This window comes from Anaerobacillus sp. QJM3NY_17, assembly GCF_056173665.1.
In genome coordinates, this window is record NZ_CM149685.1 from 2011932 (window position 1) to 2068819 (window position 56888).

A 56888-nucleotide genomic window follows, 5' to 3' on the forward strand; every position below is an offset into this window, starting at 1 on the left:
ATCGGGATCTTATGGACGAGCTCATTCCTTACGTAAAGGAACTCGGTTACACGCACATTGAACTAATGCCCGTTATGGAGCATCCTTTTGATCGATCTTGGGGATATCAGATTACCGGCTATTTTTCTGTAACAAGTCGGTTTGGACAACCGGATGATTTAAAAGCATTTATTGATCGATGTCACCAAGAAGACATTGGTGTACTGCTTGATTGGGTACCTGCTCATTTTTGCAAAGATGCGCATGGACTAGGTCAATTTGATGGAGGTCCTGTTTTTGAGCCATCTGATCCTGCTCGTGCTGAGCGACATAATTGGGGAACGTACAATTTTGATTATAGTAAACCAGAAGTTGTCAGTTTTCTTATTTCAAATGCGTTGTTCTGGTTTGACTACTACCATATAGATGGTTTAAGAGTGGATGCTGTATCACAGATGTTACTTTATCATCATGACCATGAAAGTGGTGGCGTTGAAGGCGAGAACTCTGCAGCCAAGGAATTCATTCAGAAACTAAATCGGACGGTATTTGAACAATACCCGAATGTGCTGATGATGGCAGAAGAATCAACCGACTACCCGCTTGTAAGTGCTCCGATCCATGAAGGTGGGCTCGGCTTCAATTATAAATGGAACATGGGATGGATGAATGACGTACTGAAGTATATGGAGCTCCATATGGATGATCGAAAGCATCATCACAATTTATTAACTTTTTCGTTTTTTTACGCTTTTTCTGAGAATTATCTTCTTCCTCTTTCTCATGATGAGGTCGTACATGGGAAGAAGTCATTGTTGAATAAAATGCCAGGTGATTATTGGCAGAAGTTTGCCAATCTTCGAACGCTTTACGGGTACATGATGGCTCATCCAGGAAAGAAACTGCTTTTTATGGGTGGAGAATTTGGTCAGTACGATGAATGGAAAGATTTATCTGAACTAGACTGGATGGTTTTGGACTATGACATGCATAGTAAGGTGAATGCCTATGTAAAAGATTTGAACCACTTTTACCTTGATTCAAGGGCCATGTGGCGAATTGACCATGAATCAGAAGGATTTGAATGGATTGATGCGAACGATAACTCACAGTCCGTTCTAACGTTTATGAGAAAAGGAAAAGCGAAGGGCGATTGTGATATCGCCATCATTAATTTTTCTCCTAATGTCTACTATGATTATCGCATTGGTGTTCCATCTTCCGGTACTTATATCGAAATGTTTAATAGCGATCAAGAAAAGTATGGTGGTTCAGGTCAACTTAACGCAGAAATCTTACAAAGCGATAGAAAACCGTATCACAATCAGCCTTGTAGTCTAATGCTTAAAGTACCACCACTTGGAATTGTTATTCTCGGCAAAAAAAATAAAAGCAACCTTGAAAGGAGAAATCGCTATGTCTAAAAAGCGTTGTGTCGCTATGCTACTTGCAGGAGGTCAAGGGACAAGACTTGGAAAGTTAACAACACGTCTTGCTAAGCCAGCAGTCCCGTTCGGAGGGAAATACCGTATTATTGATTTCACCCTCAGTAACTGTAGTAATTCAGGAATTGATACGGTAGGGGTTCTGACGCAATATCAGCCTTACATATTGAATTCGTATATTGGAATCGGGAGTTCTTGGGACCTTGACCGAAAAAATGGAGGTGTATCTGTTCTACCACCATATATGGGACAAAAAGGTGGCGAATGGTATCGCGGCACAGCGAATGCGATTTACCAGAACATGTACTACATTAAACAATATGATCCTGAGTATGTTCTAGTTATTTCAGGTGACCACATCTATAAAATGGATTACTCTGAAATGTTGGATTACCATGAACAGCGCAATGCAGATGCCACAATTGCTGTGCTTGAAGTGCCATGGCATGAAGCAAGTCGCTTCGGAATCATGAACACGGATGATGAAGATCGTATTGTCGAGTTTCAAGAAAAGCCTGCTGAACCGAAAACTAACCTTGCCTCTATGGGGATTTACATTTTTAACTGGAAAGCGCTTGAGAAATATTTAACCGAAGATGAGCAAAAGTCAGATTCATCAAATGACTTTGGTAAAGATATCATTCCGGCTATGATTGAAGATGAAAAGAACGTTTTCGCATATTCGTTCAACGGTTATTGGAAAGACGTTGGTACGTTACAAAGTTTATGGGAAGCCAATATGGATTTACTTGATGATGATCCAAGCTTAATTCTAAATGATCCTGCCTGGAAAATTTATTCAGTTAACCCGAACCAACCACCTCAATATATCGCACCTCAAGCAAAGGTAACGCGTTCTCTTGTTAATGAAGGATGTGTTGTATATGGAGAAGTGTATCGTTCCGTATTGTTCTATGGTGTGCATGTTGGCCTTGGAAGCACAATTAAAAATTCGATCATAATGCCAAATGTGAAAATTGGCGCGAATGTAACGATTGAGAACGCTATCGTAGAAAGTGGAACGGTAGTAGAAGATGGCATGACACTAGGATCAAGCGATGGTTCGATCTCGTTAATTGCAGATGGCGAAATTGTATCGGTACCAAAATAGAGTAGGGGGATGAAACGATGAAAAAAGTAGTAGGAGTTATTAACCTCGTAGATGAAAAAAACACGCTGAGTGAGTTAACCGATCATCGGAGCTTTGCCTCTGTTCCATTTGCAGGGCGGTATCGACTCATTGATTTCTCATTATCGAATTTAACAAACGCAGGAGTGAATACAGTTGCCGTATTCACTCGTGAAAAATACCGTTCTTTATTTGACCATTTAGGATCCGGACGCGAGTGGGATCTAGATCGTCATCAAGGAGGTCTTTTCTTTCAGCCTCCAGCAGATGAAGAGCGCAGAAGCACTGGAGATATTCACTCTTTTCATGAAAACCTTTCCTTTTTCAAAAGAAGCCTTTCCCATTACGTTCTCGTAACAAATGGTCAGCTCGTTTGGAATGTTGATTTCGATCAGATCATTGAAGAACATGAAGCTCAGAACGCCGATATCACTGTTGTCTATAAGCCGTGTGATGATCCTTATACGAGCGGAAGTCATTACAATGTGCTTTATACAAACGATGATGAGCGCGTTGATCGCTTAAACCTTGGGGTTGAGCCTCTTCCAGGAGATAACGTTTATTTAAACACTTTTCTGATGAAATCTTCTCTTCTAATTTCCCTCGTGGAAGATAGTATTGAATCAGGTAAGCATGAATCAATTAATGAAGCAATTGCCGCAAGTCTGGATCGCTATCATGTGCATGCGCACCATTTCGGTGGATATGTAACATTTATTGATAGTGTTGAAAGCTACTATCGCTACAGTATGGAAATGCTTGATCCAAACGTGACGCAGGAACTATTTTACAATACGGGCCCTATTTATACGAAGGTAAAACACGAATCGCCAGCTAAATACCTTGAAAGCTCCACCGTATCGAACTCATTAATCGCAAACGGTTGTACGATATCAGGGACAGTCGAAAATAGTATTTTGTTTAGAGGTATCCGCGTTGGAAAAGGGGCTGTGATTCGAAATAGCATTATCATGCAAAAGTGTGAAATTGGTGAAGGAGCCGTTATCGAGAATGTGATTCTTGATAAAGACGTTTCCGTTTCGCCTAATGAGACAGTGACTTCTGAAGATCAGCCGAGAGTTATTGCTAAATCCACCGTCATCTAGTAGGAGGAAGTTGAAATGAATGTATTATTTGCCGCTTCTGAAGGTCATCCCTTTATCAAAACAGGGGGATTGGGTGATGTAATAGGCGCCCTTCCAAAGGCCCTTCAAAAGCAGGGAGCGAATGTATCCGTAATTTTACCTAAATATCAAGATATGAATGAAACGTACAAAAGTCAGCTTGAACTGAAAGAAACGATCACAGTTTCTGTAGGTTGGCGCGATAAGTATTGCGGAATTGAAATGCTCAAGCTTGATGGAATTACCTATTATTTCATTGACAATGAGTATTATTTTAAGCGTAGCGGTAGCTATGGTTATTTTGATGATGGAGAACGCTTTTCATTCTTCTGTAAAGCTGTATTAGAAGCGATTCCGTATTTAGAAGAGCAACCGGACATTCTTCATTGTCATGATTGGCAAACAGGGATGATTCCTGTTTTGAAAAAAGCTCATTACCGAAATCATCCTTATTATGAAGGGATGAAAGTGGTATATACCATCCATAACCTTCGTTACCAGGGAGTGTTTCCAAAAACAATCCTTCATGATTTGCTCGACTTAAGTGAACTCCACTTCAATAATGAAGGTGTGGAATTTCATGGGAACGTTAGCTTTATGAAAGGCGGACTGCTTTATGCAGATTATATTACAACGGTAAGTCCTGCCTACGCAGAAGAAATTAAGCAACCATACTTTGGTGAATACTTGGATGGTGTTATGAGAAAAAGAGAAGATGAATTTGTTGGGATTATTAATGGAATTGATACAGAACTTTATGATCCTGCTACAGATACAGCACTTTCTTATTCCTATCACGCAACACATTTACTTAAAGAAAAAAACAAAACAGATCTTCAGAAAAAGCTGGGCTTACAAGTAGGAGAGGGAATACCTGTCCTGGCTCTTATCACAAGACTCGTAGAACAAAAAGGAATCGATCTTTTCTTTAGAGTTCTTCCTCAAATCATGGAGGAAAAGGTTCAGGTTGTCGTTCTTGGAACGGGTGATGAGCACTACGAGCATATGCTGCGAGAGGCTGAAGCTCGTTACCCAGGCAGGTTTAGCGCGAATATTTACTTCGATGACGGGGTTGCTAGACAGCTTTATGCTGCCTCCGATTTATTCCTAATGCCTTCTCAATTTGAGCCATGTGGAATCAGTCAGCTGATTGCTTTAAGATACGGGAGTCTACCGATCGTTCGAGAAACAGGTGGGTTAAAAGACACCGTACTACCTTATAACCAATTTACCGGTGAAGGCCACGGTTTTAGCTTTGCGAACTACAATGCTCACGAAATGCTAGATACAATTAATCTTGCTCTAGATCTTTATCATCATAATGAAATCACATGGAGAAAATTAGTCGTGCGAGCGATGCGTCTTAATTACTCATGGGAAGCTTCATCGGCGAAATACATGAATTTGTACAATAATCTATTAAAGTAATGCTCATATATTCCGATAAGAGAAGCAGGGGAATTATTCCTCTGCTTCATTTTTGATTCGGAAAGTGACCAGGCTTCATTGATGAGTCATTTGAACGAGACAAAACGTGTGAATTCACGATGATTCTTACCAGCTATTACATAGACAGATTATGACTTAGATAGGAGAAAGAGCCTTATGTTTACATGCTCAAAATGCAACGTGATTCCAGATATCCCTTCTTCTGGTTACTTAGAAATCGTTACAGCTGTGCCGCAACTTCAACGAAGTTTAAATGAATTGATGTTCCATAGTGAATCTTTGAATTCTCTTACAGTCTCCTATCAAAATTCGGAATCCCTGCTTGAAATTTGTCATCGCATCAGTTCTCATTTTAATGATGCGGCAAAACAAATGTTTTTTTGTGGAACGGGAACAGTGGATGGAATAAAGAGGAGCTCAGTTCTTTCATTTCCTCAATTTTATTCAAGGCTCAAACATCCAGATTTTATAGAGGTTATGAGAAATTCTCTCTTTACTAGCCATATGCAGCCCATCATCACACTTGATAATAATGATATTACAGGGTATGAATTCTTGATGCGGCCGACTAATGAGCGCTATCCTTTTTATCCAAATGAATTATTCGATATGGCTAGACAATCTGGTCTTCAAGCCTTTCTTGACAGCACTGCAAGAATTGCTTCTATTAAAATTAGTGCGTCGCATCTTTCAAAAGGCATTAAACGCTTCATTAATTTTCTCCCTTCTTCGATTTATGATCCAGCTCATTGCTTACGAACAACTTTCCAAACTGTTGAAGCGTACAATCTCGATCCAAGAGATTTAGTATTTGAAGTAGTAGAAACTGAAAAGATTGACGAAGTAGATCATTTAAAACAAATCTTTCGCTCATATCAGCAAGAAGGAATGAAAATGGCGCTAGATGATGTAGGCACTGGATACGCTACGAAAGAAATGCTCCTTCAGTTGAAGCCCGACTATGCGAAGATTGACCGCAGTGTTATTTCTCATTGCGATCAAGATTCTGAAAAACAAGAGAAACTGATCGAAATGATTTATCTATCAAAGGAAGAGGGGATTACGTTACTCGCGGAAGGAATTGAACGTAAAGAAGAAGCTGATTTTTGTAGGCAAATGGGAATACCGCTTGGACAAGGCTATTATTTTGGGCGTCCGGCTGAACGACCAATAGATTCCATACAAGTTTAATATTAAAAGAAGGGGTTTCCCTTCTTTTTCTTATGGAAATTTCTTCTCAAAACCGATATGCTTACGAAAGATTACTAAATTGAGGTGACAGGATGCTAACTTTTTATCGGCGTTATGCGCGAACAGCTTTTGATATTGGACTTATCGTGTTAACGGTTTTTTTAATTATGCTTGTCTCAAGTTTCTTATTTGAAATTGCGGCACCGATTATCGTAGGGTACATTATTTTTCTAGTTATCGAACCTTTCGCTCGGTTTCTAAATCGGAAGGGAATAGGCAAAACAGCTGCAACTACTATTTCCACGCTTGTTTTTGTATTAATCGTGGTGAGCGTAGTCTTTCTAGCAGGCGCGATTTTTGTTCTTCAATTGCAAAACTTAATCAGCCTTATTCCTGGATACGTTGCGAAATTCCAGGATCAAATTATGAACTATGTGCATTGGGGGCAGCTCCAGTTAAACGCCTTACCTCCAGATGTACTAGAGAAGGCGCAAGATTTTTCACTAACGCTCGTTGAGAAAGCATCCATTATGTTGACGACTTTATTAAATAGCGTGTTTGCTTTTGTGACGTCCATTCCAACGCTTGTGATTAATTTCATTATTGGAATTGTTCTCGCGTATTTTTTAAGTATTGAGATTGAAATGTGGAAGCGAATTGCGGCGAAGCGAACACCAAATACATTTAAGACGGCTTATTTCTTCCTGAAGGAAAATGTATTAAGCGGAATCGGAGCGTATTTAAAAGCGCAGCTAAAGCTTATTACGATCACATTTGTACTCGTTCTATGCGGGCTATGGATATTAAGAGTGGATAATGCATTCACACTCGCGCTTTTATCTGCTTTTTTCGATCTTCTTCCGCTTCTTGGCGTTTCGGCGATCTTCATACCATGGGCAATCTATCTTCTTGCGGTAGGACAAACCTCTCTCGCAGTATCCCTATTGATTCTACTTGGGGTGGTTATGCTAGTGAGACAAATCATGGAGCCGAAAATTACGGGAGATTCACTAGGTGTATCTGCGTTTACAATTCTTTCATTTATGATTATTTCTCTTTCACTATTTGGAATTGCAGGAGTCGTATTATCACCGATTTTGCTCATTCTCATTAAAGCGTTATATGATCACGGATATTTAAGTAAATGGATCCATCTTCCTAGTGAGGAATTCATAGATCCAGAGGAAAGACGGTAGGAAGGAAGAACGGAAGTGAAGCGATTAGGAAGCTTAATTATCATAACAATCTTTATTAGTGTGTTAATAGGTGTATTTCTTCAGAAAACACCAGATTCTTTTTCCCAACCGCTGAAAAAATCTGAAGTTCCAGAGGAATATATCGACCTTTACAGAGAAGCTGGTGAAGAATACGACGTTCAATGGGAGCTTTTAGCAGCGTACATCGCGTTGAAACAAAATTCTCGACGATGTCAACATTAGAAAGCCCTAAGGGTGCCATCGGCCATTACCAGTTTATGCCGTTAACCTGGATTGGTTGGAGCTATGGGGGTAGTCGTCTTGGAGAACTGGATAAGGATGATCTAGTTGATATTACAAATTTAGATCTTATTCAAAAGTACGGTGGGTATGGGAAAGACGGAAATGGAGACGGTAAGGCAGATCCATATAATCTGACGGATGCTGCTTATACTGCCGCTAGCTACTTATCTGCTAATGGTGCAAGTGAGGGGAGACTGAAGAGTGCCTTATTCGCTTATAATCAGAGTGATGAGTATGTGGATGAGGTGCTTTCATTTTATAAAGAATACAGAGAAAATGTTTCTGTAGTGAAGTTAGATCCTTAATTCAATGTAATGGTACAGCGCTGTTACATATGATAAAATCACGATTAGAAGGGGGCGATTGCATGAAGATTGTTTCAATCGAACCGACACCAAGTCCAAATTCGATGAAAATTAACTTAAGTGAAGAGCTAGAACCTGGAGACACAAGGCAGTATAAGCTTGATACTGACATATCTAATGCTCCAGATTATATTCAAAAATTAATGGCCGTTCCCGGTGTGAAAGGTCTTTATCATGTGATGGATTTTATAGCGCTAGAACGGAATGCCAAATATTCATGGGAAGAGATCCTTCCAAAAGCTCGTGAGGCATTCGGAGAGATTAATGAAGAAACCGTCGCGACAAATCAGTCGTCGATAGAAGACTTTGGAGAAGTGAATGTGTTTATTCAAATGTTTCGCGGTATTCCAATGCAGGTGAAGCTTGTAGAAGGTGAGACTGAGCATCGTTTTGGTTTGCCTGACCGATTTATGGAAGCTGCTATGAAAGCCTCTTCAGCTTCTGAAAACATGGTGATGGAACGTGAATGGAAAGAACAAAGTCCACGGTACGGATCACCTGAAGAAGTTGGACAAGAAGTTACCGAAGAAATAGCGGCGACGTATAGTGAAGAGCGTCTTTCGGATCTTGTTACTGCAGCATTCTCAGATCAAAATGCTTCTCCAAAGCAAGAGAAAAAGGTCGTTACACTAGAAATGCTAGATGACTCAGATTGGAAAGTAAGATACGCAGCACTTGATCGCATGGATCCAGAAATGAATGATTTGCCGGTACTGGAGAAGGCGCTACACGATGAAAAAGCTTCTGTACGCCGCCTGGCGGTTGTTTACCTTGGTATGATTGAATCAAAGGATGTTCTTCCGCTTCTTTATAAAGCTTTGCGTGATAAATCTGTTACGGTTAGGCGGACAGCCGGCGACTGCATGTCAGATTTAGGTCATGTTGAAGCCATTCCTGAAATGATAGAATCGTTGCAAGATCGAAATAAGCTTGTTCGTTGGAGGGCCGCTATGTTTCTATATGAAGTTGGCGATGAAACGGCGATTCCAGCACTTGAGCAAGCAATGGACGATCCAGAATTTGAAGTGAAGATGCAGGCGGGTATGGCATTAGAACGGATAAAAGGCGGAGAAGAAGCTAAAGGCTCTGTCTGGCATCAAATGACTCAAGCAAGAAAATCGAATTAACGGAGGTATAGGATATGAATCCATACGAAGAATATATGCGCCAGATGGCACAGCCGATGCGAGATGAGTTAACATCAGCTGGTTTTGAAGAGTTAACGACTGAGGAAGAAGTATCCGGCTTTATTACAGAAAAAAAGGGAACATCACTTGTTTTCATTAATTCTGTTTGCGGATGTGCAGCAGGTCTTGCTCGACCAGCTGCTCGCGAAGCGATTGAACATGACAAAAAACCTGAGCATCTTGTGACGGTTTTTGCAGGACAAGATCGTGAAGCAACAGGTAAAATGCGTGAATATTTGGAAGGATATGAGCCGTCATCACCTTCTATCGCTCTCTTAAAAGACGGCCAGGTGCTTCATTTCATTCCTAGAGAAGAAATTGAAGATCATGAAGTGGAAGAAATCGTTGCGAATTTGACAGGAGCTTTTGAACAATATTGTTAAAGACAAACTCCACTCACTCGAGTGGAGTTTTGTCTCTACTTAATGGGAGGGAATTGAGAATGGATCACATATTTGAACTACAAGGAAGCTGGAAGGGTGGACTTTCTGGCGAAGGTAAGATTCAGACTGAAAACCTAACAACAGAAGTATCGATCCCTACGTCGATGGGCGGCGGAGAGAAAGGAACAAATCCTGATGAGTTACTGTTAAGTTCATCAGCCGCTTGTTATTTCATGACCATTGGACTTTATTTGGAGCGTAATCACATTCCTTTCGAAGATGTTAAAATTTCCTCTAAGCTTAAAGTAAGTGGTGACGGAAAGCTGCACGTAGAGTCAATTCACCATTACCCAGTCATCTATCTTGCGGAAGAGCCGGATGAAGAAATGACAGAGCGTATTCATTCCATTGCTCATCGTGCAGAAGAGGGATGTATGATTACAAGAGCGATTAAAGGAAATGTTAATGTAGTTGTAGAACCAGCTATTAAAAAAGTGTGAGGTTTTTCACTGTCATAAACTTTTTACTGTAGTATGCTAACAACGTCGTGTTTTTTGGGCATGCTCATCTTAGGAGAAAATGGTCAATCTATCGAAGGAGCTAACGGAACTTATATGAAAATGGAAAGCACACTCTTTGCATTTCTTGAGAATTTTATTATAATAATATTTTGGAACGGAAGAGTGACTGGCCACACGGTAACAGTGAAATAAAGGAGATAGAAGTATGAATAAAGACTATCGCGTATTATTGTTTTATAAATATGTACAAATTGATCAACCGGAAGAATATGTAGAAGAGCATCTTGCCTTCTGTAAGGAGCACAACCTGAAGGGAAGAATTCTAATTGCGGAAGAGGGCATTAATGGCACTCTTTCTGGAACAGTAGAAGAAACGCAGCAATATATGGATATGATGCATGCGGATGAGCGCTTTGCTGATTTGTTCTTTAAAATTGATGAAGCGACTGAACATCCATTTAAAAAAATGCATGTTCGCTTTAGATCAGAGCTAGTGACACTTAGACTTGATGATGATCATAATCCGAATGAAGTTGGCGGAAAGCACTTGAAGCCAGCAGAGTGGCGCGAAGCGATGCAACAGGATGATGTGATTATTCTTGATACCCGAAATGATTACGAGTATGATGTCGGTCATTTCCGTGGTGCCATTCGACCAGATATTAAGAATTTCCGAGATCTTCCTGAGTGGGTTCAAGAAAACCTTGCAGACCAAAAAGATAAGAAAATCCTAACCTACTGCACAGGCGGGATTCGCTGTGAAAAGTTCACTGGCTGGATGGTTAAACAAGGTTTTGAAGATGTTAACCAGCTTGATGGTGGAATTGTTACTTATGGTCAGGATGAAGAGACGAAAGGTGAACTATGGGATGGACAGTGCTATGTGTTTGATGGCCGAATAACTGTTCCGATTAATCAAAAAGACCACACTGTGGTCGGTAAAGATTACTTTACGGGTGAACCTTGTGAACGCTATGTTAATTGTGCAAGGCCTGAATGTAATAAGCAAATTATTACATCTGAGGAGAACGAGCATAAATATTTACGAGGCTGTTCACATGAGTGTCGCACATCGCCACGTAATCGTTACGTAGCAGAGCACGGATTAACTCAAGAAGAAGTCGATGAGCGTTTGCAAAAACTCATGCAGGAGCATATCGGGCAAGAAGTATAATCGAAAAAGCTAGCTGTCCATTTGACAGCTAGCTTTTATTTGTCATATCTTATTTTGTTTACTTTAAGAAGGTGATCTACCTTGGAGAGACGGTGCTTTTCAATTTTCTCCATGTATTCATGAAGCGCTAACTCCATCTGACAAAGAGCTTGAAACAAATCGCGATGGCGTAATTCTTTGTTTTCTTGTGAAAGTGCGATATATCCTGTAAGTAAATCTGGCAGTTCAGTTGAAAGCATTCTTTTCACAATATGACGTTCTTCAAGGTCAAGCGGTTCAAGTTTGGGTGAGATTTGCTTGAATAATTGAATGAGTCTAACTGTTCTAGAATGAATAACCCCGTTGATTAACGAATGTGTCGAAATTCGTTCAAGCCGATTAATCTGTTCCTTCAAGAGGGGATCAATTTCCTCTGTTTCTGATTGGGAAGCAATGGATCCTAGTAACGCTAAATCTAAAAGCTTCATTCGTTGAAAAATTCCTGTGAAAAATGGTGATCGTTTTATACTGCGTTTGATGATTCGACCACGATCATTAATGAGAATGGTACCTTGTTTACATTTACCTGCGTCTTTTTTCTCAATGATTTGTCGTTCCCATTGGATAAAAAACTTCTTAGGAGTTGACGTTCTGTTTTTTTGACTATCATATCCAGAGAAAAGGATGAGATTTCGCCTGATTTTTAAATAAATCGTAAAACCTCTCTCAGTACGCTTCCATTTTTGTGGCTTATTCTCCGAAGGATCGAGTTTATCTATAAATTCATCTAACAATTGTTCAGCATATGAAAGGAAGCTTGTGGTGCTCGCATCCTGAAGAAGTGATGCTTCCACCGTTTTAAATTGCGGTGGTAAAAGCTTTTCAAGCCACTGGGGTTCAGAAGAATCGAAAAGCCCCATGCCATTACCTCCTATCGTCAAAGTCGATCGGCTGCCTCAGAGAGCTGTTTCTGCCTCTCTGTTGAGCTATCTAATTTGGATTTCATTTCTTTATTTAATTGATCCATTTCTGTTATAAACTTCTTCCCACTATCGATAATACGTACGTTTGATTTTTCTGTTAAATCAATGGCTTCAAACACATCTTGATAAGCTTTGCGGAAGGATTCAATCGCAATCGCTGGCTTTTCAAGTGTTTTAACCGTTTCTTCTGTATTTTGTTTCAGCATCTCAGCGTTTTTCAGAAGCATCGATTCGGTTGCCTGGTTCACATTTTGTACAGCTGAAATCACTTTTTGTTGGTTTCCGAGAGCCAGCTGAATGGAAGCTGTTACGGTAATGATGTTTTTGGTCATCGTCACTGCATTAAAAATAGCTTCTTCTAGCTTTTCGTTGTTTTCCATGATCAAATCAACCGATGCCATGGATTGTCTTAAGACCATGACAGCCTGTGACATATTTTTCACTCGGCTAACGACTTTTTGTTGAGCCTTTTGTAGGGGAAGAGGGTTCTCTTTCCATTCGTCTTTAGCGGCTTCCTCCTCAAGCATCGTCATAAGCGTCTGACCTAGCTCCATCTGATCTTCCAGTCCGACAATGCGGTCTTTTGCTACATCCTTTAGTTCTTTTAACATAACATTATCTTCTTGTAGCTTATCTTTACCAGTTAAAAGTGATTCAACAATAACTTCTACTTGGGATTCGACCGTTTTGTATTTCTTCGCATATTGCTCGACTTCGTTTCGCCCCATTACTCGATTTAGCAGTTTATTGAATTTACTCTTTTGCAAATAAGAGGGCTCTAAGTCTGAGACATGCTCTCTGAGTTTGTGTAAGTTATCAGGTAAGTCGTTATTCGGTTGGTCAATCATTCCCTTTACAGGACGCTTCAATGCTTCAAGGGATTCCCCAGCGTTGCGCTGGGCATCTTCACCAAGCCCTGATAATGACTGGAGAATCTTATCTGTATCGTCTTCATGATAAAAGCTTTGAATGATCTCTTCAGCCTTTTCACGTTGTGAGTTGATTTTCTCAGGTTGATTACTCATATATGTCACTCCTTCAATTGAATGAATTCGTTAAATTATTCTTCTATCATTCTATACGATTAGATTTCGTGAAAAGTTTCAAAACACCTTCAGCAAAACAATTCCCTTTGAGTGAATCGAGCAAACTCACCTAACTGAAATAGTTGAAAGATGCAAAGTAGGGTGGTATGTTTTAAACGGAATTACTTGTAAATTAGTGATAGGAAGTGAACAAAATGAAAAAAGTCAAATTGTATACACAACCGGCATGTCCACCATGTGAGTTTGTGAAAAATTATTTTCAAATGCATGAAGTGAAATATGAGCTACTAAACATAAAAGAAAACGTTGCTGCGCGCAATGAATTGATTCATGATCACGGTTCTATGTCTACCCCAACGATTGTCATCGACGGCGAAGTCATTATTGGATTTGAACAGGAAAGTATTGATGAACTTCTGAATATTCCATCATCTTGATGATAGATTAATGACTTTGGTGAAAGAGGGTGTCTTAGAATGATTGATAAATTTGTTCGAAATGAGCGTGATCATAAGCTGCTCGAATTAGCTAATAAACATCGAGCAGAACTTAAGGAGAGTGCCACACATATTGATCAGGAAGCGTATATTCCTGATTCCATTATAGCAAGTATGAAAGAATCAGGCTTTACTTCACTTACGATCCCTGAAGAATTTGGAGGTGGTGGTCTTTCTCTTTATGAGCTTGTCCTTGTTCAGGAAGAGCTTGGTAAAGGAGAAGGGTCTGGTGCGCTATCACTCGGCTGGCATCTGGGAGTACTAAAAGATTTAAGCGATCGTAGGCCATGGAATGCTTCAACTTATGAAAGGCTTTGTCGTCATGTTGTGGATGGTACGCTCATAAATCGAGCTCAAACAGAAGAGGAGACAGGTGACCCAACTCGAGGTGGTATGCCTGCTACGATCGCGACTGCGGTCGAAGGAGGATATAAAATAACTGGTCGAAAAACATTTACAACATTAAGTCCTCACCTTAATCAAGTGATTGTCAAAGCAACGTGCGAAGGTGTCCCTACAGATTTCTTAGTGTCCATGAGTCAAGAAGGTGTAGAACTTGAAGGGACTTGGGATGTGCTAGGCATGAGAGGTACCCGTAGTGATGACCTTGTATTGACTGACGTATTTGTTCCTTCTAATGCGCTCCTTGAAACTTATGATAAAAATCGGAAAACAGCTTCATTACCTCCGGCCTGGTTGCTCCATATTCCCGCTGTATACATGGGAATAGCAGAGGCAGCACGGGAAGAGGCAGTTCAATTTGTGTCTTCTTACCAACCGAACACACTTGATGTGCCACTAAAAGATGTACCGCACATTCAAGATAAATTTGGACGAATCGGACTTTCATTAATGGCAGCACGTCATTTTCTATATTCGGTTGCAGAGCAGTGGGATCGTTACCCAGAAGAGCGGATGAACATGCAGGGACAGCTTTTCGCTGCCAAAACGCAAGCAATGAACGCTGCACTGGAAGTTGTTGATCTTTCAATGCGTATTGTAGGAGCACGAAGCTTAATGAAGAAGAATCATCTGGAACGACTTTATCGAGACGTTAGAGCGGGGCTTCACAATCCTCCGAGTGATGAATTATCGTTACAAGTTCTTGCAATGAAGCAATTTCAAGACTAATTATCTTACTCCTTCCCTTTTGGAAGGAGTTTCTTTTTGTTCTCATATGTGGAAGACATCCCTGTGACTCCCTATTGAAAGGGACCTGTCCTTCCTCTATCCTTTATGGCGTGGCAAAAAGCTACTGAAAGGATGAGATATATGAACAAAACGATCATTGCTATGATGATGATGAGTCTCTTTTTTGCTCTGTTTTCTGCACAAACTCATCAGGTAGCGGCCGTGTCATTGATGAAAGTAAAGCCTAAGATTGAGAATGAGGTTAATGAAGAAGTTGTATTAAACGAAACTTTATCTGAACCAGAAACGAAACAGGAGGTTGCCTTATTGCTTAACCTTCCTGTTAAAAATATGAATGATGTTAAGAGAGTAACAAAGGATCAATTTACTGTATCGAACTATTCTGTAGAAGAAATTGAAATGTTGGCCAAATTGGTTAATGGAGAAGCAAGAGGTGAATCGTTTGAAGGGAAAGTAGCGGTAGCTGCTGTAACAGTCAATCGAACACTTTCTGCAAGATTTCCAAATAGCATTAAAGAAGTGATTTTTGAAAGTGGTGCTTATACTGCAGTATCTGACGGTCAATATGATCAAAAGCCAGGAGCAGAATCATATAAGGCTGTCTATGCGGCCCTTAGTGGTAGAGACCCAAGCTCAGGAGCTTTGTTTTATTACAATCCTGATATTGCAACAGACGATTGGATTCGTACAAGGCATATCATCAAAGAGATTGGAAAACATGTCTTCACAAGATAAAATCCTCCTGATAAAGGAGGATTTTATGATATCATCGACGTGTACACACAGTTAGATGAAGGAGTGAAGCGACTATGTCAGAGAAAAAAACGTTTCAGCCAGGAGAAATAGTAACGGCAGGTTATAAAACGGGGAGATATATTGGAGAAGTCGTCGATATGAAGTCCCCCAAAGCTGTGATTAAGGTTCTTGCTGTCATCAAGCATCCAACTCAGGGAGACCTTCATAATCCCAAACAGCTCGATGTTCCTCTTTTTCACCAGCGAAAAGCGTTAGCACAATTCGAGAAAGCGCTCGTTCCAATGTCAGCCATTAACCATTACGAAGGAAATGTTCCTGATTATAACGATTCACTGAAGGAAGCGCTTGAAACACAATCCGCAGAGCTCAAGCACGAAGGCGGAAGATGGGCCGAAGCATCTCTTATCGAAATCGAAAAGCTTAAAGACGACTACTTCCCATCAAGGTAATCTTCTTTACATCAGACTTCGAATCCGGTAAGATATAGTATTGATTTAGGCTCTTGGTTTAGAGCTTGATTGAAGAAGACGTAAAGGGTGGTTTTTGATTTGCAATCAGAAGCTTCAGCATATCAAGTGCTGTTATATTATCAATATGTAGAAATAGAAGATCCGGATTATTTTGCTCGAAAGCATCTTAAGTATTGTCAATCACTCAATTTAAAAGGTCGAGTCCTTGTAGGCAAAGAGGGCATTAATGGAACGGTTTCAGGAACCGTTGAGGATACTGAGCGCTACATGGACGAACTAAAAGCAGATGAACGCTTTCGTGATATGGCTTTCAAAATTGATGAAGCAGAAGGTCATGCCTTTAAAAAGATGCACGTACGTCCGCGCGAAGAAATTGTTTCACTAAAGCTTGAGGAAGATGTAAACCCGAAAGAAATAACCGGGAATTATCTTGAGCCAAAGGAATTTATGGAAGCATTAGAAGATGATGATGTAATTGTTATCGATGCAAGAAATGATTATGAGTACGATATTGGTCATTTTCGCAATGCAATTCGTCCTGATATAAAGGCTTTTCGTGATCTTCCAGACTGGATTGAACAAAATCTTTCGGACCAAAAAGATAAGAAAGTACTAACTTATTGTACAGGTGGAATTCGCTGTGAGAAATTTTCTGGTTACTTAATGAAAAAAGGTTTTTCCGACGTTTCACAGCTTCATGGAGGAATTGTAACGTATGGTAAAGACCCGGAGGTACAGGGGAAATATTTTGATGGCAAGTGCTTTGTATTTGATGATCGTCTTGCTGTTAATGTAAACCGTACCGATGAAGATACAGTTGTAGGGAAATGCTACCATTGTGAGGAGCCAGCAGATACTTATATCAATTGTGCTAATGTACAGTGTGACAAGCTTCACATCGTCTGTGATTCTTGCAAAGAGGAGTATAACCATTATTGTTCTTCTGCATGTGAAGAAGAAGTTCGTATGATCCAATCGTAACGCAGCGGCTAACGCTGCGTTTTTTCTTACAGTGAAACGAGAGAGGAGGCGCGTTAAGATGTGCTTAATTGCTGTAGCTCAAAATGTTCATCCTACATACCCATTTATACTCGTAGCCAACCGAGATGAATTCTACGAGCGTCCAACAAAACCTGCCAACTATTGGGAAGATGTACCAGAACTACTTGCGGGGCGTGATTTAAAGGCTATGGGAACATGGCTAGGGGTTACAACAAACGGAAGAATTGCAGCCCTTACGAATTATCGAGAAGGGAATGAGCAGCCTAAAAGTCTATCAAGGGGTGATCTAACGGCCGATTACTTACGTGATCATCAATCCCCATTATCATACCTAGAAATGGTTCGACAAAAGAAAGATCAGTACAATGGATTTAATTTAATCATAGGAGATTTTAAGAGCCTTTATTATTATTCAAACCGGCAGGATCAAATTTCAAAACTAGAGAACGGTGTTCACGCTGTAAGTAATCACTTACTGAATACGAGCTGGCCAAAGGTTGAGCAGCTTAAAGAAGAATTGAAACACTATTTAAGTGCAGAAAAGAACCTCGATCAAAATCGTCTTTTTGAAATGCTTTCTCATGCTGAGCCTGCACCTGATTATTTATTACCACAGACAGGCGTGCCGATTGAATGGGAAAGGATGCTTTCACCCGTTTTTATTAAGTCGGATCATTACGGAACGAGGGCGCAAACTGTTATTATGGTTTCACAAAATGGAGAAGTTACTTTTGTTGAGAGGTCAGGAGAAGATCAGGAAAATTATTACCAATTTAATCTGGATGAAGCATAATTGCGCTCTAAGTGAATAAATTATGTGTTACCTGTAACTTTTGCCGATAGATCGATGGTGAAAAAGATTCGGGTTTAACAACAGAAAAATAGGGTATTGAGAATTATTACTTATGAGGAGGGGTTTTTTTGAAAAGAAAGCGTCACTATGTTGAAGATCAGCTTTTGCGGGAATCAACCGACATGAAAGAGTACCGAAAATACGATTCTGAAATGGTGACTAAAAAAAGACCAATACTCCGCCAAAATAAAAAGAAAAAACCACTTATTCAAACGCCAGTATAAGCAGGGGAGAGCGCTCCCTGCTTTTTTTCTATGTCAAAAATGGAGTGCTTAACTATGGGGAATAATTTTTTTGTGAAAAAGGGTTGTGTTTTTTTGGGGTCGGTGATAAGATAGGTCTTGTCCTTGAAAAAACACATTAAAAAAAGTGTTGACGAGGCAAAAGAAGTTATTGTATAATAATGAAGTCGCTGTTTAATGGAGGATTAGCTCAGCTGGGAGAGCATCTGCCTTACAAGCAGAGGGTCGGCGGTTCGAGCCCGTCATCCTCCACCATTTATTTTTGATGACTTTCATTAAATTATGCCGGCCTAGCTCAATTGGTAGAGCAACTGACTTGTAATCAGTAGGTTGGGGGTTCAAGTCCTCTGGCCGGCACCACACATGCGGGTGTGGCGGAATTGGCAGACGCGCTAGACTTAGGATCTAGTGTCTTACGACGTGGGGGTTCAAGTCCCTTCACCCGCACCATAGAATATGCGCCCGTAGCTCAATTGGATAGAGCGTCTGACTACGGATCAGAAGGTTAGGGATTCGACTTCTCTCGGGCGCACCATATTGGGGCCTTAGCTCAGCTGGGAGAGCGCCTGCCTTGCACGCAGGAGGTCAGCGGTTCGATCCCGCTAGGCTCCACCATATATATTTTCATGTTTTTGGAGGAATACCCAAGTCTGGCTGAAGGGATCGGTCTTGAAAACCGACAGGGGCTTAGTCGCCCGCGGGGGTTCGAATCCCTCTTCCTCCTCCATCTTTGCGGGTGTAGTTTAGTGGTAAAACCTCAGCCTTCCAAGCTGATGTCGTGGGTTCGATCCCCATCACCCGCTCCATTTTTTTGGCCCGTTGGTCAAGCGGTTAAGACACCGCCCTTTCACGGCGGTATCACGGGTTCGATTCCCGTACGGGTCACCAACTAAATTTCCATAGACTTTTTGACTCAAGCATACTCAAAGAGATGCTTTTTTTGTTGTTTTCAATTCGGTACGTCTTATCAGAATACAGCATACAGTGACTGTATAAGAGAGGGGATGGACCGAATGTATTATGAAGAACATGAGCACATTGCTTATCATTATGACAACACAGATGCCTACCGTCAGCAACCCGTAGCTCCAACATCGAGCCCACCAGCATCACCGCCTCCTAGACCACAGTCAGCACAAGCTGGAACATTTGCTGTAGATCCGGGATCCATTAGAAGGTGTATGTATCGGTTTACTTATATTTGGATGAGAGGCGGCAATTCATTTTGGTTTTGGCCAGTTTATGTAGGGCGTACTTCTGTTTCAGGGTTTCGCTGGACCGGTAGAAGGTGGGTGTATACAGGCATAAGTTTGAGAAGAATTGATATGTTTACTTGTTAATAGATGGAGCGCTTACATGAAGCGCTCTTTTTTAAAGGCTCTTTCGTAGACATTGTTGCTATAGTGGGTGAATTTTCGCTCAGGGATGCTCGTTTTTCGCGGGGCAGGCGGTTAGCATCCTTCCGCTCCAATCAGCGAAGTTTAGTGTTTAATTCAACAATTGTTTCGAAAGCAACAATCTTTTAAAAAAGAGCCTTTTTGAATGAAAAGCTTCGTTACCATAGCCAAATGAAAATTAATGAAAAATCGTCTAAACTTCTGGCTTTTTTGAGAAGATCATGCGAGAATAATACTAACTATTGATCTTCGAAAGTCAGGTGCACATAATGAAATTCCCTCTTTGGATGAGAAAGTTATTTGTAGCATTTGTTGCTGTTATTACACTTGGAACTGTGGTTCCTACTGGATATCTAGCAGATGACAAAACAGAGTCATCAGAAAATTATCAAGAAGAAAACCATCTTCTTATTGAGCCGAGGGACGAGCCTGATAAGGCGATAGAGCCTCTTGTTGATCAGTATGATTGGCCCATCATAGCTCAGGACGCTTCTTCTTCTGAACTCCTGACGCATTTTGTAAGCTATGCAAGCAATCAATCCGAGCAACTCGGGCTAACAAAATTCGGTGAAACGATCTCAACTCGAGTCGGTAACGAGTATCGAGATGCAATTGTACCTAAAATGACAGAAGCGATCGCTACCTCAGTGCAAAATCTGGATGAGGATACATTAAGGTCACTTCGTTTGACGGACAACCCTTCTGGTGGATACGGAGAACGTATTCTTCATGTATATAATGAACAGAGTGGGGAAGACTTATTGCGTTTTCATGTGAGAAGAGATCATCCCCCACAAGATGGCTATTGGTTTAATTTTCATTACCATGCAGCGAATGATGATTTTGAAGAACATTATGAAGTAGGTAAGATTTATTGGGATAAAAACACTCCGCCTAAGTGGCTCTCGTAAGAGAGGTGCGCGGGGTGTTTTTGGTTGGAGATTAAGGGAGGATCACAACATAGATGGAACTTGTACAATGTATTAGAGATGTTTTCGAAGAAGAGCCTTTAACCGGCTCAGAAAGTGTATTGAATCGTAAATTATTTAAGGAAGGTCATTTCTATCCAGTTTATAAAGATGAGCATCATAGCTGGATTACGCTTGATGATGAAGGAGAGCAGCATATTATTGCTACCGGCACCTCACTCAATGAAGACTTCTGGTTTACTTTTCGGTTTCGCATAGCATAATAAAAAGCCGCATAAAGCGGCTTTTACTTTTTTTTAGGGCGCGCATTTTGCGGGCCTCTTTTTTTATTCATAAGAAGAGCGTCTTCGCCTTCTTTTTCACCTTGCACACCGGCTTTCGGATCATACGCGTTTCGATTTTTCATGTAAGCTCCTCCTCTAATTGGATTCACTTATTAGTATATCCAAATTCGGTTAAAACATCGGATTTTCTTCGATGAACTGGTAGACGTTATCAACTAGCTCATCGGGCGTTTCGGCAGTAACGCGCTCGCCGTTAACGAGACAGTAAATATCCTGGCTACAAAGTGTGCAGTGACCAAGACAAGAATATTCGAGCACATCAAGATCTGTATCTTTTTCTAGTTTTTCCATTGCTTTATGTGAACCGCTCGAAAGATTGCTCATGCAGAATTCAACTATTGGATTCATCTTTTATTCACCTCGGGTTTTCCTTACTATTACAAGACTGTTTCTATTCTATCAAGAAGGTGTGAAAATGAACAACCATTTGCATAAGATCAAGAAACAAATTGATGGATACCCATATAATTTGTAAGAGAAGGGTTTATTTCTATATAATTAGGAAAAATAACATAATGAAGTCGATAGAGGAGGGTCATTATGCATAAAGCAGTTATTGTAGGAACAGGACCAGCGGGTTTAACAGCAGCCATTTATCTTGCGAGGGCTAATATGGAGCCGCTCGTCATTGAGGGACCGGAACCTGGTGGTCAGCTTACGTTAACAACAGATGTTGAGAACTTTCCCGGTTTTCCAGATGGCGTTCTCGGTCCAGAATTGATGGAAAATATGAAGAAGCAGGCGCTTAGGTTCGGCGCTACAATTGAGCGAGGATGGGTGAAGGATATTGATTTTAATGAGCGTCCCTTTAAATTAAAAACAGATACTCTCGGGGATATTATGGCGGAGTCTGTTTTGATTTCGACTGGTGCTTCAGCAAAGCTTCTAGGTATACCAGGAGAATCAGAGAATATGGGTCGAGGTGTGAGTACATGTGCAACGTGTGACGGCTTTTTCTTCCGTGGTAAAAAAATCGTTGTGATTGGTGGAGGAGACTCAGCTATGGAAGAAGCGACTTTCTTAACGAAATTCGCTTCAGAAGTTACTGTTCTTCACAGGAGGAAAGAACTTCGCGCATCAAAAATTATGCAGGAGCGTGCTCGCTCTAATGATAAAATTAGCTGGAAGCTGAATGCTTCCCCGCTAGAGGTTGTAGCAGAAAACAATAAAGTGAGCGGTATTAAAGTAAAGAATAGTGATACGGGAGAAGAGGAGTTCGTTAAGACAGATGGCATATTTGTTGCGATTGGCCATCGTCCAAACACTGATTTTCTCGCGGGTAAAATTAATATGGATGATAAAGGTTACGTTCAAGTAGAACCAGGAACGACAAAAACGAATGTCCCTGGTGTATTTGCATGTGGAGATGTACAGGATTTCACTTACCGTCAAGCGATCACAGCAGCAGGCACAGGGTGTATGGCGGCTATGGATTGTGAGCGGTTCCTTGAAGGAAACGCCTTTATAGACTGGAGTATGTAAGAAGAAAAAGCGCAGGCCTTGGCCCTGCGCTTTTTTAGTCGATGTTAATATAATTCGAATCGGTACGTATGCGATCAGATTTGGGTATTTTAATTTCTAGAACACCATTTTCGTATTTTCCTTTCACATTTTTCATGGAAAAGTGAAAGGGAAGCTTAATGGTGCGACTAGTACTTGAATAGGACCGTTCTTGTTTGTAATATTTTTGTTTATCGTTTCGTGACTCATGAAATTCTTTAGATTCAATGGAAATCCGAAGACCATCTCCAAGTGGTTCCACTTTAATTTGCTCCTTTGTGATACCAGGTAACTCTGCTTCAACAATAAATGCATCCTCCGTTTCATAAAGATCAACCCGAAACGACTGAGCTGGTAGAAGATTCGCAAATGGCTCTTTAAAGAAATCATCAAAGGTGTTCATCCAATTTTGAATAGCAGGGTCTTGAAACAGTTTGGGCAATTTATCGCCTTTCGCCATGGTTATTTCATCCTTTCCAACATTTCTGTTATACAGTATGTTTGCCCAAGGAAAATGTGCTTTTTGGCTGTTTTTTACATACAATTCGCAAGTTACTTCTCATCTTTCTTCATGTTACAATGGTCATTAGAGAATTGAAGGAGGAGTACGATGAAGACTTATTTGCAGCTATGCGAAGAAATTTTACATAACGGAACTAAGAAATCTGATCGGACAGGCACGGGGACGGTCAGTGTATTTGGACATCAAATGAGGTTTGATTTACAAGAAGGTTTTCCAGCTTTAACTACCAAAAAACTTCACTTAAGATCAATTATTCATGAGCTTCTTTGGTTTTTAAATGGAGACACCAATGTAAAGTATCTTCAGGATAATGGTGTGCGCATCTGGAATGAATGGGCTGATGAAGATGGTGAGCTTGGTCCAGTTTATGGTCATCAATGGCGCTCGTGGACGGGCGCGGACGGATCAACCGTTGATCAAATTGCAAAAGTAGTTGAGCAAATTAAAACTAACCCGAATTCAAGAAGAATGATTGTAACAGCATGGAACCCTTCAGAAGTCGATAATATGGCTTTACCTCCATGTCACTGTCTTTTCCAGTTTTACGTTGCTGATGGTAAGCTTTCTTGTCAGCTTTATCAACGTTCTGCTGATGTGTTCCTTGGGGTGCCTTTCAATATCGCATCCTACGCGCTTCTCACGATGATGATGGCGCAGGTGTGTGATTTAGAGCCAGGTGAATTTATTCATACGCTAGGTGATGCGCATATTTATAACAATCATATTGAGCAGGTCAACCTTCAGCTCACTCGTGAACCTAGAGACCTTCCAAAAATGAAAATTAATCCAGACGTGAAATCAATTTTTGATTTCTCATTTGATGATTTTGAGTTAACGGATTACAATCCTCATCCACATATTAAAGGAGAGGTGTCGGTATGATATCATTTCTTCTAGCAATGGATGAAAAGCAGTTAATTGGGAAAGACAATGATCTGCCTTGGCATTTGCCAGCTGATCTCGCTTATTTTAAACGCATGACGACTGGAAAATCGATCGTTATGGGAAGAAAAACATTCGAATCAATTGGCAAAGCGTTACCCGGCCGTGATAATTATCTAATTACTAGAAAAGACCTGGAATATGAAAAGGTTACTGTACTGCATTCTGTAGAGGAGTTTCTGGAACTTTCAAAGCGTGAGGAAAAAGATTGGTTCGTTATAGGTGGCGCTGAAATCTATCGTCAGCTGCTTCCGCATGCTGATCGCCTGTACATTACTGAGATTCATGAATCGTTTGATGGAGATACTTATTTTCCCGATTTCTCTCAAGATGATTGGAAAGAAACTTCGCGCGAAAAACATTCACGTGATGAGAGAAATAAACACGCTTTCGATTTTGTCGTTTACGATCGCAACTAAAAAAATCCCCCGGTGAAATGCGTTTCACTAGGGGGATTTTTGCTTTTATGTTTTAGGAAATGTAAATCCTTCTCCAAAAACATCTCTCACGTCATGCACAACGACAAAAGCTTTATCATCGACTTTTTGAATCATCTTTTTAAGAAGGAAAAGCTCCTGTTTATTAATGACAACGTATAAGATGTCTTTTGATTCATTTGAATAATGTCCGCGAGCATTAATAACCGTTACGCCTCGGTCCATTTCTTCACTTACTTTCTCTGCAATGGCAACAGTACTTTGAGAAATAATCGTTACGGCTTTACGCGTATCAAATCCGTCAATTAAATAGTCCAATATTTTTGTGCTAATATAGATGGAAATTCCGGTATACATCGTATTTTCGATCCCGATGACGACGGAAGAGCCGAGTACAACGAGAATATCAAAAACAAACATCGATGTACTTACGCTCCACCCAAAGCTTTGGTTAAGCATACGGGCAACAATTGTAGATCCACCAGTAGTACCACCTGAGCGGAGAACGAGACCGAGACCAATCCCGATGAAAACACCTGCAAAGACGGTTCCGAGCATAATATCAAGCGGCTGACCCATTCCTTCAGTTAATTGTATAAATAATGAGCTAAAGAAGATCGCAAGCATCGTATACCAGGTTACTCGTTTATTCAGTACCTTATATCCAATGGCTAAAAGCACAGCGTTCATAACAAAGTTTGTAATCCCTGGTGACCAATCAAGAATATAATAAAGCGTCATCGATATGCCAGTTACGCCGCCTTCACCTAGTTCGTTTGGAATTGCAAACCAGTTCACACCAAGCGCAAAGAATAACGATCCGATAATAATTAACGTTATTTCTTTTCCAGTATTGTTCATGTCATCACTCCGTCCTGTTCCTCAATACGTAGGATAATATATCATAGTGGTTGAAACTGGACAAGATTGTTCAACAATATTGTTCGAAAGAAATGCGACTTCCTTTTTTTTATGTTAAAATAATGGAAAATAGAGTATGGGCGGGTCTTAAGACATGCGTAAAGAAACAGTTGAACAAAAAGTGTATCAACTAATAAAAAATGCGATATTAACGAGACAAATCGCTCCTGGGAATCAGCTGTTTGAAAATGCTATTGCTGCTAAAGTCAATGCTAGTAGGACGCCGATTCGAAGTGCTATTACGAAACTGGAAGCAGAGGGTCTTGTGACTGTCGTTCCGAATAAAGGAGCATTTATCGTTCAACCGACGATTGATGAAATGATTCAGGCTTTTGAATTGAGAAAAGTTTTAGAGGACATGGCGATCCGTGAAGGGTACGCAAAAATGGAAGCTTCTGATATCGAGCGGTTAAAATATCAGACTGAGGAGATGGGAAAGGCGTTTAAAGAAGGGAACATTCTCTTATATCATGAACAAAATAAGGCGTTTCACCTTGTGATGGCTAAAGCGAGTGGAAATCGTTATTTGATTGATTTTATGGAGCAAATTTTAAATCAAATCACCATTTATATGGTGCTGTATGATGTTTTTAGTGGTAATGATGAGAATGATACTGTCGAACATAATAAAGTGATTCAACTACTAGAGGCGAACGATGAGGAAAGTCTTCATAACGTTATTACAAACCATCTTGAGAATAGTTTAGCAAAGCTTCAGGAAGATAAGCTAAATTATCAGTCACTGACAACACTATTTTAATAAAGACGAGCTAGGTAAGCTCGTCTTTGTTTTTGCTTATTCAGCAGGTCTAGGTCCAGCATCAAGGCCAGAGCTTTCAACAGTCATCGCAGGCTTCACTTCGCAGTTGCCGTTAACACGAACCTGACAGGAGAGGCGGAGTTTTTCTTCCACGCCTTTTTTCTTAAACGCTTCCTCTTCAATTTCAGTTAGTTCTCCAAATTCTCCATCCACCACTTCTACACGGCAGGTGGTGCATTTTGCGTTCCCCCCGCAGCGATGAAGAACATGTACCCCGTTATCTTCAAGAGCAAGTGCTAACTTAGTTCCTTCTTCTACTTCAAACGTTCCGTAATCTGGTACAGTAACTTTAGCCAAAGAAATTCCTCCTTTATGAAATGGTTCCCCTTACATCCTCTATCATATCCGAATTTCAACCCTCTTTGAAGAGGATTGTTCCGATTGTAAAAATTCGTCGAATAATGGTTAAAGAAAGTGGGTAAGGGTAAAGAAGTAGTAGTAAAGACGAACCAGGAGGAGAAACATGGAAAAAAAGCATTTTACTTTAGAAGAAGCGAATCGTTTGTTGCCAGTGTTAAGGAGAGAGCTTGCCGGACTTAAGCGCCTGAAAATTCAATTTAGCGAACATTACGATCAGATTGAACAGCATAAGAAAACGCTTCTTTATCGTCACAAAACAAAAGTTGACGAAGATATCCTTTTTAAAAAAGAGGCACGGATGGAATTTATGGAGTTAGAAGCACAAACGTTTATTAACAATATCATGACTCTTGGAGTAGAAATCAAGAATGTAGATGAAGGATTAATTGATTTTCCTGCAATAATCAATGGAAAAGAAGTGTTACTGTGCTGGAAAGACGGAGAAGAGGAAGTATCCTTTTATCATTCAGATCTAGGTGGATTTAATAAACGAGAACCGATTGAAAACATTATGAAAGAGGAGGAGCAGGGCTGATGTAGATCAGCTCTTTTCAAAAAAACATAATTAAATTTCAATTACCGTATTAGTATAGAATTTTAGAAATAGCTCACCTTAAAGAGTAGGGAGGTGAGTTCATGAAAAACCCAAAACAAACTCATAAGCATGATACCGAATTTGCAAGCGAGCTAGCAGCTGAACAAAATAACAATAAAAAGCATAAGAAAAATAAGCAACAAAAAAAGAACGCTTAATAAAAAGGAGCTCTTAGCGGAGCTTCTTTTCTTTATCTTATTAGTAGATCAGTTCCCTTCTTTCTCTAAAACAGTTAAAATAGGAAGCAGACTAAAGAGAGAAAAGGATGAGTATCATGAGCTTATTACAGGCTGAATTAATCACCAAATCATATGGAGAGAAAACACTATTTGATGGGATATCTTTTTCACTCGAAGAAAAGCAGAGAATCGGTTTAATTGGAGTAAACGGCACAGGGAAATCCTCTTTGCTTAAAATTCTTGCGGGCATCGAGTCGATGGATAGCGGTACACTGCACCATGCGAATCATTTCCATGTAGAGTACTTGCCTCAGGACCCGGTATTTGTTGAGAAAAAAACAATCCTTGAGACGGTTTTTGATAGTGATGTACCATTATTTAATACGGTAAGAAAATATGAAGAAGCGCTGCAGAACGTAATGAACTTTCCTGAGAAAGAAGCGACACAAGAGAAGCTCATTCAGGCACAGGAAGAAATGGATCATCTTCAAGCGTGGGATTTTAGTACCCAAGCTAAAACGATTCTAACAAAGCTCGGGCTTACTCAGTTTGACGCAATGGTGAATGAATTATCAGGTGGTCAACAAAAACGTGTTGCGCTAGCGAAAGCATTTATAAATCCAGCAGACTTATTGATTCTCGATGAGCCTACTAACCATATCGATAATGCAACTGTTGAATGGTTAGAACAATACCTGGCCAATTACTCTGGAACTCTATTGCTTGTTACGCATGACCGGTATTTTCTTAATCGTGTAACAAACCGCATTTTTGAACTGGATAAAGGACGATTGTTTGAATATGAAGGGAATTACGCTACATTTCTTGAACAGAAAGCGCTGCGTGAAGAACGTGAGGCGAAAGAAGAAGATAAACATAATAAATTACTAAAAAGTGAGCTAGAGTGGTTAAAAAAGGGAGCGAAAGCTAGAACCACAAAACAAAAAGCACGTAAGCAAAGAATCGAGAAAATGAAGGAAGAACCAGGACGAACGACAGAAGGAAATGTCGATATGGCATTAGGTGCGAGCCGTCTAGGTAAGAAAGTAATTGAAGCTACGGATATATCAAAAGTGATCAATGGTCGAACGTTAACAGACCAATTTAACTATCTTGTTCTCCCACAAGACCGAATTGGCATTATTGGACCGAATGGTTCTGGCAAAACGACGCTACTTAATATGCTTGCTGGTCGAATCGCTCCTGATTCAGGTCACGTTGATATTGGTGTAACAGTTAAACCAGGTTTCTACACTCAACAAAATGAGGGGTTAGATGAATCGCTTAGAGTAATTGAATACATTCGTGAAGGTGGAGAGGAAGTTCGCCTCCGTAAGGGCGGAACCGTATCAGCATCTCAAATGCTTGAGCGCTTTCTATTCTCACCTGATATGCAATGGACATACATATCCCGATTATCTGGTGGAGAGAAAAGAAGATTATATTTGCTTCGTATCTTAATGGAAGAGCCTAACGTTCTTTTCCTAGATGAGCCTACGAATGATTTAGACGTTCAGACACTTGCTGTGTTAGAAGATTATCTTGCCGAATTCCCTGGAGCTGTTATTACCGTTTCCCACGATCGTTATTTCTTGGATAAGATGGCAGAGCAGCTTTTCGTTTTCGATGGTGACGGAAAGATTGACCACTATTATGGTTCCTATTCCGATTATCTTGATGTATTGAAAAAAGAAAAAGAGCTTGAAGCTATGGAGAAAAAGCAATCAACTCCAAAAACAGATGATGCAATCGAGAAACCAAAGCAAGTGAAACTCTCTTACAAAGAAAAGAAAGAATGGGAAACGATTCAGGACACTATTGAGAAAATTGAACAGCGCATTGAAGACGTTAAAGTTGAAATAGCAGAATCAGGAAGTGATTTTGCAAAAGTAGATGAGCTTTATAAAGAAGAACAGGCTCTTACGTTGGAATTAGAAGAAAAAATTGAACGTTGGTCTGAGCTCTCAGAGAAAATGGAATAGTAGGAAACCCTGCTATGTATTAATGAGTTTTGAGAGATTCACTCACCAAAAAATTTATGTAATCAAACCTAAAGCCACTCCTGCACTTCAGGTGTGGCTTTTTTGGTCTGCTAACGTTTTTTTAGGGTCTCGAAGTCTAATTCACTTTTCAATTCACAGGTTGAAAAACCTCCAAGCAAAAGTGCATACCTGATACGAGTGCGGATTTGGGAGTGAATTGAAAGAAGTTTTTAATTGGTTATTTATGTTAATATTGAAGTTGGATTAAAGAAGGTATTCAAGTTAAGATCAGTGATTCTTGAAGACTTGAATTCAAGATAACAGCTGAAGTTGAAACATTTTTTGGGAATGTATGTATCGAGGATAATATGATAAAAACAGCAAGGAAGTTATTGGGGATTTTTCTTCTGATCGATAATTGGAAAGGAGGAGAAGTATGGAAGTTTTTTTGATGAGTTTCTTTTCGGCAGTGATCATATACATAACTGTTCAATCGATAATTAAGGCTTTAAATATAGCCTTAAATAGAAATGAGATATCAAAACGAAAATATAGTCTTATTATGGCGATATCAATTTCTATAGGTACTTTCGTAGCAGTAGTTTTACCTTTTGGATATCAAAGACTTTTTGCTGCTATTCTTTAAAGTCTTCTTTAGCTTATCTTTAACAAGGTGAGCTTCTATCTTTTTGAAGAAAAGACTGAGTTATGCAGATTTATTTGAAATAATTAGCAATAGAATTTGGACAGTTTAACCGAATAAATTATGTTGAAAATTAATCAACTTAAAAGCGAAAGAAAGTAGGTTTTATAATATGGATTTATCTTTGGAAATTGCGCATATTATACTGCCAGTTGCAATAGTGGGTGGGATTGGAGTATTTGTAATTCTAAGAATGAAACATAAGTCTAAGCAAGGAACTCTAGGTAAGAAAAAAACAAGAAGTGCTCAAACTATATTAGATAGCTTAATACCATTCGGAATGATGTTTGGTTTGGCTGTTGCTATACTTCTCAGCATATTTAGCACCTTTTCCTTTCTTTCTGCAATTACTTGGGGACCTGGAATAGGTATGTTATTAGGATATTTTGCTTATGAAATTTACAGCAAGAAGGAAGATAGTTATTCATAATAACTGCCTTCCAGAAACTCGGAGCTTATCTGCATGCAATAAGAGAGGCTGCAAGTTTAGATACACAATAGAACTTTTTGTTCAAAACCAGGCATCGCTAGTATTGAGATACCTAGTTTTTCTTTCAATTTATGATTTGAGAGATTTAGAAGATTAATCATATATGACAAATTTCCCTTGTTCATGTAACCTTTTTATAGATGCAAGCATATGATTTATTTCTTCATCGGAATGTCTTTCCCATGAACTTAATTCAGCTACTATTTTTAAGGGCGATTTCGATCTATAAGAACGTGTAGGGTTTCCGGGAAACTTTTTGTCAGTTACGTTTGGATCATTTTCAAATTCACCTAACGGCTTTACAATGTATATTCTTTCTTTTGATGTAGATATTGCTAATTCAGCCCCCCATTTAGCGGCATTTAATGTAGCAGTGAAATAAATATGGTTCGCTTTTTTGTTTTGGTAATTTGATAAGTGTTGTGGTACTAATAGATCTCCAATTTTTAGTTCTGCTTTCGTACCATGAAAGAAAGGTCCATGATCTAAGACATCTTTTTTGTCATTCATTTTAATACACCTCTCTTTTTTGATTTGTATAAAATAGTATAGAGCAGCAAGTATAAAAATAGTAGTCTATAATTACCTGGAAATTAGCGGTATAATATAAGTAGAGAAAATGTAGTTGAACGACAAGTAACTATAATTTGCGTTTTCATTAGCAATCACCGTCAATGGTTGTTGGAGCTTTAATAAAATAACAAAATTTACAGAGCTTGAAATGGCATTTTGCCTCTAAGCTCTCTTTTTTTATGATTTAATATATGTTTTGGCCTTTGAAGCGCTATGTGATTTCACGATTTGTCCATCTGAAGTAACTCGGTTATCAATATACTGGTGTGGTTTTTATATATTGTAAATATATTTTTAGGATCCCCCTTTTTGTGAACTCTACGAACATTGAGGAGCATTTGCAGAATGAAATAAAACTTCGCGATCTCCTTAGAATATTTTGAGAAATGAAGTAAATAGTGGTATAATTATTCAGAAAGTTACGAATCTAGAGAGAAAGGAGAACATTTGTGAAGTTTTATTTATCGGTAGATATGGAAGGCGTAACCGGTCTTGTAGATGAGACGTTTGTGGATTCGAATAAACAGAATTATATGCGTGGTCAGGAAATGATGACGCAGGAAGCCAATCACGTAATCGAAGCCGCCTTTGGAAGTGGATGCTCAGCTGTGACGGTAAATGATAGTCACTCAAAAATGAACAACTTACTTATTGAGAAGCTTCATCCCGAAGCAAGGCTCATTTCAGGAGATGTGAAGCCTTTTTCTATGGTTCAGGGGTTAGACAGTACATATGAAGGTATGGGGATGATCGGTTATCATGCACGCGCCGGTATGCCGGGCGTAATGTCTCATTCCATGTTCCACAATGTGAGAAATTTCTACATAAATGATCAAGTTGTAGGAGAGCTAGGGATGAATGCATACGTTGCCGGATACTTTGGTGTTCCGATTTTGTTCGTTGCAGGCGATGACAGAGCTGCACTAGAAGCCGAAGAGCTTATCCCAAACATAACAACAGCTGTTGTAAAAGAAACGATTTCTCGATCTTCCGCTCTTTTGTTATCACCACAAAAAACAGGGCAAGTGTTACGTCAACAAACAGAAAAGGCAATGCTTAATAGACACAATGTCGAACCTTTAGTTCCTCCTCGCGAGCCTGTATTTCGCATTGAATTTGCGAATCATGGACATGCCGAGTGGGCGAGCCTTATGCCTGGTGTTGAGATTGAAAAAGAAACGACAGTTAAATATCAAGCGAAAAATATGCTTGAAGTCTATCAAGCTATGCTTGTGATGACTGAATTAGCATCAAGAACAACATTTAGCTAGAAAGTAGGGATGCCTGTGGCGAAATATATTATCAATCGTCTCTTCGCCATGGTGATTACATTGTGGATTATCGTAACCATTACGTTCTTCTTAATGCATGCGGTACCAGGGTCACCATTTAACCAGGAAAGAAACACCAGTGAAGCGGTGCAGCAAAACCTTGAAGCGCACTATCATTTGGATGAACCAGTTTTTATTCAATATGCCATTTACATTAAATCACTTGCAACACTTGATTTTGGGCCTTCTATTAAACAATCATCTACGTCGGTTAATGAAATGATTGGTAGAGGATTTCCAGTCTCGGCAGAACTTGGGGTTACGTCGCTTTTGATTGCGATTATTTCAGGTATTATTCTAGGCATTATGGCTGCCCTTCGTCACAATGGTGCAATTGATTACATAGCGATGACTTTTGCGGTCTTTGGCATTTCAGTACCGAACTTTATTATGGCGACTTTACTTATTCAACAGCTAGCTGTGAACTGGGAAGTTTTCCCGGTGGCTACTTGGGCCTCGCCAATGCATATGATCCTACCTTCTATTGCGCTTGCAACTGGGCCAATGGCCATCATAGCGCGCCTTACTAGATCAAGTATGATCGAAGTTCTCAATCAAGATTACATCATGACTGCTCGGGCAAAAGGGATGACAACATTCCAAATTGTTATGAAGCATGCTATGAGAAATGCTTTACTGCCGGTTATTACTATTCTTGGAACACTTGTTGCTGGAGTATTAACTGGGAGTTTTGTTATCGAAAAAATCTTTGCCATTCCTGGCATGGGTAAATATTTTATCAACGGTATAAATGATCGTGATTATCCTGTCATTATGGGAACAACAGTCTTTTATAGTGCCTTCCTCATTATGATGCTCTTTATTGTAGATATTGCTTACGGGATACTAGATCCGAGAATTAAGCTGCATAAGAGGGGGGAATAGCATGATACCGGAGCGAAAAGATATGAAACAAGAGCTATCAGAAGACCTCTTTCTTCCGTTAAAAGATTCCTCTAATAATGCAGAGATGATTGCAAAGCCAAGTATTTCTTATTGGAAAGATGCATGGATGAGGTTGTCTGGGAACAAGTTGTCTATGGCTGGTCTTATCATGTTAGTATTGCTTGTCTTAATGGCCATATTTGGTCCGTTGCTAACACCATATTCTTACGATCATCAGGTTTTGACCGAAGGGAACTTACCTCCATCTTCTGAGCACTGGTTTGGAACAGATAACCTTGGTCGAGATATGTTCACACGAACGTGGAATGGAGCTAGAATTTCATTGTTTGTTGGATTTATGGCAGCGATTATCGATTTTGTTATTGGAGTAGCTTATGGAGGGTTTTCAGGATATAAAGGTGGAAGAACGGATAATTTCATGATGAGAATCATTGAAATTTTGTACGGTCTTCCATATCTCCTAATGGTTATTCTTTTGATGGTCGTCATGGGTCCTGGGCTCTTTACGATTATTATTGCGTTAACTGTAACAGGGTGGGTCGGAATGGCACGAATTGTTCGAGGACAGGTTCTTCAGTTAAAGAACGCAGAGCATGTTCTCGCATCTCGTACGTTTGGAGCAAGCGCAAGTCGCGTTATTCGAAAGAATCTCCTTCCTAATACGATGGGGCCGATCATCGTTCAAATGACTTTAACCGTTCCTACAGCTATCTTTGCCGAAGCCTTCTTAAGTTTCTTAGGACTAGGTGTACAAGCACCCGTAGCGAGTTGGGGCGTAATGGCAAATGATGGATTATCGGTTATTTTATCAGGGCACTGGTGGAGGCTGTTTTTTCCAGCATTCTTTATTTCATTAACGATGTTTGCTTTTAATGTTCTCGGTGACGGTTTGCAAGATGCACTTGATCCTAAACTACGTAAGTAAATCCTCATCTCGATGAGTTTTCACTGATACAAATACTAAGGGGGAATTTTTTTGAAGAAGATTATTACAATGCTACTTTCTCTAGTGCTACTTATTAGCATCGTTGGTTGTACAACTACGGAAAATAGTTCATCAGAATCAAATTCAGGAAATGATGATGCAAAGCAAGAGGATGGAGCAAAAGTACTGAAGTTAAACAATGGAAGTGAACCAACATCATTTGATCCACCAATTGGTTTTGATAGCGTTTCGTGGAACGCTTTAAACAATTTAATGGAAGGTATGACGCGTCTAGATAAGGAAGATCAGCCACAGCCTGCCGCTGCTAAAGAGTGGGATCTTTCAGAAGATGGCAAAACATATACTTTCCACCTTCGTGAAGATGCCAAGTGGTCTAACGGAGAGCCTGTTACAGCGGAAGATTTTGAATATGCTTGGAAGCGTCTAGCGAATCCTGATACGGCTTCACCTGCAGCTTTTCTTGCTTATTTTATTGAAGGCGCAGAGGCATTTAACACTGGAGATGGATCAGAAGAAGATATGTTGGTAAAAGCTGTGGACGAAACAACACTTGAGGTAACTCTTGAAAGTCCAGTAGCCTATTTCCCTAGTGTTATTTCAAACCCAGCTTTCTTCCCTGTTCATAAAGCAACAGTAGAAGAAAATCCGGAATGGCATACAGAAGCTGATTCGTATGTAAGTAATGGTCCTTTTAAACTAACGAAATGGGAACATGATTCAAAATTCGAATTTAGTAAGAATGAAAATTATTGGGATGCTGCAAATGTAAAGCTCGATAAAGTAGATTGGGCTATGGTTGATGACACGAATACAGAATATCAAATGTACAAAACTGGTGAACTTCATACTTCTGATGTACCAGCTGACTTAAGTGAAGAGCTTTTCAGTGATGGACAAGCTCAGGTTGAAGATCAGTCAGGAACATACTTCTATCGCTTTAATCTTGAAATGGAGCCATTCCAAAATGAAAATATTAGAAAAGCATTTGCTATGGCAGTCGATCAGCAGAAAATCGTGGAATTTGTTACAAAAAATGAAGAGAAGCCAGCAAATGGCTTTGTGGCGTATGGGTTTGAAGATGCAGCAGGCGGCGACTTCAGAGAGGTTGGCGGTGATCTTGTAACCAATGATGCTGATCAAGCAAAAGAACTACTAGAAAAAGGCATGGAAGAAGAAGGTTATGATGAGCTTCCTGCCGTAACATTAACGTATAACACGAGTGATGATCACAAAAAGATTGCTGAAACTCTTCAACAAATGTACAAAGAAGTTCTTGGTGTTGATGTAGAGCTTGCCAATCAGGAATGGAACGTATTCTCTGATGAACAAAAGCAATTAAACTTACAGTTCTCAAGGAGTTCTTTCCTTGCAGATTATGCTGATCCAATCAACTTCCTTGAAAGTTTCCAATCTGGGCACTCTATGAATCGTACTGGCTGGAGTAATGAAGAATACGATTCCTTAATTGCACAGGCGAAAGAAGAAACAGATGAAGCTAAACGATTTGAATACATGCATGATGCTGAAGCACTCTTGTTCGAAGAGATGCCAATCTTCCCGATTCATTTCTACAATCAGGTTTATCTTCAGAATGAAGATGTGACGGGAATTGTACGTCATCCTGTTGGCTATATGGAATTGAAATGGGCAGATATGAAGTAATACAGTTGAGCCTGGTGATACGAAAACCAGGCTCTTTTTTTTCTGTCATTATACGATATTGGCAAAAGGGCTATAGTTTTACACGCATCATTGATAGAATTAGCTTGAGCTATGCATCACACACTTGAGACTATCTATCTCGTAACACTAGGCATTACATATGATGAAACTATGAATATTTTAAAGGAGATATCTATGAAGATTACTAATATTGAAACGTTTTCTGTATCCGTTCCGTTAAAGAAACCTTTTAAAACGGCGCTTCGTACAGTGACAAATGCCGAAGCGATCATTGTAAAAATAACAGCTGGGGAATACGTCGGTTATGGAGAAGCACCTCCAACAGTCGTCATTACTGGTGAAAGTCTTGCTAGTATTGATTCGGCCATTCAACATGTCGTGAAGCCGAAATTGGTTGGAATGGATTTAACGGAATATGAATCCGTCATGTACACTCTACAGAAATCAATGATTGGAAATACGAGCGCAAAGGCAGCAGTTGATATGGCTATTTATGATCTATTGGCTAAGCGAAGTCAACTTCCTCTTTATCAATTTCTTGGAGGATATCGGAATGCCCTGGAAACAGACTACACCGTTAGTGTAAACGAACCTGTAGAGATGGCAACTGACGCTGTTCAATACATAAAAGATGGGTTTTCAATTTTGAAAGTAAAGGTAGGCAAAGACACCATTCAAAACGACTTAAGTCGAATCAAAGAAATTAGAAAGCGCGTTCAAAACGATGCCGTTATTCGTCTTGACGCCAATCAGGGGTGGACAGCTAAGGAAGCAATTTATGCCATTCGAAAAATGGAGGATGAAGGTCTTAACATCGAATTAGTTGAACAGCCCGTTCATGCGAAAGATATTGAAGGTCTAAGAAAAGTGACTGATGCTGTCTACACCCCAATTATGGCAGATGAAAGCGTGTTTTCACCTGAGGACGCACTTAAAGTAATCATCACCCGAGCAAGTGACCTTATTAATATTAAATTAATGAAGTCTGGCGGTATCCATCAAGCATTAAAGATTAACGCGTTAGCGGAGAGTGCTGGAATGGAGTGTATGGTAGGAAGTATGATTGAATCACGAGTCGGTATAACTGCCGCCGCACACCTTGCTGCTAGCCAACGAAATATAACGAGGTTTGATTTCGATGCGCCACTGATGCTTGATTACGATCTTGTGAATGGCGGGGTTCAATATACTAAAAATATGATGACGTTTACTGAAGATTATGGTTTAGGAATTCACTATGTAGAAAAGGGTGGGATTACAGTTGGAATGGACTAAAAAAACAATTGCCGTAGCCGTAGCAACGTTATGGACAACTCCGGAGAAGGCAAGGACAATTGATCATAATGCTCTAACCAATCCAGTGAAATTAACAGAATGGTTGGAACCATTGTCTTATTCGAATAGATTGGAACTGTGCGATAATAACCACGTTCAATCCCAAGTTTTGTACGGGGAAGAGGTCTTAGTTTTAGATCAGCGAGGAAATTGGTCTTATGTACTCGTCCCTTCACAACCCTCTTCAAAAGATGAAAGAGGCTATCCTGGATGGATTCCAACGATCCAACTTTCTGAAAATGTACCAGGAGTATTTACTGAAGTTGTAGCTACAAATAAGCATGGTGTTCAATTTACAACTCAAAATGGAAAAAGTGAAATGCGATTAAGTTATCAAACGATCCTTCCTGTTTTAGAAGAGCGTGAACGAACTTACCTTGTCTGGACTCCACATGGAGAGGTGATTTTGAACAAAGAAGACGTTACGCCTCGTCCAACAAATGGCCCATTTGGAACAGGCTTAGACCTTGTTCGCGAAGCTGAACAATTTATTGGTCTCCTCTATTTATGGGGAGGTATGTCATCTTATGGATATGACTGCTCTGGATTTAGTTACAATATGGCTAGAACTATTGGCTGTACGATTCCGCGAGATGCCCATGATCAGTTAAAGAGTGGAACGCTAGTAGAAGAAGGTGACTGGCAAAGAGGTGATCTTCTCTTTTTTGCTTATGAGCACGGAAAGGGATCTGTGCATCATGTAGGCATATATTACGGTGGAGGAAAAATGATTCATTCTCCTAGCACTGGACGCTTTATAGAAATTACCCCTCTTAAAGGTACGCTCTATGAGGAAGAACTTTGTGGCGTTTGCCGCTACTGGGAGACGAATTAATGCAGTTTGAACAAGTAAAAGAGAAAATTATAGCATGTTTCCAGGGTCTTGAAGGAAACCAATCCGTGTATGTATCAACGCCTGATGGAGAATTAACTCATCATGAGGATCAGCCTGTATCATCAGCTAGTATTATTAAAATTGCTATTATGCTGGAAGCTTTAAGACAAGTGGATAGAAGTGCGCTCACATTAGATCAAGTAGTAGAGATTGAAGATGTCAATCGAGTCGAAGGCGCTGGTGTGATCTACCATCTAGGTAAAGAACTCGAATGGAGACTGACTGATCTGATTCATCTGATGATTATTTCTTCTGATAATACAGCTACAAATCAGTTAATTGATTTAGTCGGCATAGCGAATATTAATCATACTATGAAAGGAGCGGGGGCCTTTCATTCAAAGCTAATGAGGAAAATGATGGACCGAGAAGCCGTCAAAGCTGGAAAAGATAATATGATGAGTGGAAAAGATACTTATTTACTATTAAATCAACTAGTTGAACAACACCTTCTATCAAACTCATCTATGAAATGGGCGATAGACGTTTTGCTTCAGCAGCAATTTAAGGATAAGTTTACAAGTAAGATTTCTACTATAAAGAAAAATATGCTTGCTCATAAAACTGGTGAACTTGCAGGAGTGGAGCATGACGCGGGTATTTTATTTACATCAAGAGGTCCGGTTATCTATGCTTTTTTAACAGCTGGATTGCTAGAAAACCGGTACGGAAGAGATGCTATTGCGAATGCGGGTCGGTTACTTTATGACTTTTATAAAGAAGACTGAAACGATGAATGAAATGAACAAAAGCGCCGTTTGTAGACGGCGTTTTTGTTTTGCAATAATCCAAATTAAGGACCAATTGAAACGGCCGTTCCAATTGGAATCGTATTTGCAAGTTCTTCGACATCTCGGTTATACATTCGTATGCATCCTTTCGATACATATTTCCCAATAGAGGAAGGATCATTTGTCCCGTGTATACCATAATGTATTTTAGAAATACTCATCCACATCGTACCGAATGGTCCGCCGGGGTTTGGAGCTTTGTTAATGATAATAAATTGTCCAGTTGGCGTATCGTGAAGCATACGCCCCACACCAACAAGGTATACCTTTACAGTAGATCCATTTTTTTGAAGTGTAAGCGTTCGCTGTGTAAGAGATACATAAATGGTATATGGAAGTGTTGCAGGGTCAGGGTATCCAGGGATTTGGATAAGCTGGCCTGGATAGATAAGATTAGGGTTTTGTATGGAATTTGCCCTTATGATTTCAGTGACTGGAACTCGGTAATCCCCACTAATAGAAGATAATGTTTCACCTGACTTCACCATATGCTGCAAAAGTAGCCCCCCTAGCGCTATTAAATGAAAGGAATGAATACTAATGAACGTCGTTATCGTTTCAGATACACATATGCCACGGATGGCGAAAGAGCTTCCCAAAGCACTAAAAAATGAGCTGTACCATGCAGAACTCATTATTCATGTAGGTGATTGGCAAACACAGGCAGTTTACGAAGAATTAAAGTCATTTGCGCCTATTAAAGGAGTTTATGGAAACGTCGACGAAGCTTTTTTTAATAATAAGTTTAATGAAAAACTCATATTGAATTTAGAATCTCATCGAATCGGCATTACGCATGGTCACGGTAAAGGTAAAACAACAGAACAAAGAGCCGTTTCTCAATTTCAAGATGATGATGTCGAATTAATTCTCTTTGGTCACTCCCATATACCTCTTCATAAAGAATATGATGGGAAGGTCATTTTTAACCCTGGATCACCTACTGATAAGCGGAGACAAGCTCGATATTCATTCGGAAAACTTACTATTGAACGAAATAAACCTCTCCACATTGAACATGTTTTCTTTAATGAAAAATAGGGCAATACGTTAATTAGATGGTTTTGTGCATAAATTGTTGAACAAAATAGCGTTAATATGTATAATGTTTGTATAATATATGTGCGAAGTTTCATATGCGGATGGAAGGGGAAAAATGATGCCAACAACAAAACGAGTCATCGTAATCGGTGCAGGTCCGGGAGGGCTTACAGCTGCTATGCTTCTAGCGAGCAAAGGACATTCGGTTACAGTTTATGAGAAACAATCCTATGTGGGGGGGCGAACTTCTGGATTTGAGCGAAGTGGCTACCGCTTTGACAGAGGACCAACCTTCCTTAATATGCCGCATATTCTCGAAGAAATGTTCGAGGAATCTGGACGTAATGTCCATGACTATATCGACTTAATTGAAATCGATCCAATGTACGAATTGAAATTCGATGATGTTTCCTTTTATCCAACGCGTGACCAGGATGAAATGGTTAGAAGAATCGAAGAGACATTTCCTGGAGACGGTGAAGGGTATAGACGTTTTATGAAAGAAGAGAAAGAAAAATTCGAAGCGCTCATGCCTATTCTTCAAAATAAGCATGATTCACTTCTTGATTATGGTAGATGGCGGTTTGTGAAGGCTTTACCTAAATTGACGGTGACAGATAGTGTTTACAAGCGACTTTCCCATTATTTCGATGATGAGCGTTTAAGGCTATCCTTTACTTTCCAGGCAAAATACCTTGGAATGTCACCGTGGGAGTGTCCAGGTGCTTTTACGATTCTTTCTTATATGGAACATGCTTACGGCATTTTTCATCCGATTGGCGGATTGAGTCAAATTCCAGAAGCTATGGCCAGGGTTATTAAGGAAGAGGGCGGCGAAGTTCATACGAATAAAGGTGTGAAGCAGCTCTTACTTGATGGGAAGACAGTGAAAGGTGTGGAACTTGAAGATGGTACGACGGATTATGCCGATGAAGTCATTATAAATGCTGACTTCGCACATGCTGTAAATCATCTCATTCCATCTGGTTCTGTAAAAAAATATACACCTAAAAAAATGGAACAGAAAAAATATTCTTGCTCAGCCTTTATGCTATACCTTGGTGTAGATAAAAAGTACGACTTACCGCATCACTCTATTATCTTCTCCTCTGATTATAAAAAGAACGTAGAAGAGCTTACTAAGAAGAAAATTCTATCAGAAGATCCTTCCATTTATGTACAAAATGCTTCCGTTACTGACGATACTCTTGCTCCAGAAGGTAAATCTTCCATTTATATCCTTGCTCCAGTACCGAATAACTTTAGTTTAGTTGATTGGGAAGTACGTAAGGATGAATTTAGAAGATTAGTTCTTGATCAGCTTGAACAAAGAACGGAATTTAAGGATATTGAAAAGCATATCGAAGTTGAGGAAATGTACACGCCAACGGATTGGGAGATGGATTTAAATGTTTATAAAGGAGCCACATTTAATCTAGCTCATAATCTTCCTCAAATGATGTACTTCCGTCCACCTAACCAATTTAAAGAATTAAATCATTGCTGGCTTGTTGGTGGAGGGACTCACCCGGGGAGTGGACTTCCAACAATTATGGAATCTGCACGAATCACGAGCAGAATGCTTCATGAACAAGCAGCGCTTTTGGAGAGTGCGAAATGACGATTGGTATAGTAGGTGGAGGCATAGGTGGCATGCTTTCCGCGCTACTCCTTTCACAAAAGGGCTACAACGTTGAGCTGCATGAAAAAGCGCCTACGCTTGGAGGTAGACTTTCATTTGTTGAACGAGATGGATTCAAGATCGACAAGGGCCCTACGATCGTACTTCTTCCAGAGATGATCTATGAGTTTTTGGATAAAGCGGGAGTTCCTCGTGAGGAAGTGGAGATGGTAAGATGTGATCCACTATATCGCATGATTTATCCAGACGGTTCTACTTTTACGAAAACAAGTGATATCGAGAAGCAGCTGGAAGAGATCACTCGAATGTTTCCTGGAGAAGAGCAACATTTTCTTTCTTATCTTGAAGATATGCGCGTTCGATTTAAGAAAGGAAAGGCGGCTTTTCTCGAACAGTCTTTTATTAATAGAAAAGATTTCTTTACTCCAAGTAATATGAAGCTTTTACTCGAGCTTAAAGCTTACCAGTCTGTTCAATCTCAAGTATCTAATTATTTTAATGATGAACGGTTGCAAGACGCCTTTGCCCTACAAACGCTTTATATTGGTGGAAATCCATCTGCTTCACCAGCACTTTATTCTTTAGTTCCTTTTAGCGAATATGAACATGGCATCTGGTATTTAAAAGGTGGCTATGCAAGCTTGATTACTGTATTAGAAAAACATCTTCGTCTTCAAAACGTAACGGTTCATTTAGAATCTAACGTGGAAGAATTACTCATTGATGGGAAGACGTGTAGAGGAATTCGTACTACAAGTGGAGAACATTATTATGATAAAGTAGTGTATAATGGAGATTTCCCTATGATCAAGAATCTGATAAAAAAAGAGAAAGTTCCTCGGAAGAAATACAAAGCTTCCTCAGGTTGTCTACTCCTCTATATGGGGCTTGATCGTGTATATGATAATGCTGATGTTCATCAATTTTTTATGACAAATGACTTTACATCCCATATGAAGGACGTTTTTCAAGGTGGTAAATTGACAGACCAACCGGCTATTTACACGTTTCATCCTTCTCTCATTGATGAAACGCTAGCACCTCCTGGTAAAGGCGTGCTATACGTGCTGATCCCCGTACCATCAGGTGAAGCAGTCGAATGGGATGAAAAGGAAAACGTTGCATCAAAAATGATTGAACTTCTTGAAACAAGAGGTTTTCCAGGTTTAAAAGAATCTATAGAGTGGTTAGAAATTCGCACACCTGCTGATGCAGAGGTGGAAGGCTTATATAAAGGGGGAAGCTTCGGTATCGCCCCAACACTTACACAATCAGGCGCGTTTAGACCTCAAGTGAAACCTTTTAAATTTGAAAACCTTTATGCGGTGGGAGCATCGATCCATCCTGGAGGTGGCATCCCAATCGTAATGCAAGGGGCGGATCTTCTTGTAAAAGAAATTGAAAGGGTGTGAACGAAAGATGCTCGAACAAGCCTATGCTCACTGTGAAGCCATTATTAAACATCATTCCAAAACGTTTTACAAAGCGTTTTCTTTATTGCCTTCTTCAAAGAAGAAAGCAGTCTGGGCTGTTTATGGTTTTTGCAGGCAGGTTGATGACATCATTGATGAAGGCACAGATCCTGAAGCAGAATTAAAGGTCTTTCGTTCTGAATTCGCCTCTTTTCTAAAAGGTGAAATACCAAAAACTGATCCTATGTGGCTAGCTCTTGAAGATGTTTTTCGTAATTTCACCATGGATACGAAAGCTTTTCACGATATGATTGCTGGGCAAGAAATGGACTTATATAAAACGAAGTATTATACGCTTGAGGAGCTTGAACATTATTCTTATCATGTGGCAAGCACCGTTGGCCTTATGCTTCTTCCAATTCTTGCTCCAAAGAAGGTAGACGAACTTCGAGAGAGTGCCATAGCGTTAGGTCTTGGCATGCAAATCACGAACATCTTAAGAGATATCTCTGAAGATCTAGACCGAGACCGAATTTATTTGCCAATTGCTGAGATGGAATCATTAGGTTATCGTGTTGAAGATTTAAGAAGTCGAAGAATGAATGAGGCATTTATCAAAGTTTGGGAAAAGCTTGCTGTTCGAGCTGAAATGCATTACGAAACAGCTTTCTCAGCAATGCATCATTATCCTCTAGATGCTCGTCTCCCAGTGAAAAGCTCAGCGGTTTTTTACAAAGCCATTTTGCAATCCATTCGTAAAAAAGAGTATAATGTCTTTCACCAGCGAGCATTTGTATCGGAAAAAGAAAAAGAAGCGCTTTTATCGGCGATTGCCGGAAATTGACAAAAACTCTCTTCCAATTGGAGGAGAGCTTTTTTGTTATATCCTTAGTGTCTTTAAGATTAAGGAATCTAAGCGAAAAGTAGTTGTAACATTTGAGAGAATTTGAAATGATTAGGAGGTATTAAATGTTTTATGCATCATTAGGGGCCATGATCTCTTACTTATTTCAAAAAGGGTGATGCAAGTATTCAAGAAAGCTATTCTAGAAGGAGCTTATCCATAAAGAAAGGTAGGAAAGCCTGTTGATTTATATTGAGAAGAAGAAAGTAACATTAAGAGAGGCGACATGGGAGGATATTAGTACTTTATACTATTGGAAATATGAAGAGGAGAATCAAGAAGCAAAAAAATGGAACGGGCCATACATCATTGAGAAAAAGATATCCAAAGTAGAGTACAAGAAAGAGTGGGAGCAACAGCGTAAAATTAGCCTCGGAGTTCCAGACACGTTAGTCATTGAAGCAGATAATAAAGTGATAGGTACAGTGGGATCATACTGGGTTGATAAGTTCACTAACTGGCTTGAAACCGGAATTGTTATTTATGATCCATCTTACTGGAATGGAGGATACGGTTCTGAAGCTTATAGAGAATGGATCCATTTTCTATTTCGATCAACAAAGCTTCATCGACTTGGCATGTCTACCTGGTCTGGTAATGAACGTATGATCAAGGTGGCAAGTAAGATTGGAATGAAAGAAGAAGCCAGAATAAGAGATGCAAGGATAGTAGAAGGTGTTTACTACGATGCCATCAAAATGGGGATGCTTCGAAGTGAATGGGAGCAACTTCGGTCTTAATTGTAAGGCGTTTTGTTTTCGAAAGACATATGGCATGATAGAGGTAGCTTACTATTAATCATTTGGGGGAACTTATGAAAAACCGATCTTATACACGTTTATTGAATGAAACGATTACAATCTATGAAGAAAGTGGTAGTTTAAAAGCTTATCAATTTATGAAAGAGCATGCGAAGAATGTGGAAGGCAATCAAGCGCAGCTCTTCAATTTTCAATATGCTCTTGCAGCTGCATCTGACCTAAAAGAGGAAGCCCTTGCGATCATGAGGGAAGCCATTATGGAACAGGGATACTGGTATGCGTATGAGTATTTACAAGCGGATGAAGACTTGGATTCCCTCCGTGAGTTTGATGAATTTCAAGAATTGGTTCAGCTTTGTAAACAAAGAGAAGAAAAGGCGATGGAACAAGCAAAACCAGCGTTAACGGTTTTAAATAACGAGGATGAACAAGAACGTCCCGTTCTTATGGCTATTCATGGAGATCAAGAGAATGCTGAAATGACTGCTGTAGCTTGGAATCGAGCAGCAACGAAAAAGTATAAACTCGCCTTTCCTCAATCATCTCAAATCCAGTTTTCAGATGCTTATGAATGGGAAGACGTTGCTTTAGGGGTACAAGAAATAGAGGACCATGTGAATACCCTTTCCTCTAGAGATACCTTGATTATTGGAGGTTTTTCAGCTGGATGTCACGTAGCACTTAGAGCGATTCTCGAGCAGCGTATAAGCGTGGATGGATTTATTTTCGTGGCACCATGGATTCCTAATATTGATGAATGGCGAGATGCTATCGATTCTTTAAAGAATTCAAATATTAAGGCTTATATCATTTGTGGTGAGGAAGATGATGATTGTCTTGAGGGGTCTAAAGCCTTATCCGAGTTGTTGGAAGCTCAAGAGGTTGCACATGAACTGAAGATCATTCAAGGTCTGGATCATGAATACCCAGAGGAATTTAATGAATGGCTTCACCGGGCTCTGCAGTTTATTAATAAAAGGGATTAGAGAAAGACCTTAGATAGAGCCCAGTTTCGTTTATTCCTAAGGCCGAATTCTTGTTGATCACAATAGTTCAATCCTTTGGAAGGGTGATCGTATGAGAGAACGAATTGGTGAGTGTACAAACTGTAAGAAACTAGTTTATTGCTTGAATGGTTTTCTCGATGGAGTTAGTTGGAATGGTCAACTATACTGCTTTACTTGCTTTGAAAAGCATAAAGATCAACCACCGTCATAGTCTTGATCGATGTAGTGGGGTCAACCCCCATTCAATAGAAGATTACTTCAACCTTTTCCAGGATGTGCAGGAAGGTTTTCCTAAGTGATATGACATAAGGGAGGAAGCAAGTGAAACTAACGAAAGAGACACAATATATTAGAAGTGTCCGTTTAGAAAAAACTGAAGACAATGAATTTCCGTTCTCACTACCTGCTGTACAATGTCTACAGGATGAACTTATCTTTCACCCAAATGTTACGTATATTGTTGGTGAGAATGGAATGGGGAAATCAACGCTGCTAGAAGGGATAGCTGGGACACTAGGTATGAATCCTGAAGGTGGCACGAAGAATTTCAACTTTTCGAGCTATGATTCTCACTCAAATTTGCATCAGTATTTGAAATTAACAAGAGGAGTTCATAGACCAGATGATTCTTTTTTCTTTCGAGCCGAGACGTATTACAATTTAGCTACGAATATTGAAGCGTTAGATCAAGAGGGATTTGGTCCGAAAATTATTGATTCTTTTGGAGGGAAATCACTTCATCAACAATCGCACGGAGAGTCTTTTTTTGCTACATTTATGTACCGATTTCAAGGAAGAGGGTTGTACATTTTAGATGAACCCGAAGCGGCGCTCTCACCGATTAGGCAGCTATCGATGTTAACGAGAATACATGAGCTTGTTCAAGAAGGTTCTCAACTAATTATATCGACACACTCACCAATTTTAATGGCATACCCTGAGGCAAGAATCCTACAGCTAAACGCCGATAGCATGAGTGACGTAACGTTAGAAGGAACTGATCATTTTGTGACGATGAAACAATTTTTTGAAGATAAAGATCGCCTGTTGCATCATTTGTTGAAGAATTAAGGGTAAAAGGTGTTCAAACGAAATAATTGATAAATTAAATCGAAAAGTGCCCTCCAAACGCAAGCTTCATTTGGAAGGCACTTTAAATTTGTTTAGATAGTCTACCATAAATGGCGTTCTTTACTGAACAATTTGTACTTGTGCACTAGTGATCTTCGCGTATGATTCGATTCGCCACATTTTTCCCGCTAATGACGACCATTGGAGAACCACCACCAGGATGGGTGCTTCCGCCAGCAAAGTAGATATTCGAGATATCCTTTGATTGATTGGAAGGTCTAAGAAAACTATTTTTTAAAGAATTCGAAGAAATGCCGTAGAGTGCCCCTCTGAAAGCGTGGAAACGTTCTTTAATTCCTTCAGGTCCGATGACCTTCTCCGTGACAAGGTGCTTTCTTATAGGTAATTCATGCTTCTCCAACTTATCATATATTTTCTCTTTATATTCCTCTAAGGAAACTTGGTTATTTTCGGACAGAGGAGGCGCATTTACTAGAATAAAGAGATTATCTCCATCTGGAGAAACAGAAGGGTCTGTTGCTGAAGAATTTGAAATATAGATCGTCGGATCGTCAGGCCATTCTCCTTTAAATAGCGTTTTAAACTCATGACTGTAATTTTGAGCAAAGTATACTTGATGATGTACGAGATTAGGAAGTCTTGTTGATAATCCAGCCATGATGACAAAAGCGGAAATGGAAGGAGATGATCTCTCAATTTTTATATTAGGCATGGATGGTCGCTCTTTCTCATCAACTAATGCTGGATAGGCTTTTAATAAATCGCCATTAATAATAACCTTGTCTACGTTTAATCGATCAGAAGCCGTTTCAATTTGCTTCGCTTTTTTATTTTTAACATGTATTTGATTCACTTCAGTATTTAAGTGAAAAGTAACACCTAGCTGTTTTGCCGCGGTTTCTAGACTTTCAGCAAGTTTGGTGTTTCCCCCTTTAACATAATAAACTCCCTGCACCATCTCAAGGTATCCGATCATCGCAAAAGTAGCTGGCGAGAGAAAGGGGGAGGAACCAATATATGTAGAATAGCGATTAAAAGCTTTTAATAAAAGAGGATGCTGAAAATAGCGTTCATGAAAGTGATTCATTTTCTCAAGCGGTCTCACTTTCATAACCGCACGAAACAATGTAGGAGACAAGTAATCATTCCACTTTGTAAACATCCTCGGAAAGAATGATGATTTGGATAAATGATAGAGTCGTTCAATTTCTTTGAGATATGCGAGATAATGATTCGCTGCAAATGAATCAAGCTTCTGTAGTTGTTCTATCATGAAAGATTCGTCTGTGCTCATCATAAAAGATTGACCATCATAGTCTACATTTCTTGTATGATGGTCGAGCTTCATCCACGTGAAATAATCCCTGGGGTTAAGGTTTGCTTCTTCAAATAAAGAATCAAAAATTTCAGGCATTGTCATTGTGTTTGGCCCGAAATCAAAGTGATGTGTCCCCAGGTTAACAGGCATCATTTTCCCACCTGCGTATTCATTTTTGTCATAAACGTGTACGTTGTATCCTTTGCTAGCTAGCTTAATTGAAGCAGAGAGCCCACCGAGTCCTGCCCCAATAACGGCAATTGTTTTCATGAGTATGTTCTTCCTTTCCAAACATAACCTTTCTGCCTTAAACCTGTGCGCATAGAATGAATCAACAGAGTCATAAACGCGACAGCACTAAGTGGCATGAGGAGCGATAACGTGACTCTTTGATTCGTTCTTAAATCAATCCATGCTTTTTGAAGCACGATTAGGACATAGGGGTAAAAGAGTGCGACTATTAGTGAACCTGTTAATGCTGTATAAAGCCCTGCAAGTAATAAAATAAAAGGGCCGACATAGAAAATACCATAAAAAATAAAGAGGATCCATATTAGGAAACGAGAGCGGCCGAGACCTGGGAAAAGGTTTTTAGTGAAACCATTCCAGACTTCGCGATTTGTTTGATACATATAACAAGTGACCACATTTGTTATATTGGCAAGAATAACTCTTTGTCCTTTTTTCTTAAATGCTTTTGCTAAATCAATATCATCTAGGAGGGTCTCGCGAATCCCTTCATGACCACCAACGTGTTTGTATGATTCCGTATGAACCATTATAAAAGCCCCATGAGCAGCGGTGAAGGAGGGAAGGTTCGTCCAATTAGCTGGTGCTAATGGAAGATGGAAATGAACGACAAAATGCTGAAGTGGTACAAGAAGCTTTTCAAGAAACAAGCTTACAGGAAAAGCAGGAAACCCTGTTATCATGGAAGCCTTCCGCTTTTTCATTAATAAGAGGGCAGCTTGAACCGCATTTGGCGACAGTCTTAAATCTGCATCATTAAACAGTAGGTATTGTCCTTTAGCATGTTCACTTAGCTGGTGACAAGCATATACTTTCCCAGTCCAACCTTCAGGTAGGTCTTTACCACGAATTATCATAAATCGCGGATCATTTTTTGTTCCTTCATACAGTAAATTCAATGTTTGATCACTAGAGTGGTCGTCAAGTAGAAGAAATTCAATATTTTGATATGTGAGCTTTTTTAAGCTTTGAAGGAGTTCCCCTACGTTTCGTTCTTCATCACGAAGAGGGATAAGAATGGATACACGTCCATTCTCATCCCCCTGAATACTTCGATTTGATAGACGTGGCATGAAGAGTGAATTGATGATCGTCCACAAGACAAACGCTGTAAGAATGCTAATATAGATGAGCAACATTAGACGGTCACCTCTTCCACTTTAGCGTGTCCATTTTGCTTCGCTTTTTTCTTATAGGTAATTAGCAAAAGCAGTGTAGGAATCGATGTTACAAAGACCGCAAGCCAAAGTCCATCAAGTAGTGCAAGGAAAATAAACATACCCATGACCATACCAAATAACATAGCCATTCGATGCTTCCATATAATGAAAGAAGTCCTATTTGGAACCTTATTCCTCATATAGAGAGGATAGAGTAAGGCATGGAAGAAAAGGGATACCCAGAACCAGCCCGTGAAATTTTGGAAAGGAACGTTATAATAAACGCCGTTTCCGTCCCATCCCCAATAACCCTTCACTAAATAGGCGACGGGATCAATGATTAAGTCAATTAAAACGGCAATAAGGGAGCCTACAAGGGAGTAGACGATCCATCTTATGATTCCAGGATTTAGTATTTCGGTCATTTGAAGCGATAGCACATGGGTAACGGCGATCACCATAATCCAAGCAAAACCAATCCCTATTGGAACGTAAGCTAATTTAAACCCAAAATCACCGGAATAATCATATTTACCAAAGATTAAACCATAATGAACGCCTAAGCCCTCTGCGATCATGCTGAAAGCAAAGATAAAGGAGGCTATTGAAAGCCCCCGCAAAGCCCCAAACGTACGTACAAAATAAAAGCTGCCTAATATTCCACAGAGTATAAGGAAGAAGGCATTTGCCCAGTTAAGAAACGATGGAAGTAGGTCGAAGCCAACAAGGATCAACCCACAGCAGTACCAAAAAATAAATAGTCGAAAGATTACGTTATCCCATTTCATCATGTTGCGAAGTCCCTTTCTTAGCCAGTTTGTTCATCTTTCAATTTCTGATCTTCAGCAATTAAATCTGCAGTTAACTGACCTGAAAGTGTAACCATTGGTACACCACCACCTGGATGTGTTGAACCGCCTACAAAGTACAGATTATCAATTAGTGAACTTCTAGATGGTATTTTAAAACCACCGTTTACTTTACGATCCGTTGCTACACCATAGATAGAGCCGCCGTTAGAACCATATAAATTCTTAATATCATCTGGAATGAACTGATATTCGAATTCAATTGATTCGCGAAGACCTGTCATACCCATTCGTTCTAATTTATCTAGGACGATTTCACGGTATCTACCGCGATGTTTCTCAAAGCTCTCACCAGGCTCTAATGGTGGAACATGTGTTAAGACAAAGAGATTTTCTTTTCCAGCCGGTGCCTGAGTAGGGTCAGATTTTGATGAGACACCAATATAGACCGTTGGATCGTCAGCAGGGACCCCTTCATCAAATATTTGTTTGAATTCTAACTCGGGATCTTTCGAGAAGAAAAAGTTGTGGTGTTGAAGGTGATCAAACGTCTTATTTACACCAAGTAACAACACAAGGCCTGAAACGGTAGGAGTATATTTTTTCAATTCATCTTTCACTTTTTCAGCACCAGGCTCTCCTTTAAGAAGCGTCTCGTGGGCAGGGATGCCTTCAAGATTACTAACGATTAAGTCTGCCTCCATCATCGTCCCATTCGCAAGTTTTACACCAGCTGCTTTTTTGTTTACGGTGAGAATCTCAGCGACCTCTGTATTGACTTGTACGTCCACACCTAGCTCATCAAGTAGCTTAAGCATTCCTTCTGCTATGTTATACATACCGCCTTCAACATAATAAATACCAAGGCCAAGCTGCACATAAACAAGTTGTGAAAGAATGGCAGGGGAATGATAAGGTGATGAGCCAATATACATAATAAAGAAGTTAAAGAGCTGCTGAAGATGTTTATCATCCAGATATTTTTCCGTTGCCTGATTCATTGATTTCATAGGGTTCATTGTGAGAAGATCTTTAAATGAATGCAGTTTTTGCAAATCTTGAATGCCTGACAAGCTTTTTTTGTAAAAGCTTTTTAAGCTTAAATCGAACATCGTTTTGCAATAATCTAAATAGGAGAGGAAGTTGGAATAATCTTTCTCTGAGCGCTTATGTACTTCAGATAACATAACAGCTATATCACTTGTTACATCAATCTGGGCGCCATCTTCGAAGAAAGTTCTCCATTGAGGTTCAATACGTTTAATGGTCATATAATCGTTTACATTTCGGTTTGCGCTTTTGAATAGTTTCTCAAGGACCCAAGGCATTGTTAGAATGGAAGGACCCGTATCGAATTTAAACCCTTGGCCAGAACGTTTGTTTAATTTGCCGCCAGCGCGCTCATTTTTTTCCAGTACGGTAACTTGATGTCCATCGGCTGCAAGACGAATAGCTGCCGAAAGACCTCCTAGTCCAGCACCAATAACGATTGTTTTTTTGCTCATTCCATCTCCTCCTTCATCGAATTAACTTCCAGCGTCGACATTTATACACTGTAATTGTATAGTGTGGGTATAACCTTTGTAAAGGAATCATAACGCTGTTACAGTGTATAATAGGTTTTCCTGACATAATAATTACCTAATCTTGGATATGTTAAACAATTTTGAAACGAGGAATGTGTATGCAGGTCATCCACTTATCGATCGGAGGGTTAATCTTAGTGAATATTTTTGCCTGGCTGATCATTCATGTTTCTATCTCTTATATTTGCCTTCGGTTGCCAGATTCCTTTTATGAATCTAAAAAATCAATGTTACAAAATAAGAAATGGGAACTGAAAGTGTATGATCGTATCCAGATAAGGAAGTGGAAAACAATACTACCTGATGGGGGAGATGTGTTTAAAGGAGGATTTCGGAAGAAAGAACTCAAAACGCTCACTTCTTCTTATATAAGGAAATTTATCTTAGAGACAAGACGTGCAGAGGTGACCCATTGGCTTCTCATACCACCTTCATTCTTGTTTTTCTTATGGAATCCTTTGAGTATTGGTTTAGTAATGGTTGGGTATTCTTTAATAGTTAATCTTCCATTTATTCTTATACAAAGGTACAATCGACTCAGGTTAAAACCATTATTACATCGTCAGATGAAAAAAGAGCAGCGCAGGGGGAATTCCATTGGAACACTTGGGGTTTGATCAAACCGAAAAAAGAAAGAACGAACATATTGATATTTGTCTAACGGAAGACGTGGAAGGACAGGGACTTACGACGGGGTTAGAAAAATATCGTTTTAAGCATAATCCACTACCAGAAATTGATTATAATGAAGTCGATATCTCCACTCAATTTCTTAATAAGAAATTGAAGACGCCATTTCTGATCAGCTCAATGACCGGCGGTACAGAGCGATCTTGGGAGATTAATAAACGTCTTGCCAAAGCTGCTGAAGCACATGGTTGGGCGCTTGGTGTAGGCTCAATGCGTGCCGCTATTCAAGAATCGAAATCCGCTTATTCATTTGACGTAAGAAAACATGCACCAACCATTCCTATACTAGCCAATATTGGAGCTGTTCAACTCAATTATGGTTTTACAGTAGAAGAGTGTAAGAGAGCGATTGACTTCATTCAAGCTGATGCGCTTCTGCTTCATTTAAATCCATTACAAGAAGTATTCCAACCTGAGGGTGATACAAATTTCCAAGATTTAATCGATAAAATTCGAGAAGTAGCAAAAGCGATCCCTGTTCCACTCGGTATTAAAGAGGTTGGCATGGGAATCGATGCGAAGAGTGCTCAGCGTCTTATAAGTGCAGGTGCCAGTTTTATTGATGTTGCTGGAGCGGGTGGAACATCCTGGATTCAAGTTGAAAGTTTTCGTTCCCATCAAACATTAAGACAACAAGCTGCCGAAGCTTTTCAAGATTGGGGTAACCCGACAGCTGATTGTATTATTGATGTAAGGAAACAGCATCCCGATGTCCCGATGGTTGCAAGTGGCGGACTAAAAAATGGTGTGGATGCAGCTAAAGCTATTGCTCTCGGGGCGGATGTGTCCGGATTTGGTAGGGCATTACTTGAAAATGCAGTAGATGATAGTGAAGAAGCGCTATCAGATCAATTAAAGCGAATTGAGTTCGAATTACGAACAGCTATGTTTGGAATTGGAGCTGCATCGATCAATAGATTAAAATACAATAGCGCATTAAAAAAGAAATAGCCAGAGCACTGAGCTCTGGCTTTTTTGTATGAATAAGTTAAGGAACGATGTTCAATTTGTCTTATTTAAACCATATGGCACCAATGACTTCGAGCAACTCCACTTGCTCAGACGAATGAGGAATCAACATTATCGGTTCCCGTAGTATAGGTCGTTCTCTAGAGAGCAAACTAGAGCTTAAGGAGGGCGACGCTAATGGCCTGGTTATCCATTTTTCCGTTTATCGTTGTCATTATCATTGCGATGAAAACAAAACTAGTGATCCCCGGATTAACGGCGGGTTTGCTAACAGCATCATTTATATACAAACCTGGATTGATCATTGGTTTACAACAGTTCTATGAATTTATTATGACTGGTTTGAAAGATGAAAATAATGTTAAAATCGTCCTTTTTCTATATATGTTTACGGGCTTAATCGGATTGATGAAATATACTGGTGGGATAAAAGGATTTGTTCAAGTTGCCTCATCCAAAATCAACTCAAAAAAAGGAGCGTTATTTCTGACGTGGGTGTCAACGCTAGGAACATTTAGTGCTCCTAGTTTCCGCATTGTAACGGTAGCCCCAATCATGAAAGCTCTTTTAAATAAAGTGAAAATCACTCCTCAGGAGCTTGGATTTGTGATAGAAACGACAGCAACTCCAGTTATTGTCTTAATGCCAATTGCTACCGCTTTTGTCGGCTATATGTCATCTGTTGTGCAGCTTTCACTAAAAGCAGAAGGCATTGAAGGAGATGGCTATCGTTACTTTCTTCAAAGTATCCCTTACAACTTTTTTTCGATTAGTATTTTATTGATTGGCTTTTATTTGAGTTTTTTCCATCATCGAAAAACGCCAGCTACAGACGCAGGTAATGTGGAAAAAAAGCTTGATGATCAATGGGAAGATTGTCATCCAGCTGTGGCGAAGGATCTTCCTACGAAACCGATGAATTTATTAATACCTCTTGGAGGAGTTATTCTCCTAACACTTCTTCTTACATATTGGAGTGGTTATAAGAAGGGGTTTACTTCTTTAATCAAGGCGTTTATTGAGGCAGATGTCCTCGACGCGATGGTCTTTGCACTTCTCACTACAGTACTTTTAACGTTCATTTTCTATTTATTTCAGCGTTTTTCTTTAAAGGACCTTGTTACTTATTTTATCGAAGGTGGTAACGAGATGATGCCGGTCATCGTCTTGCTTACTGTCGTTTGGGGCTTAGCAGCTTCAACAGAAGCTCTTGGCTTCTCGTCTTTTGTTACCTCAAACCTTGATTGGATTCCTACTTTATTTGTACCACCAGTCTTATTTCTCGTTGGGGCGTTTATTTCATACTTTATTGGCTCATCATGGGGCACATGGGGAATTTTAATGCCGCTCGGTATTTCATTAGGGTATTCTACAGGAGCAGATCTACCTGTTGTCATTGGAGCCGTGTTTGCGAGTGGGACATTTGGCGCTTTTGCTTCTCCGCTAAGTGACAATACGAATACAGTTGCGAGGATCTTGCAGTTGAATCCTATGACATATGCGAAATTTAAGCTTGGCCCAGCTTTATTAGCGGCGGGATTAGCAGCAGCTGGCTACTTTGTTATCTCTTTTGTAATATAATTATTTTTATGAGTACTTTTGTATTGACATCCGTTTTAAAACCATTTATTATTGGGACTAACTTAATAATCCTTTGTTTAAAGGATCTTCTTATTCAGAGAGGTGGAGGGACTGGCCCTTAGATACCTCGGCAACGGACCTATGAACTTATGTTCAATTGGAACCGTGCTAATTCCTGCGACGAAAGTCGAAAAATGAGAAGAGGCTCGGTCTATCCAAACCCTCTTCTGTTCGAGCAGATGAGGGTTTTTTTATGCACCCTCATTTGGAAATATGTTTTAGTAGAGGGAGAGACTGATATTGCATACACTAATGGATAACGAAGCAAGAAAACAACAGCTTATTAAGACCCTTCTCTCACAAGGGATATATAAGAAGGGTGAAAAGCAACTTTATATGTTATCACTAAATGAATTAGAAAACATATATGCTCGATCAAATAAAACCATACAGAGAAAAGGAAACGGAGTGGTCATAGTGGAACAAGCAACATTTGCAGCAGGGTGCTTTTGGGGAGTAGAAGCGCTATTTCAACAATTGAACGGTGTTATTTCAACTTCAGCAGGGTTTACAGGAGGAGAGACGATTAATCCAACTTATGAAGATGTTTATTCTGAATTAACAGGCCATGCCGAATCCGTACAAGTTGAATATGATCCTTCTCTCATTTCTTATGAAGAACTTGTAGAAGTTTTCTTTGAAAATCATAATCCAACCTCCTTAAACAAACAGGGAGAAGATGTCGGAACACGCTATCGCTCAGCGATCTTTTACCACTCAAATGAGCAGGCAGAAATAGCATTGATTGCAAAAGAAAAACTCGAGCGATCTGGACGCTTCAAAAAACCAGTTGTGACGCAAATTGTACCAATCACTTCATTCTATCGTGCAGATGAGTATCATCAAAGCTATCTTGCTAAGCGTGGACAGTCTTCTTGCAAAATTTCATAATAGAAAAAAGGCTTTCTCTCATTGTCATGAGGGAAGGCCTTTTTTAGTTAATCACCTTGATTGACACCTATTTGATCAATAAAGACTTTTCCTTTCTCTGATGCATTAAATTCGAATGTAAGAGCATTCATCTTCTTCGGATTAAAGGCATTGTTTGCTTCTAAGAATCGCTGCATCGGAATATTAAAGGTTTGGAGAACCGGTTCAGTAGGTTCACCATAACGTCCTTCTTCAAAGTATTTTGTTTTTGTGTGTTGAATAGGAAGAACACCTTGCAACTGCATGACGTCACTCAGCTTAACACTAGCGGATGCTCCGTTATCTGAACTAGCCGTGATTGTGAAATCAACAGGTTGCTGGTCAGATGGATCTGAAAGGTTTGCTGCTGTGAATGTTAATGAACTGTTCATTGTATAAGCAAATGGATCCTGAAGGGCTTTCTTGAAATTTAATTTGTATGTGCCGTTCTTTGAATAGGAATGATCCCATTTCAAAAAGACCCCATGAGTACCTCTTTCTTTATCGCGTCGAAATTCAAGCTCTCCTTCATACCATTGCAGCAAGCTATTAGTCTCTATGGTGATATAGGGAGATGTCGCTGTTGTGACATCAACGTCCTCTTCAAAGGTGCTATAGATATGATACGAAGGATCTTCATATTTACTAATGTATGTTGTATCAGGTAGCCATTCGAGAGCATAGCGATAA

The 56888-nt window shown here is 39.7% G+C and carries 61 protein-coding genes, 8 tRNA genes and 1 riboswitch (2 of these 70 cut by a window edge); of the genes, 56 read left to right on the top strand and 13 right to left on the bottom strand.

Features of this window, described 5'->3' with window-relative positions; translation table 11 throughout:
* The 12 genes from glgB to trhO (AC0VYV_RS10790) all read left to right on the top strand — a co-directional run.
* On the top strand, nt 1–1403 hold the 3' portion of the coding sequence (gene glgB / locus AC0VYV_RS10735) for a 1,4-alpha-glucan branching protein GlgB (protein ID WP_430246262.1). It extends 505 nt beyond the left edge of the window; 1403 of the gene's 1908 nt are visible here — the last part of the coding sequence; its start codon lies off the left edge, out of view; it ends in the stop codon at nt 1401–1403.
* Nucleotides 1396–2535, top strand: a complete 1140-nt coding sequence (locus tag AC0VYV_RS10740) for a glucose-1-phosphate adenylyltransferase (RefSeq protein WP_194221554.1) — start codon at nt 1396–1398, stop codon at nt 2533–2535. The genes glgB and AC0VYV_RS10740 overlap by 8 nt, the downstream gene beginning before the upstream one ends.
* Before the next feature lie 17 nt (nt 2536–2552).
* Nucleotides 2553–3659 carry a glucose-1-phosphate adenylyltransferase subunit GlgD gene (gene glgD / locus AC0VYV_RS10745; protein WP_475374821.1) on the top strand — a complete coding sequence of 369 codons (1107 nt, stop codon included), beginning with the start codon at nt 2553–2555 and terminating at the stop codon, nt 3657–3659.
* 15 nt (nt 3660–3674) lie between these two features.
* Complete coding sequence (gene glgA / locus AC0VYV_RS10750) at nt 3675–5105, top strand: glycogen synthase GlgA (RefSeq protein WP_475367337.1); 1431 nt, start codon at nt 3675–3677, stop codon at nt 5103–5105.
* Between the two features lie 177 nt (nt 5106–5282).
* Nucleotides 5283–6317 (top strand): EAL domain-containing protein, encoded by a 1035-nt coding sequence (locus AC0VYV_RS10755; RefSeq protein ID WP_475374822.1) that lies wholly within the window; start codon nt 5283–5285, stop codon nt 6315–6317.
* 92 nt (nt 6318–6409) lie between these two features.
* Nucleotides 6410–7513: a sporulation integral membrane protein YtvI gene (gene ytvI / locus AC0VYV_RS10760; protein WP_194221558.1), complete on the top strand. Its 1104-nt coding sequence runs from the start codon at nt 6410–6412 to the stop codon at nt 7511–7513.
* A gap of 15 nt (nt 7514–7528) precedes the next feature.
* A complete protein-coding gene (locus tag AC0VYV_RS10765; protein ID WP_475374823.1) occupies nt 7529–7756 on the top strand; it encodes a hypothetical protein in 228 nt (75 codons plus the stop codon).
* Nucleotides 7744–8121, top strand: coding sequence for a lysozyme family protein (locus AC0VYV_RS10770; protein WP_475374824.1), 378 nt, complete (start codon nt 7744–7746; stop codon nt 8119–8121). The genes AC0VYV_RS10765 and AC0VYV_RS10770 overlap by 13 nt, the downstream gene beginning before the upstream one ends.
* A 62-nt stretch (nt 8122–8183) precedes the next feature.
* Nucleotides 8184–9308, top strand: coding sequence for a conserved virulence factor C family protein (locus AC0VYV_RS10775; RefSeq protein ID WP_475374825.1), 1125 nt, complete (start codon nt 8184–8186; stop codon nt 9306–9308).
* 14 nt (nt 9309–9322) lie between these two features.
* A complete protein-coding gene (locus AC0VYV_RS10780) occupies nt 9323–9751 on the top strand; it encodes a BrxA/BrxB family bacilliredoxin (protein WP_475368968.1) in 429 nt (142 codons plus the stop codon).
* Between the two features lie 59 nt (nt 9752–9810).
* On the top strand, nt 9811–10251 hold the full coding sequence (locus tag AC0VYV_RS10785) for an OsmC family protein (RefSeq protein WP_430246276.1): 441 nt from the start codon (nt 9811–9813) through the stop codon (nt 10249–10251).
* 226 nt (nt 10252–10477) lie between these two features.
* Nucleotides 10478–11446, top strand: coding sequence for an oxygen-dependent tRNA uridine(34) hydroxylase TrhO (gene trhO, locus AC0VYV_RS10790; protein WP_194221563.1), 969 nt, complete (start codon nt 10478–10480; stop codon nt 11444–11446).
* Nucleotides 11447–11481: 35 nt separating this feature from the next.
* Here trhO (AC0VYV_RS10790) and AC0VYV_RS10795 read toward each other — a convergent pair whose 3' ends face one another.
* A complete protein-coding gene (locus tag AC0VYV_RS10795) occupies nt 11482–12345 on the bottom strand; it encodes a hypothetical protein (protein ID WP_475374826.1) in 864 nt (287 codons plus the stop codon).
* A gap of 17 nt (nt 12346–12362) precedes the next feature.
* Nucleotides 12363–13433 (bottom strand): toxic anion resistance protein, encoded by a 1071-nt coding sequence (locus AC0VYV_RS10800; RefSeq protein WP_430246280.1) that lies wholly within the window; start codon nt 13431–13433, stop codon nt 12363–12365.
* Between the two features lie 215 nt (nt 13434–13648).
* Between AC0VYV_RS10800 and AC0VYV_RS10805 the strand changes: the two genes are divergently transcribed.
* The 18 genes from AC0VYV_RS10805 (at nt 13649) to AC0VYV_RS10890 (ending at nt 21015) form a co-directional block, all read left to right on the top strand.
* Complete coding sequence (locus AC0VYV_RS10805) at nt 13649–13891, top strand: glutaredoxin domain-containing protein (protein ID WP_475374827.1); 243 nt, start codon at nt 13649–13651, stop codon at nt 13889–13891.
* Nucleotides 13892–13930: 39 nt separating this feature from the next.
* Complete coding sequence (locus AC0VYV_RS10810) at nt 13931–15082, top strand: acyl-CoA dehydrogenase family protein (RefSeq protein WP_430246285.1); 1152 nt, start codon at nt 13931–13933, stop codon at nt 15080–15082.
* Nucleotides 15083–15223: 141 nt separating this feature from the next.
* Nucleotides 15224–15838 (top strand): cell wall hydrolase, encoded by a 615-nt coding sequence (locus AC0VYV_RS10815; RefSeq protein WP_475374828.1) that lies wholly within the window; start codon nt 15224–15226, stop codon nt 15836–15838.
* Between the two features lie 74 nt (nt 15839–15912).
* A complete protein-coding gene (gene kapB / locus AC0VYV_RS10820) occupies nt 15913–16308 on the top strand; it encodes a kinase-associated lipoprotein KapB (RefSeq protein WP_194221569.1) in 396 nt (131 codons plus the stop codon).
* A 99-nt stretch (nt 16309–16407) separates the two neighbouring features.
* Nucleotides 16408–17310, top strand: a complete 903-nt coding sequence (gene trhO / locus AC0VYV_RS10825) for an oxygen-dependent tRNA uridine(34) hydroxylase TrhO (protein WP_475367344.1) — start codon at nt 16408–16410, stop codon at nt 17308–17310.
* Nucleotides 17311–17368: 58 nt separating this feature from the next.
* Nucleotides 17369–18124, top strand: a complete 756-nt coding sequence (locus tag AC0VYV_RS10830) for an NRDE family protein (RefSeq protein ID WP_475374829.1) — start codon at nt 17369–17371, stop codon at nt 18122–18124.
* A gap of 128 nt (nt 18125–18252) precedes the next feature.
* Complete coding sequence (locus tag AC0VYV_RS10835; protein ID WP_194221572.1) at nt 18253–18408, top strand: hypothetical protein; 156 nt, start codon at nt 18253–18255, stop codon at nt 18406–18408.
* Between the two features lie 197 nt (nt 18409–18605).
* Nucleotides 18606–18681, top strand: a tRNA-Val gene (locus AC0VYV_RS10840).
* A 29-nt stretch (nt 18682–18710) separates the two neighbouring features.
* Nucleotides 18711–18786 (top strand) — tRNA-Thr (locus AC0VYV_RS10845).
* A 5-nt stretch (nt 18787–18791) separates the two neighbouring features.
* Nucleotides 18792–18876: transfer RNA gene (locus AC0VYV_RS10850), tRNA-Leu, on the top strand.
* A gap of 8 nt (nt 18877–18884) precedes the next feature.
* Nucleotides 18885–18961 (top strand) — tRNA-Arg (locus tag AC0VYV_RS10855).
* A gap of 4 nt (nt 18962–18965) precedes the next feature.
* A tRNA-Ala gene (locus tag AC0VYV_RS10860) sits at nt 18966–19041 on the top strand.
* A gap of 19 nt (nt 19042–19060) precedes the next feature.
* Nucleotides 19061–19153: transfer RNA gene (locus AC0VYV_RS10865), tRNA-Ser, on the top strand.
* Nucleotides 19154–19158: 5 nt separating this feature from the next.
* Nucleotides 19159–19232, top strand: a tRNA-Gly gene (locus tag AC0VYV_RS10870).
* 7 nt (nt 19233–19239) lie between these two features.
* A tRNA-Glu gene (locus AC0VYV_RS10875) sits at nt 19240–19314 on the top strand.
* 125 nt (nt 19315–19439) lie between these two features.
* Entirely contained in the window at nt 19440–19766 is a 327-nt protein-coding gene (locus AC0VYV_RS10880) for a transporter (RefSeq protein WP_194221573.1), read from the top strand.
* Between the two features lie 326 nt (nt 19767–20092).
* Nucleotides 20093–20734 carry a YpjP family protein gene (locus tag AC0VYV_RS10885; protein ID WP_475373745.1) on the top strand — a complete coding sequence of 214 codons (642 nt, stop codon included), beginning with the start codon at nt 20093–20095 and terminating at the stop codon, nt 20732–20734.
* 53 nt (nt 20735–20787) lie between these two features.
* Nucleotides 20788–21015 carry a hypothetical protein gene (locus AC0VYV_RS10890; RefSeq protein WP_430246299.1) on the top strand — a complete coding sequence of 76 codons (228 nt, stop codon included), beginning with the start codon at nt 20788–20790 and terminating at the stop codon, nt 21013–21015.
* Between the two features lie 192 nt (nt 21016–21207).
* Here the strand turns inward: AC0VYV_RS10890 and AC0VYV_RS10895 are convergent, their stop codons facing one another.
* Entirely contained in the window at nt 21208–21444 is a 237-nt protein-coding gene (locus tag AC0VYV_RS10895; protein ID WP_226613011.1) for a YuzB family protein, read from the bottom strand.
* Nucleotides 21445–21636: 192 nt separating this feature from the next.
* Here AC0VYV_RS10895 and trxB point away from each other — a divergent pair, with 192 nt between their 5' ends.
* Nucleotides 21637–22578: a thioredoxin-disulfide reductase gene (trxB, locus tag AC0VYV_RS10900; RefSeq protein ID WP_430246303.1), complete on the top strand. Its 942-nt coding sequence runs from the start codon at nt 21637–21639 to the stop codon at nt 22576–22578.
* 34 nt (nt 22579–22612) lie between these two features.
* On the opposite strand, the gene AC0VYV_RS10905 is transcribed toward trxB, so the two are convergent.
* Nucleotides 22613–23056 (bottom strand): Hsp20/alpha crystallin family protein, encoded by a 444-nt coding sequence (locus tag AC0VYV_RS10905; protein ID WP_194221578.1) that lies wholly within the window; start codon nt 23054–23056, stop codon nt 22613–22615.
* 150 nt (nt 23057–23206) lie between these two features.
* Between AC0VYV_RS10905 and AC0VYV_RS10910 the strand changes: the two genes are divergently transcribed.
* Nucleotides 23207–24001: a thymidylate synthase gene (locus tag AC0VYV_RS10910; RefSeq protein ID WP_475367346.1), complete on the top strand. Its 795-nt coding sequence runs from the start codon at nt 23207–23209 to the stop codon at nt 23999–24001.
* Entirely contained in the window at nt 23998–24480 is a 483-nt protein-coding gene (locus tag AC0VYV_RS10915; RefSeq protein WP_475367347.1) for a dihydrofolate reductase, read from the top strand. The genes AC0VYV_RS10910 and AC0VYV_RS10915 overlap by 4 nt, the downstream gene beginning before the upstream one ends.
* A gap of 45 nt (nt 24481–24525) precedes the next feature.
* On the opposite strand, the gene AC0VYV_RS10920 is transcribed toward AC0VYV_RS10915, so the two are convergent.
* Nucleotides 24526–25359 (bottom strand): YitT family protein, encoded by an 834-nt coding sequence (locus AC0VYV_RS10920; RefSeq protein WP_194221581.1) that lies wholly within the window; start codon nt 25357–25359, stop codon nt 24526–24528.
* Between the two features lie 154 nt (nt 25360–25513).
* Between AC0VYV_RS10920 and AC0VYV_RS10925 the strand changes: the two genes are divergently transcribed.
* Nucleotides 25514–26179 (top strand): GntR family transcriptional regulator, encoded by a 666-nt coding sequence (locus tag AC0VYV_RS10925; RefSeq protein ID WP_475374830.1) that lies wholly within the window; start codon nt 25514–25516, stop codon nt 26177–26179.
* A gap of 36 nt (nt 26180–26215) precedes the next feature.
* Here AC0VYV_RS10925 and AC0VYV_RS10930 read toward each other — a convergent pair whose 3' ends face one another.
* Nucleotides 26216–26536: a 2Fe-2S iron-sulfur cluster-binding protein gene (locus tag AC0VYV_RS10930; protein ID WP_475367349.1), complete on the bottom strand. Its 321-nt coding sequence runs from the start codon at nt 26534–26536 to the stop codon at nt 26216–26218.
* Between the two features lie 166 nt (nt 26537–26702).
* Between AC0VYV_RS10930 and AC0VYV_RS10935 the strand changes: the two genes are divergently transcribed.
* From AC0VYV_RS10935 to AC0VYV_RS10950, 4 genes are all read left to right on the top strand, one after another.
* The gene (locus tag AC0VYV_RS10935; protein ID WP_194221584.1) at nt 26703–27134 is read left to right on the top strand and encodes a DUF2203 domain-containing protein; all 432 of its coding nucleotides are present in this window, start codon (nt 26703–26705) and stop codon (nt 27132–27134) included.
* A 334-nt stretch (nt 27135–27468) separates the two neighbouring features.
* Nucleotides 27469–29355, top strand: a complete 1887-nt coding sequence (locus tag AC0VYV_RS10940; RefSeq protein ID WP_475374831.1) for an ABC-F family ATP-binding cassette domain-containing protein — start codon at nt 27469–27471, stop codon at nt 29353–29355.
* Between the two features lie 436 nt (nt 29356–29791).
* Entirely contained in the window at nt 29792–30001 is a 210-nt protein-coding gene (locus tag AC0VYV_RS10945) for a hypothetical protein (protein WP_475368974.1), read from the top strand.
* 169 nt (nt 30002–30170) lie between these two features.
* Nucleotides 30171–30488: a hypothetical protein gene (locus AC0VYV_RS10950; RefSeq protein WP_475374832.1), complete on the top strand. Its 318-nt coding sequence runs from the start codon at nt 30171–30173 to the stop codon at nt 30486–30488.
* Between the two features lie 153 nt (nt 30489–30641).
* Here AC0VYV_RS10950 and arr read toward each other — a convergent pair whose 3' ends face one another.
* Complete coding sequence (gene arr, locus AC0VYV_RS10955; RefSeq protein WP_475374833.1) at nt 30642–31058, bottom strand: NAD(+)--rifampin ADP-ribosyltransferase; 417 nt, start codon at nt 31056–31058, stop codon at nt 30642–30644.
* Nucleotides 31059–31570: 512 nt separating this feature from the next.
* Here arr and AC0VYV_RS10960 point away from each other — a divergent pair.
* The 7 genes from AC0VYV_RS10960 (at nt 31571) to AC0VYV_RS10990 (ending at nt 38945) form a co-directional block, all read left to right on the top strand.
* Nucleotides 31571–32392, top strand: coding sequence for a M55 family metallopeptidase (locus AC0VYV_RS10960; protein WP_430246335.1), 822 nt, complete (start codon nt 31571–31573; stop codon nt 32390–32392).
* A 15-nt stretch (nt 32393–32407) separates the two neighbouring features.
* Complete coding sequence (locus AC0VYV_RS10965) at nt 32408–33337, top strand: ABC transporter permease (protein WP_430246338.1); 930 nt, start codon at nt 32408–32410, stop codon at nt 33335–33337.
* Between the two features lies 1 nt (nt 33338).
* The gene (locus tag AC0VYV_RS10970; RefSeq protein ID WP_475374834.1) at nt 33339–34283 is read left to right on the top strand and encodes an ABC transporter permease; all 945 of its coding nucleotides are present in this window, start codon (nt 33339–33341) and stop codon (nt 34281–34283) included.
* A 51-nt stretch (nt 34284–34334) separates the two neighbouring features.
* The gene (locus AC0VYV_RS10975; protein WP_475367357.1) at nt 34335–35966 is read left to right on the top strand and encodes a peptide ABC transporter substrate-binding protein; all 1632 of its coding nucleotides are present in this window, start codon (nt 34335–34337) and stop codon (nt 35964–35966) included.
* Between the two features lie 195 nt (nt 35967–36161).
* Nucleotides 36162–37262, top strand: a complete 1101-nt coding sequence (locus AC0VYV_RS10980; RefSeq protein WP_404682100.1) for a dipeptide epimerase — start codon at nt 36162–36164, stop codon at nt 37260–37262.
* Nucleotides 37249–38157, top strand: coding sequence for a C40 family peptidase (locus AC0VYV_RS10985; RefSeq protein ID WP_475374835.1), 909 nt, complete (start codon nt 37249–37251; stop codon nt 38155–38157). Before AC0VYV_RS10980 ends, AC0VYV_RS10985 begins: the two co-directional genes overlap by 14 nt.
* Nucleotides 38157–38945: a serine hydrolase gene (locus AC0VYV_RS10990; RefSeq protein ID WP_475374836.1), complete on the top strand. Its 789-nt coding sequence runs from the start codon at nt 38157–38159 to the stop codon at nt 38943–38945. Before AC0VYV_RS10985 ends, AC0VYV_RS10990 begins: the two co-directional genes overlap by 1 nt.
* Before the next feature lie 65 nt (nt 38946–39010).
* Here AC0VYV_RS10990 and AC0VYV_RS10995 read toward each other — a convergent pair whose 3' ends face one another.
* On the bottom strand, nt 39011–39496 hold the full coding sequence (locus AC0VYV_RS10995) for a L,D-transpeptidase family protein (protein WP_475374888.1): 486 nt from the start codon (nt 39494–39496) through the stop codon (nt 39011–39013).
* A 52-nt stretch (nt 39497–39548) separates the two neighbouring features.
* Between AC0VYV_RS10995 and AC0VYV_RS11000 the strand changes: the two genes are divergently transcribed.
* The 7 genes from AC0VYV_RS11000 (at nt 39549) to AC0VYV_RS11030 (ending at nt 46846) form a co-directional block, all read left to right on the top strand.
* On the top strand, nt 39549–40049 hold the full coding sequence (locus AC0VYV_RS11000; protein WP_430246350.1) for a metallophosphoesterase family protein: 501 nt from the start codon (nt 39549–39551) through the stop codon (nt 40047–40049).
* Between the two features lie 118 nt (nt 40050–40167).
* On the top strand, nt 40168–41670 hold the full coding sequence (locus tag AC0VYV_RS11005) for a phytoene desaturase family protein (protein WP_475374837.1): 1503 nt from the start codon (nt 40168–40170) through the stop codon (nt 41668–41670).
* Nucleotides 41667–43103, top strand: a complete 1437-nt coding sequence (locus AC0VYV_RS11010; protein WP_430246354.1) for a phytoene desaturase family protein — start codon at nt 41667–41669, stop codon at nt 43101–43103. The genes AC0VYV_RS11005 and AC0VYV_RS11010 overlap by 4 nt, the downstream gene beginning before the upstream one ends.
* Before the next feature lie 7 nt (nt 43104–43110).
* Entirely contained in the window at nt 43111–43947 is an 837-nt protein-coding gene (locus tag AC0VYV_RS11015) for a phytoene/squalene synthase family protein (protein WP_475374838.1), read from the top strand.
* A gap of 242 nt (nt 43948–44189) precedes the next feature.
* Nucleotides 44190–44747 (top strand): GNAT family N-acetyltransferase, encoded by a 558-nt coding sequence (locus AC0VYV_RS11020; RefSeq protein WP_283152139.1) that lies wholly within the window; start codon nt 44190–44192, stop codon nt 44745–44747.
* Between the two features lie 74 nt (nt 44748–44821).
* Nucleotides 44822–45754, top strand: a complete 933-nt coding sequence (locus AC0VYV_RS11025) for an alpha/beta hydrolase (protein ID WP_475374839.1) — start codon at nt 44822–44824, stop codon at nt 45752–45754.
* A 342-nt stretch (nt 45755–46096) separates the two neighbouring features.
* Complete coding sequence (locus tag AC0VYV_RS11030; protein WP_475374840.1) at nt 46097–46846, top strand: AAA family ATPase; 750 nt, start codon at nt 46097–46099, stop codon at nt 46844–46846.
* Nucleotides 46847–46991: 145 nt separating this feature from the next.
* On the opposite strand, the gene AC0VYV_RS11035 is transcribed toward AC0VYV_RS11030, so the two are convergent.
* The 4 genes from AC0VYV_RS11035 to AC0VYV_RS11050 are packed head-to-tail and all read right to left on the bottom strand — an operon-like array spanning nt 46992 to nt 51908.
* Nucleotides 46992–48455, bottom strand: a complete 1464-nt coding sequence (locus tag AC0VYV_RS11035) for a phytoene desaturase family protein (RefSeq protein WP_475374841.1) — start codon at nt 48453–48455, stop codon at nt 46992–46994.
* Entirely contained in the window at nt 48452–49573 is a 1122-nt protein-coding gene (locus AC0VYV_RS11040) for a glycosyltransferase family 2 protein (RefSeq protein ID WP_475367366.1), read from the bottom strand. Before AC0VYV_RS11040 ends, AC0VYV_RS11035 begins: the two co-directional genes overlap by 4 nt.
* Nucleotides 49573–50385 (bottom strand): carotenoid biosynthesis protein, encoded by an 813-nt coding sequence (locus AC0VYV_RS11045; RefSeq protein ID WP_475374842.1) that lies wholly within the window; start codon nt 50383–50385, stop codon nt 49573–49575. The genes AC0VYV_RS11040 and AC0VYV_RS11045 overlap by 1 nt, the downstream gene beginning before the upstream one ends.
* A 17-nt stretch (nt 50386–50402) precedes the next feature.
* Nucleotides 50403–51908 (bottom strand): phytoene desaturase family protein, encoded by a 1506-nt coding sequence (locus AC0VYV_RS11050; RefSeq protein WP_475367368.1) that lies wholly within the window; start codon nt 51906–51908, stop codon nt 50403–50405.
* Nucleotides 51909–52087: 179 nt separating this feature from the next.
* Between AC0VYV_RS11050 and AC0VYV_RS11055 the strand changes: the two genes are divergently transcribed.
* The 4 genes from AC0VYV_RS11055 (at nt 52088) to msrA (ending at nt 56180) form a co-directional block, all read left to right on the top strand.
* Nucleotides 52088–52606: a glycosyl-4,4'-diaponeurosporenoate acyltransferase CrtO family protein gene (locus AC0VYV_RS11055; RefSeq protein ID WP_475374843.1), complete on the top strand. Its 519-nt coding sequence runs from the start codon at nt 52088–52090 to the stop codon at nt 52604–52606.
* A complete protein-coding gene (gene fni, locus AC0VYV_RS11060) occupies nt 52587–53630 on the top strand; it encodes a type 2 isopentenyl-diphosphate Delta-isomerase (protein WP_226613046.1) in 1044 nt (347 codons plus the stop codon). The genes AC0VYV_RS11055 and fni overlap by 20 nt, the downstream gene beginning before the upstream one ends.
* A 195-nt stretch (nt 53631–53825) precedes the next feature.
* Nucleotides 53826–55229: a Na+/H+ antiporter NhaC family protein gene (locus AC0VYV_RS11065; protein WP_194221612.1), complete on the top strand. Its 1404-nt coding sequence runs from the start codon at nt 53826–53828 to the stop codon at nt 55227–55229.
* Nucleotides 55230–55316: 87 nt separating this feature from the next.
* Nucleotides 55317–55430: riboswitch (SAM riboswitch) on the top strand.
* Nucleotides 55431–55529: 99 nt separating this feature from the next.
* The gene (gene msrA, locus AC0VYV_RS11070; protein WP_475367370.1) at nt 55530–56180 is read left to right on the top strand and encodes a peptide-methionine (S)-S-oxide reductase MsrA; all 651 of its coding nucleotides are present in this window, start codon (nt 55530–55532) and stop codon (nt 56178–56180) included.
* Nucleotides 56181–56227: 47 nt separating this feature from the next.
* Here the strand turns inward: msrA and AC0VYV_RS11075 are convergent, their stop codons facing one another.
* On the bottom strand, nt 56228–56888 hold the 3' portion of the coding sequence (locus tag AC0VYV_RS11075; RefSeq protein WP_475374844.1) for a hypothetical protein. It continues 1583 nt past the right edge of the window; 661 of the gene's 2244 nt are visible here — the last part of the coding sequence; its start codon lies beyond the right edge, outside the window — the gene reads right to left on this strand; it ends in the stop codon at nt 56228–56230.

What these genes read in the sequence shown, in the direction of transcription:
- AC0VYV_RS10770 (WP_475374824.1), top strand. Translation starts at nt 7,744, where the DNA reads ATGTCAACATTAGAAAGCCCTAAGGGTGCCATCGGCCATTACCAGTTT.
- AC0VYV_RS11015 (WP_475374838.1), top strand. Translation starts at nt 43,111, where the DNA reads ATGCTCGAACAAGCCTATGCTCACTGTGAAGCCATTATTAAACATCAT.
- AC0VYV_RS10905 (WP_194221578.1), bottom strand. Translation starts at nt 23,056, where the DNA reads ATGGCGAAAGGCGATAAATTGCCCAAACTGTTTCAAGACCCTGCTATT.
- AC0VYV_RS10895 (WP_226613011.1), bottom strand. Translation starts at nt 21,444, where the DNA reads ATGAATCCAATAGTTGAATTCTGCATGAGCAATCTTTCGAGCGGTTCA.
- AC0VYV_RS10785 (WP_430246276.1), top strand. Translation starts at nt 9,811, where the DNA reads ATGGATCACATATTTGAACTACAAGGAAGCTGGAAGGGTGGACTTTCT.
- AC0VYV_RS10805 (WP_475374827.1), top strand. Translation starts at nt 13,649, where the DNA reads ATGAAAAAAGTCAAATTGTATACACAACCGGCATGTCCACCATGTGAG.
- AC0VYV_RS11045 (WP_475374842.1), bottom strand. Translation starts at nt 50,385, where the DNA reads ATGATGAAATGGGATAACGTAATCTTTCGACTATTTATTTTTTGGTAC.
- AC0VYV_RS11005 (WP_475374837.1), top strand. Translation starts at nt 40,168, where the DNA reads ATGCCAACAACAAAACGAGTCATCGTAATCGGTGCAGGTCCGGGAGGG.
- AC0VYV_RS11025 (WP_475374839.1), top strand. Translation starts at nt 44,822, where the DNA reads ATGAAAAACCGATCTTATACACGTTTATTGAATGAAACGATTACAATC.
- arr (WP_475374833.1), bottom strand. Translation starts at nt 31,058, where the DNA reads ATGAATGACAAAAAAGATGTCTTAGATCATGGACCTTTCTTTCATGGT.
- AC0VYV_RS10925 (WP_475374830.1), top strand. Translation starts at nt 25,514, where the DNA reads ATGCGTAAAGAAACAGTTGAACAAAAAGTGTATCAACTAATAAAAAAT.
- AC0VYV_RS10910 (WP_475367346.1), top strand. Translation starts at nt 23,207, where the DNA reads ATGAAGACTTATTTGCAGCTATGCGAAGAAATTTTACATAACGGAACT.
- AC0VYV_RS10830 (WP_475374829.1), top strand. Translation starts at nt 17,369, where the DNA reads ATGTGCTTAATTGCTGTAGCTCAAAATGTTCATCCTACATACCCATTT.
- AC0VYV_RS10920 (WP_194221581.1), bottom strand. Translation starts at nt 25,359, where the DNA reads ATGAACAATACTGGAAAAGAAATAACGTTAATTATTATCGGATCGTTA.
- AC0VYV_RS11010 (WP_430246354.1), top strand. Translation starts at nt 41,667, where the DNA reads ATGACGATTGGTATAGTAGGTGGAGGCATAGGTGGCATGCTTTCCGCG.
- AC0VYV_RS11035 (WP_475374841.1), bottom strand. Translation starts at nt 48,455, where the DNA reads ATGAAAACAATTGCCGTTATTGGGGCAGGACTCGGTGGGCTCTCTGCT.
- AC0VYV_RS11050 (WP_475367368.1), bottom strand. Translation starts at nt 51,908, where the DNA reads ATGAGCAAAAAAACAATCGTTATTGGTGCTGGACTAGGAGGTCTTTCG.
- kapB (WP_194221569.1), top strand. Translation starts at nt 15,913, where the DNA reads ATGTCAGAGAAAAAAACGTTTCAGCCAGGAGAAATAGTAACGGCAGGT.
- AC0VYV_RS10945 (WP_475368974.1), top strand. Translation starts at nt 29,792, where the DNA reads ATGGAAGTTTTTTTGATGAGTTTCTTTTCGGCAGTGATCATATACATA.
- trxB (WP_430246303.1), top strand. Translation starts at nt 21,637, where the DNA reads ATGCATAAAGCAGTTATTGTAGGAACAGGACCAGCGGGTTTAACAGCA.
- AC0VYV_RS10880 (WP_194221573.1), top strand. Translation starts at nt 19,440, where the DNA reads ATGTATTATGAAGAACATGAGCACATTGCTTATCATTATGACAACACA.
- AC0VYV_RS10810 (WP_430246285.1), top strand. Translation starts at nt 13,931, where the DNA reads ATGATTGATAAATTTGTTCGAAATGAGCGTGATCATAAGCTGCTCGAA.
- AC0VYV_RS10950 (WP_475374832.1), top strand. Translation starts at nt 30,171, where the DNA reads ATGGATTTATCTTTGGAAATTGCGCATATTATACTGCCAGTTGCAATA.
- AC0VYV_RS10890 (WP_430246299.1), top strand. Translation starts at nt 20,788, where the DNA reads ATGGAACTTGTACAATGTATTAGAGATGTTTTCGAAGAAGAGCCTTTA.
- AC0VYV_RS10995 (WP_475374888.1), bottom strand. Translation starts at nt 39,496, where the DNA reads ATGGTGAAGTCAGGTGAAACATTATCTTCTATTAGTGGGGATTACCGA.
- AC0VYV_RS10755 (WP_475374822.1), top strand. Translation starts at nt 5,283, where the DNA reads ATGTTTACATGCTCAAAATGCAACGTGATTCCAGATATCCCTTCTTCT.
- AC0VYV_RS10980 (WP_404682100.1), top strand. Translation starts at nt 36,162, where the DNA reads ATGAAGATTACTAATATTGAAACGTTTTCTGTATCCGTTCCGTTAAAG.
- glgA (WP_475367337.1), top strand. Translation starts at nt 3,675, where the DNA reads ATGAATGTATTATTTGCCGCTTCTGAAGGTCATCCCTTTATCAAAACA.
- AC0VYV_RS11055 (WP_475374843.1), top strand. Translation starts at nt 52,088, where the DNA reads ATGCAGGTCATCCACTTATCGATCGGAGGGTTAATCTTAGTGAATATT.
- AC0VYV_RS10940 (WP_475374831.1), top strand. Translation starts at nt 27,469, where the DNA reads ATGAGCTTATTACAGGCTGAATTAATCACCAAATCATATGGAGAGAAA.
- AC0VYV_RS10915 (WP_475367347.1), top strand. Translation starts at nt 23,998, where the DNA reads ATGATATCATTTCTTCTAGCAATGGATGAAAAGCAGTTAATTGGGAAA.
- AC0VYV_RS10740 (WP_194221554.1), top strand. Translation starts at nt 1,396, where the DNA reads ATGTCTAAAAAGCGTTGTGTCGCTATGCTACTTGCAGGAGGTCAAGGG.
- AC0VYV_RS10885 (WP_475373745.1), top strand. Translation starts at nt 20,093, where the DNA reads ATGAAATTCCCTCTTTGGATGAGAAAGTTATTTGTAGCATTTGTTGCT.
- AC0VYV_RS10795 (WP_475374826.1), bottom strand. Translation starts at nt 12,345, where the DNA reads ATGGGGCTTTTCGATTCTTCTGAACCCCAGTGGCTTGAAAAGCTTTTA.
- AC0VYV_RS10780 (WP_475368968.1), top strand. Translation starts at nt 9,323, where the DNA reads ATGAATCCATACGAAGAATATATGCGCCAGATGGCACAGCCGATGCGA.
- AC0VYV_RS11040 (WP_475367366.1), bottom strand. Translation starts at nt 49,573, where the DNA reads ATGTTGCTCATCTATATTAGCATTCTTACAGCGTTTGTCTTGTGGACG.
- AC0VYV_RS10815 (WP_475374828.1), top strand. Translation starts at nt 15,224, where the DNA reads ATGAACAAAACGATCATTGCTATGATGATGATGAGTCTCTTTTTTGCT.
- AC0VYV_RS11065 (WP_194221612.1), top strand. Translation starts at nt 53,826, where the DNA reads ATGGCCTGGTTATCCATTTTTCCGTTTATCGTTGTCATTATCATTGCG.
- AC0VYV_RS10935 (WP_194221584.1), top strand. Translation starts at nt 26,703, where the DNA reads ATGGAAAAAAAGCATTTTACTTTAGAAGAAGCGAATCGTTTGTTGCCA.
- AC0VYV_RS10775 (WP_475374825.1), top strand. Translation starts at nt 8,184, where the DNA reads ATGAAGATTGTTTCAATCGAACCGACACCAAGTCCAAATTCGATGAAA.
- AC0VYV_RS10800 (WP_430246280.1), bottom strand. Translation starts at nt 13,433, where the DNA reads ATGAGTAATCAACCTGAGAAAATCAACTCACAACGTGAAAAGGCTGAA.
- ytvI (WP_194221558.1), top strand. Translation starts at nt 6,410, where the DNA reads ATGCTAACTTTTTATCGGCGTTATGCGCGAACAGCTTTTGATATTGGA.
- AC0VYV_RS11000 (WP_430246350.1), top strand. Translation starts at nt 39,549, where the DNA reads ATGAACGTCGTTATCGTTTCAGATACACATATGCCACGGATGGCGAAA.
- glgD (WP_475374821.1), top strand. Translation starts at nt 2,553, where the DNA reads ATGAAAAAAGTAGTAGGAGTTATTAACCTCGTAGATGAAAAAAACACG.
- trhO (WP_194221563.1), top strand. Translation starts at nt 10,478, where the DNA reads ATGAATAAAGACTATCGCGTATTATTGTTTTATAAATATGTACAAATT.
- AC0VYV_RS10990 (WP_475374836.1), top strand. Translation starts at nt 38,157, where the DNA reads ATGCAGTTTGAACAAGTAAAAGAGAAAATTATAGCATGTTTCCAGGGT.
- AC0VYV_RS10970 (WP_475374834.1), top strand. Translation starts at nt 33,339, where the DNA reads ATGATACCGGAGCGAAAAGATATGAAACAAGAGCTATCAGAAGACCTC.